Origin of the sequence: Glutamicibacter sp. BW77 (assembly GCF_002332285.1) — a bacterium.
Classification (GTDB): Bacteria; Actinomycetota; Actinomycetes; order Actinomycetales; family Micrococcaceae; genus Glutamicibacter; species Glutamicibacter bergerei.
In genome coordinates, this window is the sequence record NZ_NRGT01000006.1 from 1 (window position 1) to 57,671 (window position 57,671).

At 54.2% G+C, this 57,671-nt stretch carries 52 protein-coding genes and 1 riboswitch (1 of these 53 running past the window's edge); of the genes, 21 read left to right on the plus strand and 31 right to left on the minus strand.

All coding sequences use genetic code 11. The annotated features are described in order from the left end of the window. Window positions 1-2 precede the first annotated feature (2 nt). Both CIK74_RS00185 and CIK74_RS00190 read right to left on the minus strand, forming a co-directional pair. Entirely contained in the window at window positions 3-779 is a 777-nt protein-coding gene (locus CIK74_RS00185) for an IS3 family transposase (RefSeq protein WP_141392808.1), read from the minus strand. Then, window positions 737-1,048, minus strand: a complete 312-nt coding sequence (locus CIK74_RS00190) for a transposase (protein WP_170947675.1) — start codon at window positions 1,046-1,048, stop codon at window positions 737-739. The genes CIK74_RS00185 and CIK74_RS00190 overlap by 43 nt, the downstream gene beginning before the upstream one ends. Before the next feature lie 138 nt (window positions 1,049-1,186). Here CIK74_RS00190 and CIK74_RS00195 point away from each other — a divergent pair, with 138 nt between their 5' ends. After that, the gene (locus tag CIK74_RS00195; RefSeq protein ID WP_096253694.1) at window positions 1,187-2,524 is read left to right on the plus strand and encodes an MFS transporter; all 1,338 of its coding nucleotides are present in this window, start codon (window positions 1,187-1,189) and stop codon (window positions 2,522-2,524) included. Between the two features lie 180 nt (window positions 2,525-2,704). Here the strand turns inward: CIK74_RS00195 and CIK74_RS00200 are convergent, their stop codons facing one another. After that, a complete protein-coding gene (locus CIK74_RS00200; protein ID WP_096253695.1) occupies window positions 2,705-3,619 on the minus strand; it encodes a BadF/BadG/BcrA/BcrD ATPase family protein in 915 nt (304 codons plus the stop codon). Window positions 3,620-3,835: 216 nt separating this feature from the next. Here CIK74_RS00200 and CIK74_RS00205 point away from each other — a divergent pair, with 216 nt between their 5' ends. Beyond that, window positions 3,836-6,850 carry a glycoside hydrolase family 38 C-terminal domain-containing protein gene (locus CIK74_RS00205; protein ID WP_096253696.1) on the plus strand — a complete coding sequence of 1,005 codons (3,015 nt, stop codon included), beginning with the start codon at window positions 3,836-3,838 and terminating at the stop codon, window positions 6,848-6,850. A gap of 76 nt (window positions 6,851-6,926) precedes the next feature. Here the strand turns inward: CIK74_RS00205 and CIK74_RS00210 are convergent, their stop codons facing one another. Next, on the minus strand, window positions 6,927-8,375 hold the full coding sequence (locus CIK74_RS00210; protein ID WP_240520417.1) for an SDR family NAD(P)-dependent oxidoreductase: 1,449 nt from the start codon (window positions 8,373-8,375) through the stop codon (window positions 6,927-6,929). A gap of 99 nt (window positions 8,376-8,474) precedes the next feature. Then, on the minus strand, window positions 8,475-9,044 hold the full coding sequence (purN, locus tag CIK74_RS00215; protein WP_096253698.1) for a phosphoribosylglycinamide formyltransferase: 570 nt from the start codon (window positions 9,042-9,044) through the stop codon (window positions 8,475-8,477). A gap of 128 nt (window positions 9,045-9,172) precedes the next feature. Between purN and CIK74_RS00220 the strand changes: the two genes are divergently transcribed. Beyond that, the gene (locus CIK74_RS00220) at window positions 9,173-9,694 is read left to right on the plus strand and encodes a methyltransferase type 12 (RefSeq protein ID WP_096253699.1); all 522 of its coding nucleotides are present in this window, start codon (window positions 9,173-9,175) and stop codon (window positions 9,692-9,694) included. 109 nt (window positions 9,695-9,803) lie between these two features. Further along, entirely contained in the window at window positions 9,804-10,439 is a 636-nt protein-coding gene (locus tag CIK74_RS00225) for a hypothetical protein (protein WP_096253700.1), read from the plus strand. Between the two features lie 24 nt (window positions 10,440-10,463). On the opposite strand, the gene CIK74_RS00230 is transcribed toward CIK74_RS00225, so the two are convergent. The 4 genes from CIK74_RS00230 to CIK74_RS00245 all read right to left on the minus strand — a co-directional run bounded on the left by CIK74_RS00230 (window position 10,464) and on the right by CIK74_RS00245 (window position 14,277). Next, a complete protein-coding gene (locus CIK74_RS00230; protein ID WP_240520414.1) occupies window positions 10,464-11,834 on the minus strand; it encodes a DUF6350 family protein in 1,371 nt (456 codons plus the stop codon). Window positions 11,835-11,855: 21 nt separating this feature from the next. Further along, the gene (locus tag CIK74_RS00235) at window positions 11,856-12,665 is read right to left on the minus strand and encodes an HpcH/HpaI aldolase/citrate lyase family protein (protein ID WP_170947676.1); all 810 of its coding nucleotides are present in this window, start codon (window positions 12,663-12,665) and stop codon (window positions 11,856-11,858) included. Beyond that, entirely contained in the window at window positions 12,650-13,435 is a 786-nt protein-coding gene (gene hpaH / locus CIK74_RS00240) for a 2-oxo-hept-4-ene-1,7-dioate hydratase (protein ID WP_096253701.1), read from the minus strand. Before hpaH ends, CIK74_RS00235 begins: the two co-directional genes overlap by 16 nt. A 155-nt stretch (window positions 13,436-13,590) precedes the next feature. Further along, entirely contained in the window at window positions 13,591-14,277 is a 687-nt protein-coding gene (locus tag CIK74_RS00245; protein ID WP_096253702.1) for a CE1759 family FMN reductase, read from the minus strand. A 150-nt stretch (window positions 14,278-14,427) separates the two neighbouring features. On the opposite strand from CIK74_RS00245, the gene kynA reads away from it, so the two are divergent. Next, complete coding sequence (gene kynA / locus CIK74_RS00250; protein ID WP_096253740.1) at window positions 14,428-15,297, plus strand: tryptophan 2,3-dioxygenase; 870 nt, start codon at window positions 14,428-14,430, stop codon at window positions 15,295-15,297. Next, the gene (locus tag CIK74_RS00255) at window positions 15,284-16,123 is read left to right on the plus strand and encodes a PaaX family transcriptional regulator C-terminal domain-containing protein (RefSeq protein WP_170947677.1); all 840 of its coding nucleotides are present in this window, start codon (window positions 15,284-15,286) and stop codon (window positions 16,121-16,123) included. Before kynA ends, CIK74_RS00255 begins: the two co-directional genes overlap by 14 nt. Before the next feature lie 20 nt (window positions 16,124-16,143). Here the strand turns inward: CIK74_RS00255 and CIK74_RS00260 are convergent, their stop codons facing one another. Beyond that, window positions 16,144-17,481: a CoA transferase gene (locus tag CIK74_RS00260; protein ID WP_205738213.1), complete on the minus strand. Its 1,338-nt coding sequence runs from the start codon at window positions 17,479-17,481 to the stop codon at window positions 16,144-16,146. A 193-nt stretch (window positions 17,482-17,674) separates the two neighbouring features. Beyond that, window positions 17,675-18,415, minus strand: coding sequence for a transglycosylase family protein (locus CIK74_RS00265; protein ID WP_096253741.1), 741 nt, complete (start codon window positions 18,413-18,415; stop codon window positions 17,675-17,677). 576 nt (window positions 18,416-18,991) lie between these two features. Between CIK74_RS00265 and CIK74_RS00270 the strand changes: the two genes are divergently transcribed. After that, on the plus strand, window positions 18,992-20,170 hold the full coding sequence (locus CIK74_RS00270) for a YihY/virulence factor BrkB family protein (protein WP_141392809.1): 1,179 nt from the start codon (window positions 18,992-18,994) through the stop codon (window positions 20,168-20,170). On the opposite strand, the gene CIK74_RS00275 is transcribed toward CIK74_RS00270, so the two are convergent. Continuing rightward, window positions 20,138-20,863, minus strand: coding sequence for a M50 family metallopeptidase (locus CIK74_RS00275; RefSeq protein ID WP_170947678.1), 726 nt, complete (start codon window positions 20,861-20,863; stop codon window positions 20,138-20,140). The two genes, CIK74_RS00270 and CIK74_RS00275, sit on opposite strands and share 33 nt — an antisense overlap. 159 nt (window positions 20,864-21,022) lie before the next feature. On the opposite strand from CIK74_RS00275, the gene CIK74_RS00280 reads away from it, so the two are divergent. Together CIK74_RS00280 and CIK74_RS00285 are read left to right on the plus strand one after the other, a co-directional pair. Then, complete coding sequence (locus CIK74_RS00280; protein ID WP_096253742.1) at window positions 21,023-21,331, plus strand: hypothetical protein; 309 nt, start codon at window positions 21,023-21,025, stop codon at window positions 21,329-21,331. A gap of 65 nt (window positions 21,332-21,396) precedes the next feature. Further along, a complete protein-coding gene (locus CIK74_RS00285; protein ID WP_240520415.1) occupies window positions 21,397-24,873 on the plus strand; it encodes a TM0106 family RecB-like putative nuclease in 3,477 nt (1,158 codons plus the stop codon). 32 nt (window positions 24,874-24,905) lie between these two features. Here the strand turns inward: CIK74_RS00285 and CIK74_RS00290 are convergent, their stop codons facing one another. Next, entirely contained in the window at window positions 24,906-26,171 is a 1,266-nt protein-coding gene (locus tag CIK74_RS00290) for a polysaccharide deacetylase (protein WP_096253707.1), read from the minus strand. Between the two features lie 224 nt (window positions 26,172-26,395). On the opposite strand from CIK74_RS00290, the gene CIK74_RS00295 reads away from it, so the two are divergent. Genes CIK74_RS00295 through CIK74_RS00305 form a run of 3 tightly spaced genes read left to right on the plus strand, consistent with a single transcriptional unit; the run spans window position 26,396 to window position 31,875 of the window. Next, a complete protein-coding gene (locus CIK74_RS00295; RefSeq protein WP_096253708.1) occupies window positions 26,396-27,856 on the plus strand; it encodes a DUF3375 domain-containing protein in 1,461 nt (486 codons plus the stop codon). Next, window positions 27,853-28,539 (plus strand): DUF4194 domain-containing protein, encoded by a 687-nt coding sequence (locus CIK74_RS00300; RefSeq protein WP_096253709.1) that lies wholly within the window; start codon window positions 27,853-27,855, stop codon window positions 28,537-28,539. Before CIK74_RS00295 ends, CIK74_RS00300 begins: the two co-directional genes overlap by 4 nt. 3 nt (window positions 28,540-28,542) lie before the next feature. Continuing rightward, a complete protein-coding gene (locus CIK74_RS00305; RefSeq protein ID WP_096253710.1) occupies window positions 28,543-31,875 on the plus strand; it encodes an ATP-binding protein in 3,333 nt (1,110 codons plus the stop codon). Window positions 31,876-32,123: 248 nt separating this feature from the next. Here the strand turns inward: CIK74_RS00305 and CIK74_RS00310 are convergent, their stop codons facing one another. The 4 genes from CIK74_RS00310 to CIK74_RS00325 all read right to left on the minus strand — a co-directional run bounded on the left by CIK74_RS00310 (window position 32,124) and on the right by CIK74_RS00325 (window position 36,783). Continuing rightward, window positions 32,124-34,610 carry an ABC transporter permease gene (locus tag CIK74_RS00310; protein ID WP_096253711.1) on the minus strand — a complete coding sequence of 829 codons (2,487 nt, stop codon included), beginning with the start codon at window positions 34,608-34,610 and terminating at the stop codon, window positions 32,124-32,126. Between the two features lie 4 nt (window positions 34,611-34,614). Continuing rightward, window positions 34,615-35,364 (minus strand): ABC transporter ATP-binding protein, encoded by a 750-nt coding sequence (locus tag CIK74_RS00315; RefSeq protein WP_096253712.1) that lies wholly within the window; start codon window positions 35,362-35,364, stop codon window positions 34,615-34,617. 124 nt (window positions 35,365-35,488) lie between these two features. Then, window positions 35,489-36,421, minus strand: a complete 933-nt coding sequence (locus CIK74_RS00320) for a cation diffusion facilitator family transporter (RefSeq protein ID WP_096253713.1) — start codon at window positions 36,419-36,421, stop codon at window positions 35,489-35,491. 2 nt (window positions 36,422-36,423) lie between these two features. Then, window positions 36,424-36,783: a metalloregulator ArsR/SmtB family transcription factor gene (locus CIK74_RS00325; RefSeq protein ID WP_229677003.1), complete on the minus strand. Its 360-nt coding sequence runs from the start codon at window positions 36,781-36,783 to the stop codon at window positions 36,424-36,426. Window positions 36,784-36,877: 94 nt separating this feature from the next. Here CIK74_RS00325 and CIK74_RS00330 point away from each other — a divergent pair, with 94 nt between their 5' ends. Together CIK74_RS00330 and CIK74_RS00335 are read left to right on the plus strand one after the other, a co-directional pair. Further along, window positions 36,878-37,474 (plus strand): DNA-3-methyladenine glycosylase I, encoded by a 597-nt coding sequence (locus CIK74_RS00330; protein WP_096253714.1) that lies wholly within the window; start codon window positions 36,878-36,880, stop codon window positions 37,472-37,474. Then, window positions 37,475-38,320 (plus strand): hypothetical protein, encoded by an 846-nt coding sequence (locus CIK74_RS00335; protein ID WP_096253715.1) that lies wholly within the window; start codon window positions 37,475-37,477, stop codon window positions 38,318-38,320. A 312-nt stretch (window positions 38,321-38,632) separates the two neighbouring features. On the opposite strand, the gene CIK74_RS00340 is transcribed toward CIK74_RS00335, so the two are convergent. From CIK74_RS00340 to CIK74_RS00350, 3 genes are all read right to left on the minus strand, one after another. After that, on the minus strand, window positions 38,633-39,484 hold the full coding sequence (locus CIK74_RS00340; RefSeq protein WP_096253716.1) for a siderophore-interacting protein: 852 nt from the start codon (window positions 39,482-39,484) through the stop codon (window positions 38,633-38,635). 63 nt (window positions 39,485-39,547) lie between these two features. After that, window positions 39,548-40,015, minus strand: coding sequence for an acyl-CoA thioesterase (locus CIK74_RS00345; RefSeq protein ID WP_096253717.1), 468 nt, complete (start codon window positions 40,013-40,015; stop codon window positions 39,548-39,550). Next, on the minus strand, window positions 40,015-41,097 hold the full coding sequence (locus tag CIK74_RS00350; RefSeq protein WP_096253718.1) for a phosphatase domain-containing protein: 1,083 nt from the start codon (window positions 41,095-41,097) through the stop codon (window positions 40,015-40,017). The genes CIK74_RS00345 and CIK74_RS00350 overlap by 1 nt, the downstream gene beginning before the upstream one ends. 95 nt (window positions 41,098-41,192) lie before the next feature. Between CIK74_RS00350 and CIK74_RS00355 the strand changes: the two genes are divergently transcribed. Continuing rightward, window positions 41,193-41,624, plus strand: a complete 432-nt coding sequence (locus CIK74_RS00355) for a pyridoxamine 5'-phosphate oxidase family protein (protein WP_096253719.1) — start codon at window positions 41,193-41,195, stop codon at window positions 41,622-41,624. 74 nt (window positions 41,625-41,698) lie between these two features. On the opposite strand, the gene CIK74_RS00360 is transcribed toward CIK74_RS00355, so the two are convergent. From CIK74_RS00360 to CIK74_RS00380, 5 genes are all read right to left on the minus strand, one after another. Further along, complete coding sequence (locus CIK74_RS00360; RefSeq protein ID WP_096253720.1) at window positions 41,699-42,565, minus strand: 3-hydroxyacyl-CoA dehydrogenase family protein; 867 nt, start codon at window positions 42,563-42,565, stop codon at window positions 41,699-41,701. A gap of 12 nt (window positions 42,566-42,577) precedes the next feature. Beyond that, window positions 42,578-44,032: an aldehyde dehydrogenase family protein gene (locus CIK74_RS00365; RefSeq protein WP_096253721.1), complete on the minus strand. Its 1,455-nt coding sequence runs from the start codon at window positions 44,030-44,032 to the stop codon at window positions 42,578-42,580. A gap of 30 nt (window positions 44,033-44,062) precedes the next feature. Then, entirely contained in the window at window positions 44,063-45,247 is a 1,185-nt protein-coding gene (locus CIK74_RS00370; RefSeq protein ID WP_096253722.1) for an acyl-CoA dehydrogenase family protein, read from the minus strand. A gap of 13 nt (window positions 45,248-45,260) precedes the next feature. Then, window positions 45,261-46,406 (minus strand): CoA transferase, encoded by a 1,146-nt coding sequence (locus CIK74_RS00375; RefSeq protein WP_096253723.1) that lies wholly within the window; start codon window positions 46,404-46,406, stop codon window positions 45,261-45,263. Window positions 46,407-46,505: 99 nt separating this feature from the next. Then, window positions 46,506-47,225 carry a GntR family transcriptional regulator gene (locus CIK74_RS00380; RefSeq protein ID WP_096253724.1) on the minus strand — a complete coding sequence of 240 codons (720 nt, stop codon included), beginning with the start codon at window positions 47,223-47,225 and terminating at the stop codon, window positions 46,506-46,508. A 75-nt stretch (window positions 47,226-47,300) separates the two neighbouring features. Between CIK74_RS00380 and CIK74_RS00385 the strand changes: the two genes are divergently transcribed. Next, window positions 47,301-48,176: an inositol monophosphatase family protein gene (locus CIK74_RS00385; RefSeq protein ID WP_096253725.1), complete on the plus strand. Its 876-nt coding sequence runs from the start codon at window positions 47,301-47,303 to the stop codon at window positions 48,174-48,176. Between the two features lie 61 nt (window positions 48,177-48,237). Beyond that, on the plus strand, window positions 48,238-48,450 hold the full coding sequence (locus tag CIK74_RS00390) for a hypothetical protein (RefSeq protein ID WP_096253726.1): 213 nt from the start codon (window positions 48,238-48,240) through the stop codon (window positions 48,448-48,450). Window positions 48,451-48,496: 46 nt separating this feature from the next. On the opposite strand, the gene CIK74_RS00395 is transcribed toward CIK74_RS00390, so the two are convergent. The 5 genes from CIK74_RS00395 to CIK74_RS00415 form a co-directional block, all read right to left on the minus strand. Beyond that, on the minus strand, window positions 48,497-50,170 hold the full coding sequence (locus tag CIK74_RS00395) for a thiamine pyrophosphate-binding protein (RefSeq protein WP_096253727.1): 1,674 nt from the start codon (window positions 50,168-50,170) through the stop codon (window positions 48,497-48,499). Continuing rightward, window positions 50,170-51,156 carry an agmatinase gene (gene speB, locus CIK74_RS00400; RefSeq protein ID WP_096253728.1) on the minus strand — a complete coding sequence of 329 codons (987 nt, stop codon included), beginning with the start codon at window positions 51,154-51,156 and terminating at the stop codon, window positions 50,170-50,172. Before speB ends, CIK74_RS00395 begins: the two co-directional genes overlap by 1 nt. Before the next feature lie 359 nt (window positions 51,157-51,515). After that, window positions 51,516-52,472 carry an ROK family protein gene (locus tag CIK74_RS00405; RefSeq protein WP_096253729.1) on the minus strand — a complete coding sequence of 319 codons (957 nt, stop codon included), beginning with the start codon at window positions 52,470-52,472 and terminating at the stop codon, window positions 51,516-51,518. A 34-nt stretch (window positions 52,473-52,506) separates the two neighbouring features. After that, window positions 52,507-52,920 carry a hypothetical protein gene (locus CIK74_RS00410; RefSeq protein WP_096253730.1) on the minus strand — a complete coding sequence of 138 codons (414 nt, stop codon included), beginning with the start codon at window positions 52,918-52,920 and terminating at the stop codon, window positions 52,507-52,509. A 136-nt stretch (window positions 52,921-53,056) separates the two neighbouring features. Then, entirely contained in the window at window positions 53,057-53,620 is a 564-nt protein-coding gene (locus CIK74_RS00415) for a helix-turn-helix domain-containing protein (RefSeq protein WP_096253731.1), read from the minus strand. A gap of 211 nt (window positions 53,621-53,831) precedes the next feature. On the opposite strand from CIK74_RS00415, the gene CIK74_RS00420 reads away from it, so the two are divergent. From CIK74_RS00420 to CIK74_RS00430, 3 genes are all read left to right on the plus strand, one after another. After that, window positions 53,832-54,431 (plus strand): DinB family protein, encoded by a 600-nt coding sequence (locus CIK74_RS00420; RefSeq protein WP_096253732.1) that lies wholly within the window; start codon window positions 53,832-53,834, stop codon window positions 54,429-54,431. A gap of 101 nt (window positions 54,432-54,532) precedes the next feature. Then, a riboswitch (SAM riboswitch) is annotated at window positions 54,533-54,645 on the plus strand. 17 nt (window positions 54,646-54,662) lie between these two features. Beyond that, window positions 54,663-54,929 carry a hypothetical protein gene (locus CIK74_RS00425; RefSeq protein WP_096253733.1) on the plus strand — a complete coding sequence of 89 codons (267 nt, stop codon included), beginning with the start codon at window positions 54,663-54,665 and terminating at the stop codon, window positions 54,927-54,929. A gap of 63 nt (window positions 54,930-54,992) precedes the next feature. After that, window positions 54,993-56,096, plus strand: coding sequence for a VIT1/CCC1 transporter family protein (locus CIK74_RS00430; protein WP_096253734.1), 1,104 nt, complete (start codon window positions 54,993-54,995; stop codon window positions 56,094-56,096). Window positions 56,097-56,148: 52 nt separating this feature from the next. Here the strand turns inward: CIK74_RS00430 and CIK74_RS00435 are convergent, their stop codons facing one another. Then, on the minus strand, window positions 56,149-57,327 hold the full coding sequence (locus CIK74_RS00435; protein WP_096253735.1) for an LOG family protein: 1,179 nt from the start codon (window positions 57,325-57,327) through the stop codon (window positions 56,149-56,151). An 87-nt stretch (window positions 57,328-57,414) separates the two neighbouring features. On the opposite strand from CIK74_RS00435, the gene CIK74_RS00440 reads away from it, so the two are divergent. Further along, on the plus strand, window positions 57,415-57,671 hold the 5' portion of the coding sequence (locus CIK74_RS00440; protein WP_096253736.1) for a DEAD/DEAH box helicase. Its footprint extends 3,094 nt past the window's final position; 257 of the gene's 3,351 nt are visible here — the first part of the coding sequence; its start codon is at window positions 57,415-57,417; the stop codon falls past the right edge of the window.

Sequence of the window (57,671 nt, forward strand, 5' to 3'; positions counted from 1 at the left end):
GATTAGCCGGTTAACAGGGAATCCCCGACGCTTCCGATTGAAGGAACTAATCCCTCAATTTCTAAGGTGTCGGTGTGACGGATCGAGGTATATTGCGAGCCAGCGTCCGAATGATGGAGAAGCCCCTTGTCAACTGGTCTTTTGGTGTGTTTTCGGCGCCATAAAGCCATCTTCAAGCACTGTTCCACGAAGGCGGTGTCTTTCACCGTGGAGGTTTCCCACCCGACGATGGCCCGTGAATACAGGTCGATCACCAATGCCACGTAGACGAACCCGGAATACACCGGCACGTAAGTGAAATCTGTGACCCAAATACGGTTAGGGGCACTGGCGCTGAAGTTCCGATTCAGTAGGTCGCCAGCTCGTTTGCCGTCCTTGCCAGGGATCGTGGTGCGGGTCTTACGTCCACGAATCAGGCCGTTCATGCCCTCGTCACGCATGAGTCGGTCAACGGTGTGTTTGGAGACCTCGGGGAAGCCGTTGCGCCGCAGCCAAGCGGTCATCTTTCGCCGGCCATAAAGGATTTCTGGCTTCGGTCTTCCTTTAGCGTCTAACACTTTGAGGCTGCGTAACGTGTCAATGACCTTGGCATCTTCAACTGCTCGCAGGGCCGGAATCCTTATTTTCCAGGCCCGGTAGGTTCGTGCGGCGACCTGCACGCCCTGCTCACGCAGGACGGCGCAGATCGACTCGACCGCATGCCCTTCGGCCCGCTGCTCATCAACGAATCGGCAGATTAGCGGCGGCGAGGGTCGAGTTCCCTCGCGAAGAAAATCGATGCAGCTTTCAAGATTTCGTTGGCTTCCTTCAAATCCCGATTCTCCGCCCGCAACGCCTTGAGCTCATCGAGTTCGGTAGTGGTTGGGCCGTCCTTCTCACCGGTGTCGACCTGGGCTTGGAGCACCCAGCGACGCAATGATTCGGGACCGACATCCAGCTTCGGAGCCAGAGCCTTGCACGCTGCATACACGGAAGGATATTCAGAGAGCCGGTCCACAACCATCGCTACGGCGCGGTCACGAACTTCGGCAGGATACTTCTTGGGCATGGTTTCTATCTTTCTCTCGAAAGACAGCGGCATCAAATCAGGGACGGTTCATAATGAGGTGCATGGGACTCAAGGTTTCGGTATGCTTCGTGGCGAACGTGCCACACTTTGTGAGGCCCATAGGAAAGGCTACTCAAGGTGCCAACTGCCACCATTCCCTCCGGTACACAAGTTGTGCAGGAACTGCCCTTTAAATGGAAGGTCCAGGGCACCATCTTCATCATCGGTGGCCTAGGTTTCATGTTTGATGCCTGGGACGTGACCCTCAACGGCGCCCTGATCCCATTGGTGGCCGCCGAATGGGGTCTGGATCGACCCACCGCAGCGTTGCTGGGAACCTCAAATTTGGTGGGTATGGCCATTGGCGCCTTCCTTTGGGGCGGTATCGCGGACAAGTACGGACGCAAGAATGCTTTTTCGCTGACCTTACTGATGTTCTCGGTATTTACCGTGCTCGGTGCGCTCTCCCCCAATTTTGGATTTTTTGTGGCCTTCCGGTTCCTCGCAGGAGTTGGCTTAGGCGGCTGCATTCCGGTGGATTATGCGTTAGTCGGGGAGTTCACGCCAGCAAAACTGCGCGGTCGGGTACTGACCGCAATGGATGGCTGGTGGCCTATCGGTGCCGCGTTGTCCTTCTTTGTTTCCGGATGGGTGATGGCTACGTCTGGGAACTGGCGACTCATTCTTGGGGTCATGATTCTGCCTGCGTTTATGGTGTTCTTGGTTCGGCTGAAAATGCCCGAGTCACCCTTGTTCCTCGCCGCAAAGGGTCGCGAGGCCGAAGCCCGTGAAGTCATCGATGATCTGGTGCGGCGTACCGGAGCGACACCACGGGACTACGCCATCGAAGCCATCCCGCCAGGCAAGGGCACCCGCTGGTGGGAGCAAGTTGTTGAATTGTGGCGTTATTCGGCAAAACTGACCGCAACAAGCTGGCTTTTGTTCATCACCGTCTTACTTGTCTACTACCTTGCACTGACGTGGCTGCCTACCATTCTGACCGAAGCAGGCATGGCGCAGTCCGCCTCCTTCTTCGCCACCGCGGTGATGGCGCTCATGGGTCTGCTCGGAGTGGTGGTTGCTGCCGTGCTGGTTGAGCGGGTAGGGCGCAAATGGTTGCTCGGAATCTCGGCACCACTCTCGGGATTGATCCTGGTTGTAGTGGCGCTCAGCCTTGACGCACCAGCCACCGCGGTAGCTTGGATTCTCGTCTTTGGTGTCATCGTGCAAATTGCTATCCCGGTGCTTTATGCCTATGTTTCCGAGCTCTACCCCACCGAACTGCGAGCTAGCGGCTTTGGCTGGGCTTCAACGATGTCGCGTTTTGCCGCTGGTTTTGGCCCACTACTTTTTGCTGCCTTGTGGCCAATCGTTGGACTGCTGTGGCTCTTCGCGGGGGCTACCGTGTTGGTCATCGTGGCCATGTTGGTGATGGCGCGTTTCGCTCCGGAAACTCGAGGGCTTCAACTGGACTAGCTGTGCTGGCAACCGCCGAGATCTTTGGACTGCCTTTGTCCCTAGGACACGTGGGCCGGTGAGGCCTTTGTTGTTGCTGTCCCCTACGGTGTGGATTGGTGCGACGATACCGGGACGAACAACCGAGTTGATGGTGCGTTAACGATCGCTCGCACCTCAATCGTCCTACCGAGCGAACCTTTAGGTATTACCGACTAATCCGGCCAGGAACGCCACCCCATAAACCGGACTTTGATCCAAGAATCGTAGGTCATGGAATCCTGCGGAACCTAGTTCCGCGCGTAAACGTTGCTGATAAATCCTCTGGTGTTCAATCACTCCCCCGCCAAGCACAATGGGTCCGGTGAGTTCTAGCTGTTTGGCGACCTCACTGATGCTTGCCACGACGTAAGTGGCGGCGCGATCAAGAATTTCTTCGGCCGCCGCATCTCCCGCAGTGATGGCGTCAAAAACTACCGAGGCACATTGCGCCCAGTATTCGCGAGTGGTTTGACCGTGAAAGAGCGCAATGAGTTCTTCCCGATGCTCGCAACCGCAGTGCTCTAGTAGCAGAGATGTCAGCACAGAACGCTGCTGTCCGCGGTTAAACTCATCCAAAGCATGGCGTACCGCTTCACGCCCAAACCAGTAGCCTGCGCCTTCATCACCTAAGAGATATCCCCAACCGCCGTAGCGAGCGGTTCGCTCAAAAGAGTTCACACCCCAAATTGCAGAGCCGGTACCGAGGATCACCGCAATTCCGGTCTGCGCGTAACCTGCGGCAAGGATCAGCCTCGTATCGTGCACGATACGCACCTCGGCTTTCGGAGCGAACCGTTCGATCAGCCCGCTCAGTGCCAGTTCATCGGCGTCCGTATCTATTCCCCCGGAGCCGGCAATTACCAAATCAACGGGCTCATCGCCGAGCGCAGTGAATGCTTCACGCAGCGCTTGTTGGGCTTGCTCCACGCTCACGTTTTGCACATTTGCGCTGCCGGTTCGAGCCTCGGCCACTACCTGATCTCCTAGGTAACGCACCGCATGGGTTTTAGTTCCGCCGATATCCAACGCGACTAAGCGCAGGGGTGCCACGGGGGCGGGATGTCTTAATTCCATGCAGTCGTCTACCGTCAAATCGTGGATGTCCTTGTTTCGTCTAATCTTGGCACATTTATTCATTGCCGGAGCAGGAAATATCATTACTTAACGGATACCTGATTTTCTCGAACCGGGCATGTGAGAGTGCGGTGGACACTGAATACGGCAACTTATTCGATAGTCTGAAAGCAAGCTTATTCTTCTCAAGGAACGTCGTTTCCGCGAAAGGCATTCATGCATGATGACATCTCTTTGACCACCGGGCGCGTCAAGCGCGTGCTCGATGAACGTATCCGCCCTATGGTCTACTCGGATTCAATTCCCTTAGAGGTGTCATGGCATGAGCTCACCGGCGAACCAATCCCGGCGTTAGAAGGCATTGCCCTGGATTACACAGAAACTCAGGTCGGCACCCAATGGGGCGCTGCCTGGGGTACTACGTGGTTTAAATTACGTGGTCAGGTTCCTGAACATTGGGCAGGACGCCGTGTGGAAGCCGTCATTGATCTCGGATTTGATATCAATATGAGCGGATTTCAATGCGAAGGGCTCATCTATCGTCCCGACGGCGTTACTATCAAAGCGTTGAACCCACGCAACCAATGGGTGCCGGTAAGCGAGAGCGCCGACGGTGGGGAGCAACTCGAGCTATTCCTAGAAGCAGCTTCTAACCCGGTACTTCTTGACTACCATCCCTTCCTGCCCACCGAACAGGGCGACATCCTCACCTCTTCTCCGCGCAAGCTCTACACCATCCGTCGCATGGACCTGGCTGTCTTCGAGCCAACAGTCCACGACCTAGTGCTTGACCTTGAAGTCTTGCTGGATCTGCAAGCCCAGTTGCCTGAGGGGCCGCGCCGCATGCAGATTCTGCAAGCGCTAGATAACTCGATGGATGTGCTGGATTTGCAGCACATTGTGCAGACCGCGCAGGCCGCGCGTGACCAGCTGGTTCAGGTACTGGCAGCACCGGCAGAACATAGTGCTCATAAGATTTCTGCCATCGGCCACTCGCATATCGATTCGGCATGGCTCTGGCCACTGCGCGAAACCATTCGAAAGGTCTCACGGACCTGCTCATCCATGGTGGAACTGCTAGATTACGATGAGGAATTCATCTACGGCATGTCGAGCGCACAACAGTACGCTTGGCTCAAAGAGCACCGCCCCGAGGTCTGGGAACGGGTGAAGAAGTCAGTAGCCGACGGACGTTTCCTCCCCTTGGGTGGAATGTGGGTGGAATCTGACACCGTCATGCCCTCGGGTGAATCCTTAGTACGACAGTTCCTCTACGGACAGAAATTCTTCCGTGACGAATTTGGCATCACTTCGGCAGGCGTCTGGTTACCTGATTCCTTCGGCTATTCTCCGGCGTTGCCGCAGCTAATGCGCCGGGCAGGATTTGAATGGTTCTTCACTCAGAAAATTTCTTGGAACCAACAGAACAAGTTCCCCCACCACAGTTTCCTTTGGGAAGGAATTGATGGCTCACGAATTTTCAGCCACTTCCCCTCGATGGATACCTATAATTCCCAGCTCTCCGGTGAAGAAGTTGCTAAAGCTTCCCGCCAGTTCCGCGAAGCCCGCGTCACCAACAATTCAATCGCACCAGTTGGCTGGGGAGATGGAGGTGGCGGAACCACACGCGAAATGACAGGCAAAGCCCGCCGTCTGGCGAACCTTGAAGGCAGCGCCATGGTGAAGTGGGAGCATCCAAATGACTTCTTCGACCGTGCGCAACAAGAAATGCCGTCTCCACCGGTGTGGGTCGGCGAGCTCTATCTTGAGCTTCACCGCGCGACACTCACCAGTCAGCATCAAACCAAACAGGGAAACCGTCGCACCGAGCAACTACTCGTTGAAGCGGAACTGTGGGCTGCGACGGCCAGCATTTATGCAGGCACTCAGTACCCTTATGAGCAGATCGATTCGCTGTGGCAAACAGTTCTGCTACATCAGTTCCATGACATCCTCCCGGGCACCTCGATCGCCTGGGTGCACCGTGAGGTCGTAGCGCGTTACGCGCAGGTTATCGAACAAGCTGAGGCGCTGATTGCCGCATCTCAGCAGGCACTTGCCGGTACCGGTTCAAGGACGCTGACCTTTAACTCAGCTCCCTACGAGCGCTCTGGGCTTCCTTTCGGCGCGGCCGGCGTAGTCGAAACGACCAGTGGCGAGGCAGTTCACGCGGTCCAGCAGAACAACGGATATCTGCTCGAAAATTCGCTCGTACGCATTTTTGTGACCTCCGAAGGGTTAGTCACCTCAGCGGTAGATTTGTCGACCGGACGCGATGTGATCGCCCAAGGACAAGAAGCGAACTTACTGCAGCTACATCAGGACTTCCCGAATATGTGGGATGCCTGGGATGTAGATAAGTACTACCGCAATCAGGTCACCGACCTGCGCGAGATTGAGTCGATTCAGCTTTCTCAAGATTCCGATGGAAGCGCGAAGTTGAGCATTGTGCGAAGCTTCTCAAACTCCAAGGTGGTGCAGGAACTGGTGCTGGCCCCTGGATCACGCACGCTGCAGATCACGCAGAGCACCGACTGGCATGAGGCGGAGAAATTCCTTAAGGTCGCCTTCCCGTTGGATATTCGTGCAGAGCACACCATCGCGGAGACCCAGTTTGGATATCACCAACGCGTCACACATGTGAACACCAGTTGGGAAGCTGCGAAGTTCGAGACCTCCATGCATCGTTTTGTACTTGCACAGGAAACGGGCTTCGGTGCAGCTCTGATCAACGATTCAATTTACGGTTTTGATGTCACCCGTGATTCCACCGAGGCCGGGATCTCAACCACGCTTAGGCTATCGCTACTGCGCGCTCCACGGTTCCCAGATCCGCATACTGACCAGGGCCTTCAGACTCACCGTTATGGGTTGGTCATTGGCGCCGATATCGCTTCGGCCACCGAAGCGGGTGCGCTGCTAAATAGCGCAGAGCATGTCATTAGCGGAGCTCGGTCTGTAGACCCATTGGTGCGCCTCGAAGGTGCGGGCCTCGTGGTGTCCAGCGTGAAGCTAGCTTCGGACCAGTCCGGAGACTTAGTAGTGCGCGTATACGAGTCACTCGGACGCAGAGCGCGCGGAACCCTGCAGATCAATACGCAGTTCACCTCTGTAAAAACTGTGACGCTGCTAGAAGACCCGTTGGCAGATGAAACAACCAAGGTAGTAGATGACGCTGTTCAACTGACCTTAGGCGCCTTCGAGGTACGAACCGTACGATTTAAACTTTAGGTTCAATCACCAAGAGAGTAGGGTTCCAGCCACCGGCTGGGACCCTACTCTCTTGGTCAGTTACGTCGGGTCTTACTCACCACGGGGACGGTTCGTAATCCTTGAGAAAACAGCCGTACAGATCAATACCGCGTTCGCCATCAACTATCGGCTGGTAAACACGTGCCGCACCATCGATCAGATCCAACGGTGCATGCCACCCTTCGGCCACCATACGAACCTTTGAATCGTGAGGCCGCTCATCGGTAATCCACCCGGTATCCACGGCAGACATCAAAATTCGATCGGTCTGCAGCATTTCTTCCGCGCTCGTGCGGGTGAGCATATTTAGCGAGGCTTTGGCCATGTTGGTATGCGGGTGGCCTGCACCCTTGTAGCGGCGCGAAAACTGCCCCTCCATAGCGGAGACATTCACAATATATTTACGGTGCGCGTCCGAAGCCGCTAGTGCCGGACGCAGCCTGGAGGCCAGCAAGAAGGGAGCGGTCACATTGCACAACTGCACTTCGAGCATCTCTAGAGCATCCACATTTCCAAGGATCTGAGTCCAAGAATTTTCGGTGACCACGTCGGGGACCAAACCACCAGCATCGATGGCAGTTCCAGCGCTGATGCGTTCTAAGCTTGCCGACCCAGCGGTCATCGCAGCCTCGGCGAGCGCTTGCGCGTCATAGTAGGAGTTTTCCGAAGCCGCGAGCAGCGCGGAGTCTTCGAGTCCCAGAGCGCTGGCTAGCGCCTTGGGGTGCTCGGACGGCGGGTTGGCTTCGCCCCAGATTTCAGGGCCACCCTGGGAAAATTCAAGTTCTGCAGGTAGTTGCTGATCTTCCGCTTCGATCAGGTGCTGATAGGAGTTCGAGGTGCGGCGCACCGTCTGAGCGGCGTTGTTGATCAAGATGTCTAAGGCCCCCTCGCCAGCAACTCGGTCAGCCAGCGAGATCACCTGGGCGGGGTCACGCAGATCAATGCCGACGATCCGCAGCCGGTGGATCCAGTGAGCAGCGTCTTCCACTGCGGCAAAGCGTCGGGCGGCGTCTCTGGGGAAGCGGGTGGTGATGGTCGTATGCGCGCCATCACGTAATAGGCGAAGCGCAATGTGCATACCAATTTTTGCCCGTCCGCCGGTTAGTAGCGCACGTTTACCACTGAGGTCTGCCCGAGCGTCTCGGCGTTCCCGGCCTGCAGCCGCGCACTCGGGACACAGGTAGTGGTGGAAGGCGTCAACTGTGGTGTACCGCCTTTTACAGATATAGCATCCGCGCGGTCGTAAGTACTCCCCGGCGGTAAGATCTTCGGTGCCGGAGCTCAGATCAAGGCCGAGGGTCTCGTCATCCAGGCGTTGTGGGGAGCCAGTGGCGGTGCGTTCAATGGCTGCGCGATCTGCCGCGGTGATCTCTGCGCGCTTTTGCGACTTCCGGTAACGCTTGGCTGCCTTGAACATATTGCTCGTGGCACGGCGCACAGCAATATGCCGCTCGTCTTCACTGGGAAGTCGATGCACTATCCCCAGGACTTTCAGCGCCGTCATCAATTCGGCGTCGGTGAAGAGGGGCTCATTGCCAGCCGGTTCGGCCAAGTCTGAATGTTCGCTCATATCGCCATCCATTCTACGTTGACCTACGGTTAGCTATTTGTTCCGAGCCAAGTCGCCTAGGGTGGCAATGAGCAGGCGGCGTTCGACCACTTTGATGCGCTCATGCAAGGTTTCTTCGGTGTCTTCATCTAGAACTGCCACGGATTCTTGGCGCAGAATCGGGCCGGTGTCCACCCCTGCATCGGCAATATGTACCGTGCACCCAGTGACCTTAACACCGTACGCAAGCGCGTCACGCACTCCGTGCGCACCTGGGAACGAGGGAAGCAATGCCGGATGAGTGTTGATGTAGGTACCGTCAAATGCGTTAATGAACTCTTCGCCTACGATGCGCATGAATCCCGAGGAAACCACATAGTCAGGCTGGTATGACTGGCATTTTTGAGTCAATGCGTGGTTCCATTCGGCACGGTCTTCGTAGTCTTTGAAATTAACCACAAATGTTTCGATGCCGGCAGCTTCGGAACGCTTGACACCGTAGGTCCCATGCTTGTCAGCACCAACCGCTGCGATCTCTACATCAGCTAATTCCTTGCTGGCGACGGCGTCGATAACCGACTGAAGATTCGAACCAGTTCCGGAGACAAGTACAACAATGCGCATAGTAGCTATTCTACGGTTCACGGTGCCCTCACTTTACATATCGCACGGCAGGTGAAGTAACAGTGCTCACACACGCCAATTCACTGCGCCTAGACTGTGCTCAAGAGCAACCAGCATAGGAGCTTGTCATGACCGAGATCATCCCAGATGAGAAGAACTGGACCTTCGTTCTGGAATCTATCTGCACCCAATGCCATCATGATGTGCGTGCGGTTTCCCCTGCACAGGTGATTGAGCAACTACCCCAGTTCGTTGACCGCTATTTACTTGCTTTACACCGTCCGCAAGCGAAAGTTCGAACCGACCCTGCGCGCTGGAGTGATCAAGAGTATGTGGTTCATGTCGCCGAGATGTTAATAACGATGACCGCACGCCTGAAGCTGATGACGAGCAAAGATGATCCGACCTTCCCTGATTGGGATCAGGATCAAGCAGCCGAAAAAGGTCACTACAACGAGCTGGATACCTATACAGCTGCCACCCGGTTGCGAACTTCTGCGTCGCTTTACATTCAGAATTTGGCGGCAATCGATCCGACTGCCTATTACCGTCAAGGATTGCGCTCAAATGGTGCCGCATTTACCGTCGCAACCCTAAACCAATATGCCTGGCACGACGTATTGCACCATATGTGGGACTTGAAGGCATAGAGATTTACTAGGTCATATTTATTTCATTCGATATTTTGGTTCGGCGAATCTCGGTGTTTAGACTTCTAGCTAGGCACCTAGTCCGTCACCGATCAAGGAACTGAAAAATATGAAGATTCGACACAGCGCTAAGGTCTTCGCGTTAACACTCACCGGCCTCATGATGGTTTCCGGGTGTTCTAGCCAGGATTCTAAAGTCGAAGAATCACAATCTCCACCTTCCGCGGCCGAGCTCATGCCGCGACTCGTTGACGAAGCGACCGACAAGGATCAACTTCCCGAAGGATTTGAGGCCAGCGGCACCTACACTGCGGACTCGCTACGCCACCTTGCCAATTCGGGATATGGAGAGCATTTTGTGGCGGAGGGCGAAGACGGTGAGCTGTGCCTGCTCACCGTCGCAGCTCCCAAGGAACAAGGTGTCGACCCCGAGGTTGCTTCGTCCACCTGTCCACCTGTTCAGCACGTGTTGGACAACGGCATTCTGTTAGAAGTCACCGGGGGTGAATCAAGCTTTGATGTTGTCAGCTACTTACTGCCACCGGATATTTCCGAGCAGAGCGCTACGGAAGCTATTAAGGAGCTGGTCCCCGACAATCACAGCGAGCTACGCCCTCCGGTCGAGATCATCTCCGCGGATTCAGCGGTCTTGCTCGTGATGACTTCGCAGACTTCTCAGCAACTTGGCGAGTTTCAGCTCCCGCGGGCCAACGGTGATTCGTTGACATTACGTCCGATCCGTTAATGCTTCGCCTACGCGTAAGAGTAGTTAGCCTTCCAGTACTGGATCGGTTTCGAACAGTGGTGCCACCAGATAGCCAATAGCTGTACCTAGTCCGATTTGTAATGCTAGGGCACCGGCCGTGACCCACATATGTGGCCCTAACTCGGTCAGCCTCCCTATGGCTAAAGAACCCGAGGACAGCCACGAACCGGCTAGACTCACCAGACCTGCAGCGATTCCGGTGAACACTGCTAAGCACAGTGTCGAGACGCCAAGCGAAAGAATGTTGAAGGGGATGCGACGGGCAAACCAATCCTCGAGGTGGTTTTCACCCACGCGAAGGAAGTACCAACCAGCAACGATTCCCGCGAGCACCGGCAACAACAGGAATAACCATTGATTTCCTGCCTCGCCCGATGGCAATGCGGCGAATAGCGGCATCGAAGGTAGCGGACCCACGGTCGTTTCGAGCGTTGAGAGGGTACTGCCAGCTCCAATGCTGAACCCGCCACCGCTAATCCAGGAAAGTACCCAGAACACGGCGTTCGGGATGAGTCCGAGCTGCAGTAAGGTGAGCGCGAAGGATCCGATAGGCCCTGGGCGCAGCTCTTGGTAAATATTTGCGACATCGGCCCAGTGCAAGCCTACGGTGATGCTCATGAGAATTCCGGAAATGGCTACCGCGGCCATATATCCAATGAACCCTGCCACGATCACGTGCCATACATAGGTTCCGGCCCATCGGCGGTGCGGGGAAATGCGCGAAATATGCGCCGCGACGTCTACACCGATCAGTCTGCCCCAAGAACCTGCTTCACGGCGTGCACCAAAAATCAGTCCGACAAAAGCGATGATCAAAGGGATAAACGTAGCCGATATGAGGTTGGCCTTGGCGTAAGAATTACTAGCCAAAAATGCCACTCCGGTGCCGATAGCTCCGTAGGTGATAAAGGCTCCGGCCAAACCTTGCCACAGCTGGTCGGTGTAGGAGGCTCTGGCGATACGCCGGCCGGCACGCCAACAAAAGATGAAGGGCAATAGGCTCAAGCCCAAAGGCAGCAAAGTTAATATACCTGAAACCGCGCTCGGGTCCGCTTCCGGACCGAGGTTTAGCACTTCAAGTGGCACCCCATGAATGAGAAGCCACAGCAACCCACCAAATTGCAGGATCGTCTCAAATGAATTTTCGAGGAATCCACCGCTGAAATACACCGCGACCAGAGGCACGGTTAACAGTGCCATGCAGAAAACGATGGACTGTACAATTTCGAATACACCCTGCAGGGCAAGAGGCATTGGCCATCCGTTGCGTAGACGCAACATCACGGCTTTCATGGGTTTCTTTTCGCGGCTCATCATCTTCAATGGTGCCACCATTGGCGTCGCCCGTTGAGAATCGACGCGCAACGGTGACACATCACCTCCCCGATGCAGGTATCAGTAGCTCGCTGGGGCGGAGCTTTGTGATTCACCCTTAAAACTTGCTGCGAGTGCCTCGGTAGCTCGGGCCAACAGTGCAACATCGGCACCGACGCCCACATAGTCGGCACCGGCTTCGATGTACTTGCGTGCGCTGGCTTGATCGAAAGCATTAACGCCTGCGTATTTTCCGGCAGACTTTGCGGCCTGAATCGATTTTATTACCCCGGCGACCACGTCTGGGTGGCCCTGTTGTCCAATAACCCCCATGGAGGCGGCAAGGTCTGACGGGCCGATAAAGATCCCGTCGATTCCTTCGGTGGCCACGATATCCGCAACATTGCTTACAGCCTCGGCCGATTCGATCTGCACCATCACGGTGATAGTCTCCGCCGCACGGGTGAGGTAGTCCGGTATGCGGTTCCAGCGGGCCGAACGAGCCAACGCCGAACCGACACCACGGACGCCCAATGGTGGGTAATTGCAGGCCGCTACCGCCGCTGCGGCTTGCTGCGCGTCATTAACCATCGGGATGATTAGTGACTGCACGCCAAGATCTAAGAACTGCTTGATAACTACCGGATCATTAACCGGCGGGCGAACCACTGGAATTGTAGGGTAACCGCGGACCGCCTGGAGCTGTGCAAGCACATTTTGCAGATCGTTTGGCGAATGCTCGGCATCAATGAAGAGCCAGTCAAAGCCGGCACCCGCACAGATCTCTGCATTTAGTGCTGAGGCAGAGCAGACCCAGATACCGGTTAAAGCATGATCAGCACCGCGCAAGGCGTCTTTCAGCGATGGGTCTGGCTCTACTCGAAATGACATGTCACTGTTCCCATCGGTCCGTAGTCGGCAAAGACTGTGTCATTTTCATTGACCCACATAGGTCGGGTGAATGAACCGGCCAAGATGATCTCTCCGGCTTTGAGTTTGTCTCCGTGTGGCGCGATTTTGTTGGCCAGCCAGTACACGCCGGCGGCCGGGTGGTTAAGCACACCTGCGGCGACGCCGGTTTCTTCCACCGTCTGGTTCTTGAAGAGAATGCCCGAGACCCAACGCAGGTCGATTGCATCAGGCTTCATGGGATTTCCGCCCATGACCATCGCACCCATGGCCGCGTTGTCGCTAATGGTGTCGACGATGGTACGCCCTTCCATCTCCACGCGAGCATCGAGGATTTCTAAGGCTGGAATGACATATTCGGTGGCTTCAAGTACATCGAAAATATTCGCGTTCGGGCCCTCAATATCCTTCTTCAGCTTGAAGGCAAGTTCCATCTCGACGCGTGCACCGGTAAAGTCAGACCATTTAAAACTGGCGCCCGAGTCGTAGAGCATGTCATCGAAGATGATCCCGTAATCTGGCTCGGTAATACCCGTAGCCATCTGCATGGCCCGCGAGGTCAACCCGATCTTGCGTCCTACGAGTTTGCGTCCGGCGGCTTCCGAGCGCTGACGCCAGAGGTTCTGGACGCGGTAAGAATCTTCCACCGTCATCTCTGGGTAGCGCGCAGTTAGTCGCGGAACCGGAGTGCGAGTGGCTCCTGCTTCGACAAGTTCATCGGCAATAGCCGTGATAGTTTCCTCGGATAGCATCGACGGCTACACCTTTCGCTTTCGAGTTACACCTGCGTGAGCACCGTGGATGATGTAGCTCACAAGGAATAATGCTATCGAGCTTCAAGGCTTCTGGCACATCGTACTAACATTCATACCCCTAATATTTAGCGCAGTGATGCCAAATCTATGCTTTAGCTTCTGCTTTCTTGCACGCTTGCTAGCAAGGCTTCAAAAGGAAGAGTTGTCAGCGGATCGTTGGGATTAGCGGTATCGCTGACCGATGGCGCAATCGAACGCGTATCACCTAAATCGCTATCTGACTGCAAGGCTCCCCCATCGGCAGACAAGGCTACAACGACTTCGCGAGCTGCTCGGCGGGTTCGCTCGGACAGGGTTCCGGCAAGCCCTTGGCCGCCAAAGTCTTCGGAGGCGGCAAATACAGTGGTCGGCATAACCTGAGTACGCAGGTAGGAGAAAATTGGCCGCATGGCGTAATCAACGGCGAGCTGATGACGCTGCGAACCGGCGGTTGCGGCCAGAACAACTGGTTTTGCTTCTAATGACCGCGGATCCAGAATATCGATAAAGGATTTAAACAGTCCCGATACTGAAGCAGAGAAGACCGGAGTGACGGACACCAATACATCCGATGCGACCACCGCATCGATAATCTTCTGCAGCGCCGGAGGAGCGAAGCCGGTGAGCATGTTGTTTACAATCTCGTGGGCGTACTCACGTAGTTCTACGTTAAGCACATCAGCTTGGATGCCAGCGACGGCAAGTTCAGTAGCGACACTTTCGCCAATCTGACGCCCCAAAAGTGAAGTGCTCGAAGGGTTACCCAGACCACCAGAGATGACCACGATTGACTTGCTCATTTTCTCATCCTCGATTCAACTTTATATGCGTATGCATGTAATAACGAGAGTATCGCAGAATCTATTCCAGAATTCCGGAAAGTTTGCGAACTCACATTCGCGGATTTTCAGTATTGTGACGCTCGCCAAGGAATTGATATGATCTACCTCATGAGCAATGAACAAGCTAAGCCCGCAAATCAACGCGACATCGAGTCCGGTGTCCGTACCGACTTCCGAAATGCCATGTCCTACGGAAGCTACCTGGATCTGGAACGAATTCTCTCCGCACAGCATCCGGTAAGCGTTCCAGAGCACCATGATGAAATGCTGTTCATCATCCAGCACCAAACCAGCGAGCTCTGGCTCAAGTTGATGCTGCATGAAATGCTCGAAGCGCGCCGGCTGATCGAGGCCGATGACCTAAGCAAGGCGCTCAAATGCCTCGCCCGCGTAAAGCACATTCAGAAAACCCTGACCGAGCAATGGTCCGTACTGGCCACACTGACGCCGCGCGAATATGCACAGTTCCGCGGCTTCCTTGGCTCATCATCAGGCTTTCAGTCATTCCAATACCGGGCGGTGGAATTCATCCTCGGCAACAAACACGAAGGAATGCTCAAAGTACACGAGGCCGATCCACAGGCCCACGCGACACTCACACAGCTGTTGCACGAGCCGACACTGTACGACGCGTTCTTAGCCGCACTCTCCCGCCAAGGATATAAAATTCCTGCCGAAATCCTCGAACGCGATGTCACCAAACCCTGGGAATACCAAGAATCCCTACTCCCGGTGTTCAAGGAAATCTACGAGTCCGAAGATACCGCGTGGAACCTCTATCAGGCCTGTGAAGATTTGGTCGATGTCGAAGATAACTTCCAGGCTTGGCGCTTCCGCCATATGCGCGTGGTGCAACGAACCATTGGTTTCAAAACAGGTACCGGAGGATCCTCCGGCGTGAGCTTCCTTAAACGAGCCCTCGACCTGACGTTCTTCCCAGAACTATTTGCGGTGCGCACCGAAATTGGCGCCAGCTAACTCCCTAGCCGCGTTCGCCCTCGACGATTTTGAGTCACGCTTTGGTAGCGCAGCATCGGTGGTGCGAACCATTGCCGGCCTATACCTTCGCCACCAGAGCGCGCCTATCCCCCGACCTCGGATTATCGAGCTAGCCTGCGCGGCAGGAATTTCCTCTCCCGCAGCACAAACAGCCATCTCTCGGCTCATCGAACGTGGACTGTTAGAAACGGTGCAATCGGGCGAGCTGACAGTCACTGTTCCCGCCAAGGCGATGTTTGCCCGCGGCAATAGACGGATCTTTACGCCACGGCACATGTCGAACGCAGATCGCTGGGTATTAGTTGCCTTCTCCGTGCCTGAATCACTGCGCGCACTACGCCATCAGCTACGCAAACATTTCATTCAGCTCGGTGGCGGACTGGTCTCGGCAGGCCTTTGGATCTTTCCCGAATACCTTCATGCCGAGGTATTAGACGTGCTCAATGCGCTCAAGGCTCGAACGTACGCGACTCTTTTTGTTACTCAAACTCCTCAGTACCCCGGGGATGCCCACCAAGCCGCGGCGCAGTGGTGGGATCTAGCAAAGATTTCAAAGCTGCATCATGCATTCCTTACAGCTACCGCAGGACTCGACGCAACCTCAGCTGACGAACGCATTGCCTACCGAAGCTACGTCACTCTCATCGATGCGTGGCGCGCTATACCTTACCTAGACCCAGGGCTTCCCGAAACGATGCTTCCAGAGGACTGGCCCGGACAGGAAAGCCGACAGCGTTTCTTGGAAATATCAGGATCCTACGAGGGCCGGGCGCGGAGGTACGCTTCCTTACTACTAGGTCACTAACTAAACGTAGCGAACTTGGCTTATGACCAAACTGGAGCGTTGGCGCCGTAAGCCGGCGGAGGTGACAAATAGTCCATTGCAGTTCCCAAGGCACGGAATGGTGGCGGGACGTAGCTCAGCGTTCCGAAGGTGCTGCTCATGGTCCGCAGAATGGGTTTCCGTAGCGGTTCAAGTGGAGCCTTCGTGACGGGTAGGTCAAGCAAGCTTGCGGCGGTGCGTGCCAGCGAAAAGCGCACATGTCCAGTTCGCCTTTGGACACGTCGGGCATCGGCTAAGGCGATGATGGCTGCAGCCAACCCGTAACCGACCGAATGGTCCAACGCCTGCACCGGCAAAGCTCCCGGTTCCCCACGGACATCCTGGTAAATTTCGGCGATTCCAGAGGCGGCTTGCACGATACTGTCGAATCCCCGATTAAACGCGTAAGGGCCCTCATACCCCCAAGCGCAAAGCTCACCAATGATGAGGTTCGGATACTTTTCTCGCAGCAAATGCGCATTTAGTCCAAAGGGCTCTAACGCTCTTGGTCGATATCCGAGCAATACAACATCAGCACCTGCAAGCAGGTTGTGGACCTCACTAAGCTGGTGTGCCTCGCGCAGATCCGCCTCAATACTCTTCTTGCCGAATCCCGTCACAATATATTGACCACTGAGTTCGGGCATGTGCGGCGGGTCTACCCGGAGCACCTCGGCGCCCCACATGGCCAAGGTGCGCGACGCCGTCGGGCCGGCGATTACGCGCGTAAAGTCCAAGACGCGCAGCCCTCGAAGTGGTTTAACTGGGTCATCAGAGTACGTCCAAAGCCGCCCTTGGGTCACTTCACTCATTGTGAAGTCCGCCCAGGGGCCACGCGACGCGCATTTTCCCATCTCAGTATTGTTCCACTGCACCCTTGACCGAACGCTGGCGGCAATTCCGCCATGTTCGGTAATATCTGCCGCCGCATCTTCAGCCGACCGAGTCAGAAGGTACTTCGATAAATTTTCCGATGGCTCAAAATTTATCGCTCGATGCAATGCCCGCTGATGATGTTCATAGTTAGCATGAGTGCGTATCCACCCATCACGAGTGCGAAAGAATCTGGAGTTCACGCCGAACGATGGTATTTGCCGACCATCAACGCTCAGATGCTCGGATGAAGCAAAAACTTGAGCAACCCCGTGAGCATCGACCGAGTACATACCCTCGACATCGATCAATTTATTAATCGCTGCGACGCACAGTTCGGTAGCCGCCAGCGCTAATCCTTCAACATCCAGCGGGCCACCCCACCAGCGACGAGGTCCTTGCCAGTGCTGAGCCCGCTGCCCATCAACGAGACCCTCATGAACAAAATCCGTGTCGAGGCGCGGCAATCGCCCTGAGCCTTCGGTGAACTGATGTGTCGGAAACCGCTTAGGAGGCATTCATCTAGGATGTCATCAGGATCCAGAGCAAGCAAGCAATTCCTGGTAGTCAGGCAAGAGAAATTCTTTCACCGATTAAACACTTTGAGCTCATGTCATTCCCCAACCGGGGAATGACATGAGCTCAATGCGGAAAGCGAACTTAGTTCGCTGGAACGTTCAAGGTCTGTCCGACCATGATCACGTCTGGGTTGGTCAGCTGATCATCGTTCAAGACAAACAGGCCACGCCAGTCCTTTACGCCCAAGCTGTCAGCAATCTCTGCCAAGGTATCGCCGGACTTCACGGTGTAGTTCTTACCCGAGTCGGAAACCTTGATATTGAACACTGGTGCCTTTGGAGCTGCTTCGACATGCTTGCCCGCGTTTGGCTGAGCAACCTTCTTAGAGCTGGTGGTGCGCTCCAGCGACTGCGATGGGGCAGCCTTCTGGGTGCTCTGCTTTGGAGCGGCCTTCTGAGTGCTCTGCTGCTTCGGAGCAGCCTGCTGCTTAGGAGCGGACTGCTTCGGCGCTGACTGGGTCGAGCTGCCCGAAGGGGAACCGCTAATACCTAGCTTCGCGGTACATGCTGGCCATGCACCCCAACCCTGGGCTTTTTGAACCTTGCTTGCAACACGGATCTGCTCGGCCTTCGAAGCCTGGTGGGCCATACCTGAGCCACCAAATGCCTTCCAAGTCGAAGCTGAGAACTGCAGACCACCGTAGTAACCGTTGCCGGTATTGATGGACCAGTTTCCGCCGGACTCACACTGAGCCAACTTGTCCCAGGTGCTTGCAGCCGAGGCTGGCACGGTCGAAGCGACTACCGCGGTGCTTGCAACTGCCACGGCAGCCAAGGTGGCTCCGCCACGACGAATGATGTTCTTGGTCTTCTGCTGGATCATGATTCTCCAGTGCTCTTCCACGCTCAGGCCTTCCTAGGCCATCCTCGTGCACCGCTCAGCGTCGCATTTCGACTTTTCTGAAGCACTGCCATGGCGAGCGGTTTGGAAGTCCCCGCAGTGCGTGTTTCCCCATAACACAGCGAGTGTTATCGAAACGTTATAAATGACCATAGCGCATGACCCCACACCCAACGCAACTCAGGAACCACCCAGAAAGACCGTATTTACAGGTCAAAACACTCAAAAAAATTTTCAGAGAACCAGTTTTTGGATCAACTTCGAGGGTTCTGCCGACCAAAACGTTACGCTCTTTAGGTGGAAATCGATCAGCTGTTTGTGATACACGTTGCATTATTTTCTCAGCATTCACACCGGCCTCTTAAAACTTTAGATAATACGTCGCTCAGGAACGAAAACTGCTGGACAAGCAATCCGGCAAATACCGTCAGCTCCTTTCACGATGATCAGGAAGATGGCAATCGGCTTTCAACTCGCGCCCCACCGCACACTATTTAGGTAGTCTGGAACGCAGAAGGATGAAATGTGCTTCTGCAAGCCGATACTCAAAGGGATCCGATGGCACTGAGAGACCGATTCACCAAGCAACGAATGAGCGAAGCGATGAGTTGTTACCCACGCGCTATGCGTGAGTTCTTCCGTAACGACGGGCTCGACGGTGCAGCTTCGCTTTCTTACTATATGGTGCTTGCAATGTTCCCCGGACTCTTGGCATTAATATCTCTGCTGTCACTAGTGGGAGCCAGCGAGAGCAGTACTCAGTGGATGTTGGATTTGTTGCAACAGAGCCTCGCTGCGAGCGGACAACAAACTAGCGACTCACAGCAACTTGTGGAAACAGCCGAACAACTTCTTACGGGGCTTGCTACCTCCACCCAAGGTACTTTCTGGGCCATTCTCATCGGTTCACTCGGTGCGCTGTGGAGCACTTCCGGTTACGTCACTGCGTTTAGCCGACAAATGAACCGGCTATATGGGGTTCGTGAGGGACGACCCCAATGGAAGCGCCGACCACAGATGTTCGCCATCACTGTGCTCATCATGATAGTCGCAGTCATTTCGCTAGCGTTACTAGTAACTTCTGGTTCCGTCGCACACGGCATTGGAAATATTTTTGGTTTGGGTGACAGCTTTGTACTGATCCTCAACCTTGCTAAACCGCCAGTGCTCTTTGTCATGATCTTATTGGTTCTGGCTTTGCTCTATCACTTCACTCCCAACGTTAAACGCCTGAAATTTCGTTGGTTCTCCCCGGGAACTTTCACCGCGCTGATTGTACTGGGTCTTTCGGCGGTTGGCTTCGCCGTTTACCTTTCCACGTTTGCAAGTTACTCAGCTACCTACGGCGCAATCGGTGGCGTCATCGTTCTTGTACTTGCCTGCTGGATCAGTAATATCGCTTTGATCATTGGAGCGCTAGTCGACATTGAGTTCACTCGCCTGCGGCAATTGCGAACTGGAATGGCTTCCGCAGAAGAAGTACAGCTTCCACTACGCGATGACACTATGGTGGCTCGTGAACAACTCGCTGTATATAAGGACTTGGTTCGCGCTCAAGACATTCGAATTAGTCACGGTGGCGATCCTCTGCAGGACATGGAAATTGACCCATTCGGGCGTACCAAGCGGAAGGCCAAATGGCTTCCTATTGGCATCGCAGCATCTGCAGCTTGGCTCATTTCACGCCGTCGAGTGGTCAAAAATCTACAGCAGCCTCACGATACTTTGGAATCCTAGAAATATTCCGATGGCCCCAAGAAGCATAATGACCAGTAACCACAGGGTGGCAAAAGTTCCGGTAGAACGCGCAATTAAATAGGCGTCGGATTGCTCAATATCTTGGCGCCGCCAGGTATGCACTGCGAGAAGTTTGATGAAATCGCGCAATCCTGAGCAGAAGAGAAAACCGCCCAGGAGTAGAGCCAGATAAATATAGGCACTGGAAGGCGCAAAGAAAACCACTCCGAGTGCAATCACGGCACTTGCACTACACACCACAAATGCTGGCCAATTACGTACGAACACCAGAGCGAGCACGAAGAATAAGGCGTAAATCCCTAAGGCCCTGCCTGCATATCCTGTGGCAGTAGCCCAGAGTAATGCAGCTGAGATTAACAGCGGCGCGGGGTACCCAAAGATCCCTGAGATGATAATCGAGGCTTTGCCACGGCCTCTACTCACCACTTCTCCAGAGTGATCCCATCCCAAACGGAGTCCGGTGACAAAGCGTCCGGTAAACAACGCACTGATGACATGGCCCAATTCATGTACCAAAGTTGAATACATTCCAGTGATACGCCAAATCGGTCGTGGAAGAACCAGTCCCAGCACCAAGACTAAAAGTACAACCCACTGTCCGGTAGCCAAGTCGACAATCTGCGGTTGCCACAAACGGTCCCAGGCATCGTTGAAGTTTACGGTCATGTCCATTCCCAAAGTCCTTCGCTCGCCAAGTGTCACCATTCTTTCAATCCCCGCACGATTCGCCCGGTTGCCACTTCGTCTATGTCGAAACTTCTGGGGATCGTCACAGGTGACGGTCATAGCCTTGAGCACGTCAATGTAAGAGTTTTATCTATGGAGGTTTTGATGTCTCGTTTGGCTTCTACCGCTATTGCAGTCACCGGTTTGACCGGCGGCTACGCCACTGGCCGCATCACCGAGAAGCGCCCGCTGGCTGCGGTGGTCCTGGCAGTTGCTGGTACTGGAGCATTTTTGCTCTGGAAGAAGGATGCTGGAACTGTGAAAGCAACCGCCCTAGTCACGACCTATCTCGTTGCTTTTGGCGCATCACATCCACTGTCTAAGAAAATTGGCGCATGGCCAGCGGTTAACTCGGTAACTGCAGCTGTAGGCGTGCTTTCGTTGATCTTGGGTGGAGCTAAGAAGGGCCAGTAAGTCGGGGCAATATACCTCAAACTGTCGGGGCCGAGTGCTACGTTGACTAGGTAAGCATTCAGTCTGTGAAAGGCACCGGCCCCGTGTTCTTCCTTGGTGATCAGTTCGTCTTTTCCGCTAGTGATCTAACGGTCGCCGTCGAGTGCCAGTATCAGTCGTTGTTCCTACTCGATGTGAGGCTCGGACGTCGTGAAAAGCCTGCGAAGGTCACCGATGAGATGCTTCAACGAACTGCCGAGCTTGGCGACGTTCACGAGCATAAGGTGCTCGCTGAACTGATCGAAAAGTATGGCGATTACGACCCTCATACCGGCACGGGTGTGAAACAGTTCTTGGGCCGGCCCGTGATCAATGAAGCAGCGCTTAAAGCGGCGCACCGCGAAACTATTCAGACCATGCGTCAGGGTGCTGACGTAATTTTCCAGGCCACTTTTTTTGACGGAAACTTCATCGGATTTGCTGACTTCTTAGTCCGTCAGCCAGATGGCAGTTGGGCCGTGTGGGACACCAAACTTGCACGCCATGCCAGGGTCTCAGCGTTACTGCAGGTCGCTGCATATGCCGACCAGCTTCAAGCAGAAAACATCGACGTACATCCCCAAACCACTCTGGTCCTAGGTGACGGCACCCATTCGGTGCATCGCATCGACGAGATCTTGCCTGTGTTCCGCGCCCAGCGGCAACGATTCACCACTCTGGTCAAAAACCATATCGAGTCCAACCATCAAGCCGATTGGGACTCAGATTCAGTTCGGCTGTGTGGACGCTGCGATTTCTGTGCCGAGCAGGTCGCTGCTACACGCGACGTATTACTGGTAGCCAACATGTCCATGGTGCAACGTGAAAAGTTACGCCGCCAAGGTGTCTACACCATTGACCAACTGGCCGGTCTCACTGCGATGGAAGGCACATCTCTGGCGCGCACTGTAGATCAAGCACGGATGCAACTGGGTATTGGCGAAATCGATGGAACCGAACATGGCGTCTCGTACCGGGTGAAATCTACCCAAACGATTACTGCCCTGCCCAATCCGGATCAAGGAGATATCTTCTTCGACTTCGAAGGGGATCCGTTATATCAGGAACCCGTGGATCAGACCTGGGGTCTGGAATATCTTTTTGGCGTCGTTGAACATGACACGGGTTCGCCGGTATTCCGTCCGTTTTGGGCGCACAGCCGAGCCGAAGAACGACAGGCATTCCTCGACTTCATTGAGTATGTTCAACAACGCCGCCAACAATTCCCGCATATGAAGATCTACCATTACGCTGCCTACGAAAAAAGTGCATTGCGTAAACTCTCCCAGATCCATATTGCTGGCGAAGAAGAAGTTGACCAATGGCAGCGTGAAAGTTTACTGATTGATCTCTACGAGACAGTTCGCAACTCGCTGGTGGTTTCTACCCGTTCTTATTCGATCAAGAAGCTCGAACCCCTGTATATGAAAGAGCATCTGCGTTCCGGTGACGTCACCGATGCTGGGGCCTCGGTGGTGGCTTACGCCCAATACATGTCAGCGTTGGACTCTTCTTCAGATCAACAGGCCGCCCAAATTCTCGAATCTATTGCCGATTACAACGAATACGATTGCCTCTCAACACTGCGCCTGCGTGATTGGCTTCTCTCACTGGTCAACTTCCAGCCCCAGACCCTCCCTGAGGTTTCGCTTTTAGATGAGGTCACAGATGAATACGAACCCACCGAAGAAGAAGTACGCCTCCAAGACTATTTAGCTCAACTTCCGCCGAACCAAGTACTAAGCAATGATGACCGCGCCATCGCCATGGTGGCTGCGGCCACCGGATATAACCGACGTGAAAAGAAGCAATTCTGGTGGGAGCACTTCGATCGCTTGTCCCCGCCCATGGACGATTGGTCCGATGTGCGTGGAGTGTTCCTCGTAGACTCAGCCGAAATTCTCGAAGATTGGCACAAAGCCACGGATCGTGCTCGCACCCTAACGCGCGTGAGTAAGATCTATGGAACTCTTGCCGAAGGTTCACTGCTTAGCCCGGGGTCCGGAGTCTTTGCGATGTACGCCGGACCTCTACCCGAGGGCATGGAAGTAGACGAGGATGCATTACGTGGAGGTGCCTTCAACGCCACGGTCGTAGAGGTCGGTGAAGGATGGATCAGTCTGGCAGAAAAGACTAGTGGCAAGATCCCCGAGTATGGGTCCTTCCCGGTGGCACTGACCCCGGGACAACCCATTGCGACCAAAAGTATCGACGAAGCACTCACCCAAATCGCCCAAGAAGTTGGATCGATGGTTCCTGCGCTGCCCCAACAGCCAGGGATCGATATTCTGCGGCGCATCCCGCCACGCCTGAAAACTCTTCCGGCACCAGCCGCCCCTTTGCTCATGGAGGGTAACGCTCAGGTATACCCCGCTGTGGTTCAAACCCTCAAGGATCTTGATCACTCATATCTTGCCGTTCAAGGTCCCCCAGGCACCGGAAAGACTTTTGTTGCTTCACATGTGATCCATGCTCTGGTCAATGAAGGATGGAAGATTGGCGTTGTCGCCCAATCCCACGCCGTGGTTGAGAACGTCCTACGTAAAGCCATTGAGGCTGGTGTGCACCCGGATCAGGTAGCTAAGGAAGTCAAACATAAAGATCCAGTTCCGTGGACGGGTATAAGCCCTGCCTCACTTGATGAGGCTTTGAGTTCACCGGACGGTGCTTTAGTCGGTGGCACGTCGTGGACCATGACAGGCAAGCGAATACCCGCCGGAAGTTTAGATCTGCTCGTTATCGACGAGGCCGGACAGTTTTCCTTGGCCAATACCCTGGCGGTCTCGAGGGCAGCCCGGAACCTGTTACTGCTCGGTGATCCACAGCAGTTACCTCAGGTCACCCAAGGGACTCACCCACAACCGGTAGATGAGTCGGCTTTAGGTTGGCTCTCTGAGGGCCGTGCGGTCCTCCCTGAAGAGTTGGGATATTTCCTAGCAACCTCTTGGCGGATGCATCCAGAACTATGCCAAAAAGTCTCGGCATTGAGCTACGACCACAAGTTGTTTTCCGCACCAGCCGCCGGGCGCCGTGAGCTTGACGAATCGCTTCCAGGCGTTGAAACACATTTTGTGCACCACCAAGGCAATACGACCAGCAGCATCGAAGAAGCTACTGCCATTGTGGAGCTTGTTCGGGAACAGCTGGGCAAAACGTGGAATCCTGGTAGCGCCGAACCAGCACGGGCGCTGGCCCCGCGCGATATTCTCGTCGTCGCTGCCTACAATGCACAAGTAAATTTGGTGCGTGATGTGCTGGAGGCCGAAAATCTTGCTGAGGTGAGAGTCGGCACGGTGGATAAATTCCAAGGCCAGGAGGCCCCGGTAGTACTGGTGACTATGGCTTGTTCCAGCGCCCAAGACGCGTCCCGAGGCATCGAGTTCTTGCTCAACCGAAACCGTATCAACGTGGCGATCTCGCGCGGTCAATGGAAAGCAGTGATTGTACGTAGCGAACGATTGACGGATTTCCTTCCCTCAAATCCTGCGGCGCTCTCACAGCTTGGCGCATTTATGGCGCTTTAGCCAATACGGCACGGATCGACCCTGCTCACTGCCTAACGTGCTGGGTCGATCACTTTTTCAACGTCGAAGAAGCTATCCAACACCGGGCGGTCTCCACGTTGTTCTTTGGCGAATTGCAAACCATCAATGTTGATTCGCATTTGTCGTTGATAGTCATCTCGTTGTTGCATCCAAGCAGTAACGGTCCCATCAACTCCGTAGAAATATTTGAACCCTTCTTCTTTCAGCAGCTCGTATTTAGCCCCTGAATAAGATCCGGTACGCGCAATATCTGAACCGAAGGGGTAAATAAACTGGTCTGTTTTGCCTATGATCGGTTCAACTTCGTCTTTCCACAGCTTCATATCCCGTTTAAAACGTCCGAGGTCAACTGTGCCCGTCGCAATGTGCCCCCACGAATGTGAAGCAAAGACCCAGCCTTCTTCCTTCATTGCGTCGGCGATCTTGATTGCAGTTTCGCGATCCTTCTTAAGATTTTTGTTATCAGGATATTGGCTTGGTGAGGTACGGTAACCGAAAACTCCGTTGTATCCAGTCATAGCGATAATTCCGCGAGCATCTCGATAGGAGAAGTCAGGATGTTCAGTAACGAAGTCGTCTAGGATCGTAGTCATGTCGTAGGCGCCAACGTGTTTTTTCCCGGAAGCATCTACATATTCGTTACGGACTTTGCCCTTCTTGTCCAAGACCAACCGGTCTGCGAATCCATCACCCTGCATATATTCGTAATAGCTCAAATCATCGAGCGATAGGACGATGGGCTTCTTCCCGGCCGGAATCATGATCTTTCGGTAACTCATGTTCTTCTTCTTATCCAAGCCCGCAAAATCAGCCGGATTCACCAGAACAAAATCACGGCTGTAAAGCTCGTCAAGGATGGCTTCGAACTCTCTTTGCGTCACCATGTAATCTTCATAACCCTGAGCCGTGCTTTCATCGTCAAAGGCGCGCTTTGGATCAACCACTAATGAATGGAAGAACAAATGCGGGATTTGATCCGGATGTTCCCACGCATGAGCGTCTTTCTTTTCCGTTTCTAACCCGCGCACAAGCTCGTTAAGTTTTTTGCTGGGGTCGTCTTTGGCAAGCTTGATCGCCTTGGCATAGTCATAACCGTCTGCCAGCTTATTGATCTGCGCCAAAATGCTTTGTTCGCGCTTCGCTTCCGCTTCGGCCTTCTGTGAGGCTTCGGCCTCCTGAGATGCACTGTTCATTGAAACTTCGGGGTCACTTTGGTCACTACAACCGGCTAAAGCCAAGATGACTGCAGCCACCATCGCGATCTTGATGAGCTTCACTATGCGCCCCTTCCTTGAAGACGACGATCCCCGTGGATCAACGATTTATCCATGCCATCACCTTGTTTTTGACCTTACACACTCTTCTCAAAGCATTGAACCCTGTGACGTGAATCCTAGGGCAACAACTTGATTACATTTTTTGATGCAGAAATTCTCATATGAACCTTCACGCTCAATGACTTAGAATTAGTAGGTTAGGCGTCGAAAGATCAAGGATGTACATGCAGCCCTCGCATCGCGCGAATAGCTTGTGGCTTCAGTCCCAGCAGTTCAAGAGTTCGGCATCATATCGGCTTCTCACCGCGCAGCCTTGGGCCGTGGCCTTTATTCGCTCGGAATTTACTGCAGACAAGCCACGTGTCGCCATGGAACTTTTCCATGCTTCGTTGGATTCGTTTCTGAAATTAGCTCGTACCAGTGATGAACAGATCCCGCAGACTTACTCTGCCCAAGACTTCGCGGAGTCATGGGTTAAACAAGGGCTCTTGACCCGACCCTTGATTGACGGACGTTTTGTGTATGAGCCAAGTGCCCAGACCTTACGAACATTGCGCTTCTTAGCGGACTTTTCTACCGATGACTCACATCTGAACTCCTCTCGACTGAACACGTTGTTGTCTTCGCTGGAATCTTTGGCCCACGAAACAGACCCAGATCCACAAGCGCGAATCCGAGCTTTAGAATCGCAGATTGCCCTACGCCAGGCACAAATTGATGAGTTGCGCACCGGGGATGACCCGGCCGTGTTGTCTCGTGCCACCGCCCTCTCGGCTGCACGATCTGTCCTTGATTTGGCTTCTAGCCTTCCGGCAGATTTCCGTCGTATGCGCGACGGCGTTCAGGAGATGCTGTACTCCTTACGTGAAGATATCTTGGATGCGTCCACTGCTAAGGGTGTAGCCATCGGTCAGGTGCTGGAAGCCGACCGGCAACTTCGTTCTACCTCCGAAGGCGAAACCTTCCGCGGATTCACCGAGTTCCTCAACTCTCCGGATGCACAACAGCGGTTCCGTGCCGCACTCTCCGAAGTACTTGAGCGCGATTTTGTTGACGACCTCGACACCCCTGAACGTCAGATTCTCACCAATTTGTTGCGTGAATTGCGTCGCCAAGCGGCCGAAGTTCATACTTCCTACGGCAAACTCTCCGAATCTTTGCATGCCTTCGTGCAATCAGAGGATTACCAACAGGCGCAATTGCTACGCCACGCGGTACGTAACGCGGAGACTGCGATCATGAAGTCAGTGACGCTCAAACCGCGCAGTGGTTTGGCACCGCTTGAGTTATTCGCCCCGCAATTTATGACCCTAGCGGGACTCGGAGTATTCGACCCTTCCGAGCATGTGGCCCCACCGCCATTGGCGGCGGCACCGGAATACAGTGTCTCCGATATCGTGCGTACACCGTCGACTCCCGAAGCAGATATGTCGTTCCTGCGCGAAGCGGTCACCGAGCATCTCGGTGCTAGCCCGCACGAACGAGTACCGCTAGATAAGCTGTTCCACGTTCTGCCTGAGACGCATCGCCATTTGAATACGGTGCGAGCCTTAATTGAGATTGGCCGTGCAAATGGCGAATCGGTGAGTGAAACACAAATGATGACCCTCAGCTTCAAACAGGTTGATGGCACCGAACGTACCGCTATTCTTCCCGCCCTGACTTTCACGAAGGAGCCGCTATGACCAGCACCAGCTCGTATGCTGCACCCATCACCGATCCGCTCTTCGACGGGGATCTCGGAAATTTCTCCTTAGAGTTACGTCAGTTGCTAGTGCGTCTATTGCGCGGCCCGTATCTGGATGGGTCAGTCGATCCGGCTGCATGGCAGTTGTTGCTGGATCAGCAAGAGGTCGTCAGCGCTTATGTTTCGGAAATCTTCCTCTCCGTAACCTTGGATACGGATCGAAAAATCGCGATGCTCACCCCTGCACAGATCGATCAGGTGCATACCACCCCGATCGCCCCACGCCGCGCGCTCAAACGAGACGAAACATTGCTGGCACTGCGTCTTCGTCTGCTATTGGAACAGCATTCTGGTACCGGAAGTGACGCTGTCCTTTCCCGGAATGCAATGCATGAAATTTTGGCTGAGCACCGAAGCGCCTCGGACCGTGATGATAAGCGGTTTGCTGAATCTTGCGATGCCGCGATAGCTCGCCTTAGCGCCTTACGGTTGCTGACCGGAACCGAATTGGTTGACGAATTTCGCATTTCCCCGGCGCTGGCAATGGCACTTCCTATTACACGGATCGAAGATATCCCCCGATACATTGCCGCTATTGATGCCAATGAATCGACTCTAAATCTGTTATCTGAGGGCTCCGATGAGCTGTCCTTAGACTCGACCGAACTGGTGCAGGAGTAATCCATGAGTATTGAAATGACGCTCCCGCTCGGTGGGGCGACTAATCCCGGACAGCATCGACTATCGCGGATTCAAATCGTTAACTGGGGCACTTTTCACGGCCTACACAATCTAGCCATTGACAGAGCCGGAACTCTAGTGACCGGTCATCCAGGCGTGGGTAAATCCACCTTGTTTGATGCCATGGGACACGTATTCTTCGCAACACCAAAACTCAACGAGTCAGCCAACGACGCGACAGCGCGTGCTGACCGTCGAACAACTTTCTCCTACATGCGTGGACGCAAGTTCAAAACCAGCTCGGGTACCGTATATCAACGCCCCGGCGCCACGTGGAGCGCGATCTTGTTGGGCTACGAGGACGGTTTAGGCAATACCGTGAGCCTTGGTGCCGTCTTCGATCTACCTGATGCTGGTCTAGAGAATCAGGTGTCCAAGCATTACCTGCTTTCCGAGTCCTCGCTAGATATTGCACAACTGGAACACCACGGTCCTCGACGTTTTACTGTCTCCTCGTTGTCTAAATCTTTAGAACCAACCGAAGCATTCGACACACATAAGGCTTTTATCGAACGTGTGCGCCGTCGCCTAGGTGTCGAAAGTGATAAGGCCTTTGCTCTGCTCCGCACCTTACAAAACGGTAAGGGCCTGGCCAAGGGCGTTAACCAGTTCTTCCGCCATGAAGTATTAGAAGAACCCACCACATTAAAAGCGGCCGCCGCCGCGGTCGAAGACTTCGCGCACCTGCGCGGCATCTATCGCCAGTTGGATACTGCACGCGCGCAACGCGATGTCTTGGCGCAGGTACCGGCACAAGACAAAACCTATCGCACCCTGGCCGAGCGCATCGGAGCAACCGAGCAGTTGCTCCACAACGACATTCAGGAACTTGAAACTAAGGTTCGTCACCACCTATTGCGCAACGACATGTCGCGCCATCAGGATGAGTTGTCACAGCTTAAGGACCAAGAACAAGACCTCCTGGAGCGGAAGAGCCAGACCGAAGGGCAGCTTCGAACCCTTGAAGCGGCTCATGACTCTACTGGTTCTGCCTCGCTCATGCTTTTGGAACGCGAAGCCGATTCGGCCCGTAAAGCACTGTCTGAGAAAGAGTCAGCATTACGCGCACTTCAGGAACAGGCGGCCGAAGCGGGCCTGAATTTGGAATTCAGCGCCACCGGACTTGATGACCTACGTGCCAACGCGACCCGGACCATGCAGCAACTTGCCTCCATCACCAAGGACGCGCAAACCGTCGAATACGAGGCTATGGCTTCGCTGATGTCGCTGCGCAAACGAGCAGAGACCCTAGACGAACAGATTCGTTCCTATCAACGTCGTGGCACCAACATCGATGATCGTTCGGTGGCAGCCCGCCGCGCGATCGCTTCGGCCTGCTCGCTGAGCGAAGAGCAGCTACCGTTCGCTGGCGAATTGATGGATGTAGCAGCCGATTCCACCATTTGGAGATTAGCTGCGGAAAAGGCCTTACAGTCTTTGGCCCGAACGATTTTAGTTCCCGGCGAATTCCTGAACCAAGTCACGCACGCTATCGATGAGCTCGATGGGTTGGGACGAGTCCGTTGGGCTGATATTTCCGTCAAGCCTCGGCAAACCGAAGCTGGACCAGCCGATCTAGTAGCTAAGCTAGATTTTGCTTCCGGTGAAGCTGGTAGGTGGTTGCGTGCCAAGATCACCGCCGATTACCCGTTGGTTTGTGTTAAAAATGATGCGGCAATGCACGTCCATCCCAAAGCCATCACCCCTGCAGGAACAATAAAAACCGGCACAGGCAGCTTTGAACGCGATACCCGCAATCTTCCGGCTTCGGACTACCTGCTCGGTTTCACTAATGAATCCAAAATCTCGGAACTGCAAAATAAAGCTGTACTCCTTCAGGAGAAGATCCAGAAGGCTCACCAGTCCGCGGATGAACGGACCGCGGCAAAAAATAAGGTGCTCGCTAAGTCCCAGAGCTTGGCAGCTATCGTGGCGGACGAACGTAATTTCGCCCAGCTCGATGCCTCGCCGGCTTTAGAAACACTTCGCCGAAGTGAGCAGAAGCTCGGTGATGCGCTAGTACTTTCAGGAGATTCTTCAAAGATCCGGCAACAGATTGACAGCGCCAAGGCTACGTCGGATCAGTTAGTTGGCGAACTCGCGTTGGTTCGTTCGCGGGTTGGTGATTTGGAACTTCAGATAGACCGAGCCAAGCAGTTGCTCGCCTCAATTGATGTCGCAGAAGCGACCAGTGACTGGGTCCAGTCAGTGCCTAGCCACTTACGCGAACATGCAATTCTTGGTCCGGTTCTGCACCAAGTTGCCGCAGGTGAATGCCCACCCGCTGACGCCATCGCTGAAGCCTTCGCTGAAGTAAAGATCCAACTCGGCGGCCAGCTCAATGACCTCAGCTCGCAACGCCATGAAGTCGGCGGGGTACTGAGCGAAACCTTTAAACGGTTTGCTCGCGAGTTTGGAACTTCCCACGCTCAAACACACGGTACGAGCCCGGAGGCGGCGGAACACTACGCCACCCTGCACGGGCAGATTATCGCGGACGGGTTACCGCACCATGAGGCACAGTTCCGTGAATACTTCGCGAATCGTTCCTACGAGCGTTTCAGCGATTTATTGCAGTTGCTCGATGAGGAACGTCGGATGATTTCTGAGCGTATCAAGCCGTTGAACCAGATTCTTGCTGACGTCACCTTCGAACACGGTTCTATTCTGCGTCTGGAGGTTGAAAACTCCATACCTGTCGAGGCAGGGACGTTCCGCAAGGAATTGAAGGCAGCGCTCTACGATGCTTACACGACGAAGGAAGAAAGCACGTTGGCGAAGTCCTATCAGGCTCTTGAGTCGTTGGTTTCGGCGCTAAGCGACCCTGGACTCAATGCATGGCGTTCAACGGTCTTGGATGTTCGTCAACACGTGGTGATTAGCTGTAACGAGCACAAACCGAACGGTGAAATCGAAACAGGGTTGGAACCGGGCACGCTTTCCGGTGGTGAGGGTCAACGCTTTACCTCCTTCATTATGGGCGCTGCCTTGGCTTATCAGTTGGGGTTCGCCTCGGCTGGTTTCACTTCCTATGGCACGGTAATGATTGATGAGGCGTTCATTCAGGCTAACTCCGAATATGCCGCGGCCGGCATACGAGCCTTGCAAGAGTTCGGTTTTCATCTGGTGCTTGCGGCACCAGAGGACAAGATCGATTTGAGCCGTCATTTGGGTTCTATTACCGACATCATCAAGCATCCTGGTTCTAACATTTCTGGTTTTGTCACCACCGGACGGTCCCCCGCCATGGCGACAAGTATTACCTTGCGTAATTAGTCAGGGACGAAAAAGGGAGGCAACGCAATTGCGTTGCCTCCCTTTTTACTTCCTTGACTATGTCAGGTGTTCGCGTAGGTGCACTGAAATCAGCGAAACTCGAAGGTGTAGATCATCAGTTGTATCCAGTCGAACCTAGCAATATTCCACCGTGACAGTGACTAGTTTGCACGAATAGTCTTATCCGTCAGCAGAGGGCCGAGCGAACTGATTTGCAACTCATCCGGCCCCCTTTTGCTCGCCATTTATTATTCGGTGGCGAGTCCCTCTACTGGGGAAAGCTTCGCCGCTCGACGCCCTGGGGTAATCGAGGCAAGCAACGCCGCAACCAAGCTCACAGCTAGAACTGCTGCCAGCTGAGCCCACGGGATTTCATACTGCATGCTTCCCAAACTGGACAGGGCCGAATGTGCTCCGAGCAGGCCGTAGATGGCGCCCAAGATCAATCCCAATAATGCCGCAACTCCGCCGATGAGTACTGCTTCAGTAGCGAGCATGGAACGCAACTGCTTCTTTTTCAGACCCAGTGCCCGAAGGAGTGCGTTCTCTCGTGTTCGCTCAAGTACCGAAAGGCTCAGTGTGTTGGCCACGCCAATCAACGCGATGAGCACGGCTACAGCTAGAAGCCCCGAGACAATCATCAGCAACACATCGATAACCTGGGAGAACATGAATTTTTCCATGACGCCTCCGCTGACCCGAGAGTTTTCGACATTAGCGACATCGGCGATGGTCTCCACCAGCGTATTAATTTCCGTGTTGGACAGCGATGGGTCAACTTTGATTGCCACCCCGGACATTCCGTCTTTGTCTGAAATTCCCAGATTCTTTGCTGTTGCTTCGGTCAAGGTATTTTCGACAAAACTGGCCGAGGTAGTTTTCAGTTTCACTTCGTTGCCGTTCACTTCGGCAAATTTTGATTCGTTCTGCCACCAGGTGGAGAGCAGTTCGCCATCCTTCGGAACGATCTTTTGGTCAAGCACCACCGATGAGTATGACTGTGGATCAACGATCATTGCGTATTCTTCGCTCGTCGAACCGTTTAGGAAGTCGATATTGACTGTGCGCATTTGGTAAGCAGCGGCGTATTCAATACCCTCGACGTTGGCGAGCTTAGCTGCCAACTCATCACTATTTTTCGTATCTTGCTGTACTTGCAAATCAATAGGGTATTCACCGCTAATGCTGCCGTTGAGCGTGGCTTTTGCACTCTGTCCTCCGACCATAATCATCGACACCAGGGTGACTCCGATCAACAATGCTGTGGCAGTCGCGGTGGTTCTTCCAGGGTTTCGAACTGCGTTAAGCGAAGCTAATCTTCCAGCTACTGAACGCCCAGCTAATAACTTGCCTACGCCGAAGACGGTGGCAGGGACAAACAGTGAGGCAAGCATGAGGATGCCTGGGAAAGAAAGCAGTCCTCCGGCAAAAGCGATGAGCAGGTCACCTTTGTACGCTCCGAAGCCCAATAGTGCCACCCCGGCCAAAGTAAGTAACGCTCCAAAGATTATTCGAACTAGTCCCGCACGATTCTTCACGCTCGCCGCATCGAATGGACGCAACGCCGCAAGCGGTGCCAGGCCCATAGCGCGGCGTGCAGGTACCCATGCAGCCAACACCGTCATGAGGATTGCGACTACGAGCGGAACGATAATACCGCGTGCGTCCAAGGCTAATGTGGCGTAGGACATTTCCGGCACGAAACTGCGCAATAGCTGGATCAACCCAGCCATGAGCGCAATGGCCATCATCATGCCGATTACCGAAGCAATGATGCCGATCAGCAACGCCTCGATCAGTACCGACTTTCGAATCTGTGCACGTTTTGCGCCAAGAGTACGAAGAAGCGCGAGCTCACGGGTGCGCTGAGCGATAACTACCGAGAATGTATTCATGACGACTAAGCCGGTGACCACCAAGGCCACCAAAGCAAAGACCAGGAGGATGATGGTCAGCTGATCGGTTCCACCGGTCATGCTCGCCACATCTTTCAGCACCTGCTCGTCGGCGGTATTGACCACCACGTCAGCCATACCCTTGTCACTAAAATACTGTGCGATCGTGGATTTCGTCTGAGCGATGTCCCCCTTCGCATCGATCATGAGCAGGTTCATTCCAAAATCTTTGCCTGCTAGTCGCTCCCAGGCGCTTTCTTCCATGGCTAGTTGCGCATAGGAAGAAAACATTGGGTCTGTGGTCGTCTCAACGATCCCGACCACCTTCAGTTCACGCGTCTTGTTCGCCTCATCCATCGCGGTGACCGCCACGGTATCGGAGATCGAGACACCCATTTGCTCTGCATGTTTCTCATCGAGAACCACTTCCTCCGCTCCCAGTGGAGCGCGGCCTTCAAGCATAGTCATACCCGAAAGTTTGTGCTCGGGAGAGATCGGCTGCATCATCACGCTGTAGCTGTTTTCCCCGGTGTGGAGGTCCGCGCCGAAGAAACCGTTGCCGTAGACCCCGGAAGTGTCCGGAAGTTTACGAACCTCACGAACCACATCCATGGTCAGACTGCTCGTCTCAGCATCCGCAGGCGTCAATTGCCAATCTACGGAGGCGACTAAATCGGCGTTTTTGTAGGCATCGCCGACGCTGTTTTTGAGTGTTGCACGAGTAGAGGAATCTACCGCGAGGGTAGCACCGAGGAAGGCGGTACCAATGGCTACTGCGAGAAGCACAGCGATATATCGCCGAGCATAAGTTTTGATGTTGGCTAAAGCTACCTGAAGCATGGTCCTACTCCGCTAGGGAGGCGAGTGCCTCGGTGACGCTGGCGACGGTGGGATTTTCTAGAGAACCGACGAGGGTTCCATCCTTCATAAGCAACACGGTGTCAGCGTAGGATGCTGCTGCCGGGTCGTGGGTCACCATAATGATGGTTTGTCCCATTTCACGGGTCGAGGTGCGCATCAAGGAGAGCACTTCCGCGCCGGTGCGGGAATCCAGATTTCCGGTAGGTTCATCGCCAAAGACTACCTCTGGGCGAGTGAGCAGGGCTCGGGCCACCGCTACACGTTGTTGCTGACCACCGGAAAGCTCATGTGGTTTGTGTGTGAGACGGTCGCGTAAGCCCAGCGCATCGATGACCACATTGAACCATGAACGATCGTGCTTTTTGCCGGCTAGCGACAATGGAAGCAGGATGTTGTCTTTGGCATTAAGCGTGGGAACCAAGTTGAAGGACTGAAAGACGAAGCCGATCTGTTCACGGCGCATGGTGGTTAACTGATCATCATTTAGCTCGGTGAGGTTCTTGCCACCAATGATGATTTCTCCAGCATCGGCGTTGTCCAAGCCTGCCAGGCAATGCATCAAGGTCGATTTACCGGAGCCGGAGGGCCCCATGATGGCAGTAAAGCGTGAGCGAGCAAATGCCACGTCAACTCCGCGTAGTGCCTCTACTCGGGTGCTGTCGTGCCCATAGGTTTTAGTAAGTCCTCGCGCTTGAACTGCGTAGTCGGTTACTTGGTGCGTTTCTGATGTCATGACTCAATTATATAAATCTCCTAGCCAATTCAGGATCGGCCAGAAGGTCTGTATCTTCGGTAGGCAAATCATACCCAGGGATGAGAACGCATGGTCTTAACTCAACATCTAGCATTTACAGCCGCTAGCATTGCGAGTGATACGACGAGTCTCGGTGGCTTTTCGGTTCAATTTGGAAAGTTGAATGCTCAATACTTACCTCAAAATGGTCGGCAACACATTGCTGCAGATCGCGAAGTAGTTGGCCCGTGGCGCCGGCGGTAAACATTCGGTCTTCGGCAACGATGTGCGCGGTCAGTACCGGCAGGTTTGACGCAATCTGGCTAGCATGGAGATCGTGGACCGCGATCACTCCGCCCTGTTGTTCCAAGTGCGCCCGAACAGCTTCCAGATCCAACCCTCGCGGAGTCGATTCAAGCAAAATATGTGTGGTCTCGCCCAGTAGTTTAACCGCTCGTGGCACGATCAATGCTGCGATGACGATCGCGGCGACCGAGTCGGCACTCGTCCAGCCAGTGAAATGGATTACTAGCGCGGCAATGATGACCGCAACCGACCCCAAAGCATCATTGAGTACTTCAAGAAACGCTGCACGCATATTCAGGTTTGCTTCGCGTCCACCGGAGATAATCCACATGGCAATGAGGTTTCCAACCAGGCCGATGATGCCGAAGATGAGCAGCCCTTCAGCGTGTACTTGTGTCGGTATAAAGAGCCGGCGCACCGCGTCGACTGCTGCGTAGATTCCGACAGCAAGTAACAGCGCAGACTGCACGGTCGCGGAGAGCACCTCGGCTCGGCGGAACCCCCAAGTGCGTTTGAGCGTTGGTTTTCGCAAGACAAGGTTAGCCGCGGTCAAGGCGAGTAATAGTCCGAATGAATCAGTCAGCATGTGCGCCGCATCAACAAGCAATGCCAACGAATTTGTCAGCAACGCGCCGACCACCTCGGCGACCAGAATGGTTGCAGTAATGACGAATGCCCAGGTAAGCCTGGTGCGGTTCACCGTCGAGTGGTCATGACTATGCCCGTGCCCAGACCCGTGATCGTGTGCCATGGTTAGACCTCCTCTGGCTGATTCGGGTGCTCTTCATGCCAATGATGTTCACTGCCGGTGACGCTTGCCAATGCCACCGCTTGGGTGAGGAGCAAAGAAAGTTGTGTGCTTTCCGTTCGTGAATAAAGGCTGGCCCTGCCTTGAGTGCGTACGGAGACTAAATCGCTTTCGCGCAGGCAGGCTAAATGTGCGCTGACGGTGCTTTGGGCCAGCCCCAGGTGTTCGGTGAGCTCTTTGACTTTGTGCTCGCCAGTTTTAAGGTGTTCCAGGATGAGCAGCCGAGTAGGGTCGGCCAGCGCATGAAATAGCGCGGCCATTTTTTTGCGCTGTGTTGCCTGATCTGCTGCATCGTCAACTGACATTATCATCGCCATCTGACGATGATATCCCAGAAGCTCGCCTTTAGCGATTAATGTGACGCCATCTCATACAGCCCGAAAGTGGCAAGATGAAAGGATGAGTGAAGATCTAGTCATTGGCGTAGATGGTCTCGCGCGCCCATTTTGGGCTTCGACCAATGCGATGCTCCGCGATTATTACGACTCCGAGTGGGGTATGCCAGTCACCGGAGAACAGGCGCTCTTCGAACGCCTTTGCTTAGAAGGTTTCCAATCGGGCTTGTCTTGGTCGACAATTCTGGCCAAACGAGAAAATTTTCGCGCCGCTTTCTGCGACTTCGACCCGCAACTGGTTGCCGGGTTTACCGAGCATGATTATCAGCGACTCATGAGCAATCCTGGCATCGTGCGAAATAAACTCAAGATCCGCGCCACCATCAACAACGCCCAGGCAACACTCGATTTACGCAAGTCTGGCGGCTTGTCCGAATTCATCTGGTCTTTCAAACCCGATTCCACCCCCGAGCCGACGACCTATACCGAAATCCCGACTCAGAGCATTGAGTCAAAAGCGCTAGCTAACGCATTAAAAAAGCGTGGATTTAAGTTTGTTGGTCCCACAACCATGTTCGCCCTCATGGAAGCAGTGGGCATAGTCGACACGCATCTAGTCGGTTCGCATCGGCGTGGGTCCTCTGGAATATGGACGGCATAGATGATTTTCACGTTGCCGGTATCAGGGGTACTGGATATCGCGCATACGCTCTCGGTTCTCAAGGTGCATTCGTTGGCAAATCAAGAGATATTAGATTTTCGTGAGGCGACCATCAAACGGGTGCTACGACTTGGCCGTGAATGCTACGCAACTAAGCTATGGTTCAGCGCCACCGAGATAACCCTTGAGACTCAGGCCCCGCAGAGGTTACAAACTGAGCTCGTAAAAATTATCAATAGTTGGTTGGGGCTAGAGCAGGCCCAACAGCAAGACTACGCGAAACTGGAAACTCTCGACGCACTGAAGCCTGCGGCGCAACGGTTCCCGCACCTACGACTCATCGGCTACCCAGATCTTTTTGAGGCTTTGATGACTACTGTCCTAGGGCAGCAAATATCAACAAGCGCAGCCCGCACCTTGGCAACTCGTTATGTCCAAGAAATCGGTCAACTTCACGAATGCGGTCTTCACGTATTTCCTGATGCACTTAGCACCTCCGAACATACGGCCGAAGAACTGCAACAAATAATCCGCTGCCCATTATCGCGCGCACAAACCGTACAACGTGTTGCTCATTGGTATGTCCACACTGGGCAATACTTGGCCGCGAACCAGGAGAATTTTCTCGACGATTTACAGACGCTGAAAGGCGTCGGCCCTTGGACACGTGATTACGTGGCGTTACGCGGGCTGAGGCAGAATTCCATCTTTCTCCGGACGGATCTAGTGGTAAAACGGTCATTGACCGCGCTAGGGGTCAAGCACAACGACACACTTCAAATCCCCGATGGTGCCGGATCACTAGCCACCGTTTTACTTTGGGCTCTGGATGCAAAGAAAAACTGAGACATGCCTCGAAGAACGTTCTCGGCATGTCTCAGTTTTGGGTTCGTCTGAATGAGCAATTCAGGCGCTCCACATTATTCGCTTTTTCGGTGTATTTGGTACCGCCACGGTGAGCAGTCCGTGCTAGTAATTCCAAACGACCGATGCAAGCTTTTTGTTCGCCTTCTTCGACCACACACGAAGAAGGCGTTGATCTCAGCTTACCTGATAGAGACCCAATAAGGTCAAGGTGTAGTCGCCTAATTTATCAAATTAATCTTTAGGCTTACCTAATCACGTAAGGTCTTCACTTCCACCAGTCGCGTCATGCGTTTATTTAGAAGCCTGCGGCTCGTCAAAAATCTGTCCGACCGGCGATCGCTTTTCTGCTTGGAAAGCATCCTCGGCGCGACCATAGGCCCAGTACGCCGACAATGACATGTCTCGCCTGTCCACGCCACGTTCATCATAAAAGTAGGAACGCAAGGCTTTCACCACTTCTCGCTCACCGTGCGCAAACACCTGCACTCGCCCTGCAGGCCAAGGAAACTGGCGTACTTCAGGCTCTAAGATCGATGATTCTGGAGTGAATTCAGCGCCACGATGAATCCAACGAATTCCCACGCCGCTTGGCGCCGAGAGTTCAATTTCGTCCCCCGCATCCGCAACTTCTATAAGCACCTGTCCAACCATGCCTTCTTCCATGGCCTCAAGAGATGCCGCAATAGCGGGGATTGCCGTTTCATCGCCAGCAAACAAGTGAAAATCGAAGTCGCTTTGCGGTGCGAACATACCGCCTGGCCCCGAGAAGCAGACCGAATCGCCAATCTGGGCATCGCGAGCCCAAGGTCCCGCCAAACCATCACTTCCATGCACCACAAAGTCAACCTCTATGGTGCGTGATTCGGCATCCGAACGGCGTACCGTGTAAGTTCTTCGCACCGGAAGGTCATCACCCGGCAAGCGTTCACGCAGCGCATCCAAGTCATAGGGAGGCGTTAAGCCAAGCTCTGGCTTCGCCAAAAGTATCTTGATATAACGGTCAGTTGCCGACTTATCAACAAAATTTTCATATCCAGGACCACCAAAGGTGAGACGCACTAGATGATCAGAAATTTGTTGACGCTTAACAACCTGCAAAACTACCTGTGGACGCACTGGGCGCCCACCTTCTGGTCGTGCCACAAAACCACTCCCCCATCGAATAAGGCTAGATACATCTATCCTATTTGATTAGTCGTTGAATGTTTACCGCACAAATGTCGAAACGCCTTCCATCGTGGCCAGCGAACTCCGCTCGTCGCTACTGAGCCTCTGCACTCGACCGGCCACGGGATCGAAGTAGGCAAGCGTCGTTAGCGCCTTAACGCAGACGTGATCACTCACCGGATCTCGAAATTCGTAACAGATATCGAAGCTTGTAGGTTTGATATTAGCTACCCACAAATCAACGTTGACCGGAACATTTCGGTATTCTAAGGGTTTGGAATACCGCACCCGGTGCTCCACTACAAGAATCTGCACGCCGCCGGGAACCGCGGAAAAAATATTTACCTTCGGCATAACGCCCGGTGCGCCGGTGCCCCCTGGCACCCCAAATCCAGCGATCCTCGCTTCCTCCATAAGCCTGATCAAATTTACGTTGTTGACATGGCCATATGCATCCATGTCACCCCAACGCATGGGTATCTCTACACGCAAAACAGAACCGGTCATCAGTTCGCCTCCGGCATGCGTTCTTCAGGGCTTATCAATTTGTACTCAGATAGCTGTTCAAGAATTTGCGATCCATCTGGTTCATAGGTCCAGCGAATACCAGGCGTGGTGCGTCGTAGATCCGTCGAACGGCCACCTGCAAGCACTGCTTCTGAAGGGGTCAGCTGACGAATGACAATGGTGCGCACATGCTCCGGATAGCGACGCGCAAACTCAGCATAGATTGTCGGATCATGCTGCCCATCATCACCGATGAGCATCCACTCGATGTTGGGAAATTCTTCGGCGAGCCTACGCAATTGATCAACTTTATGTTGCATACCACTACGGAACCACGCTCGATCGGTAGGTCCCCAGTCCGTTAACAGTAATGGTCCTCGCGGATAAAGATTGCGCGATATGAATCTCTCTAAAGTCTGCGCGACATTCCACGCACCGGTGGACAGATAAATCGTGGGACTCGTAGGATGCTCAGCCAGCACACGTTGCATCATTACCGCCATGCCAGGTGTCGCAACGCGGGCATGTTCGGAAAGAACAAATGAATTCCATGCCGCGAGGAGAGGTCTAGGCAATGCGGTGACCACAACGGTGTCGTCAACGTCGCTAATAATGCCAAAGCGCTGTTTCTCGTCGATCACAAGAACCTGCGCGGTCGCCGATTGCCCATTGTGCGCGATCAGTTCAATATCGTTCCACCCAACCGGCAGATCGACCGCGAGCTTAACGTCGAGGACCCCACCACGATCTGCGTGAACTTCGAAGTGTTGGCCGGCAGCTAATACCGTGACCTTACCGAAAGGTAGTACCGCGGAAGTGAAGTTTCGAAAACCACGGATACCATCTTCGACAACTTTGGCTTTATGCTTTCCACCTTCAAAGGCGCCGGGTTTAGCCATTACGACTCGTGCCAGGACACGCACCCATCCACCGTTTGTAGAGGCGTAGCCATATCCGTTATAGGGAAGGATTACTGGGTCTAGACCCTTGTCTATGGCTCGGCGTGCCCGAAATTGCAGGAACTGATCTTCAATACGCGACGCTACGTGGCGCGCGACCCCATCATTTGCAGCATGGCTCATATTCCTAGTCTTTCACGTTCAACGGCTTCGGTAAGCCTCAAAACAAAAGCCACTACCCTCTTGCCTTTTTCTACATAACGTAGAAAACTTAGGTTATGAGATTCGAACACGAAACCGGTGCACCCGTATTGGTGCTCAACGATGAACAGTCTTGGGAACTACTCACGCATACAGCACATGGCCGAGTAGCCACCACTGTTGCAGGGATGATCGATATCGTCCCCGTAAATTACGCGGTTCATAAGGGAAATATCTATCTTCGAACCGCGCCAGGCAATAAGCTCGCCTCGATGGTGGTTAATTCTTCCATCGCGTTGGAGGCGGATGGAATCTTATCTGATGAGGCTTGGTCCGTAGTAGTCCATGGGACCGCGGAAATCCTAGAACACGAAGCCGATATCAATGAGGCGCGTGAAAGTGGCGTCACCCCGTGGGCTCAGACGGTCAAAGATTTCTGGATCAGAGTTACCGTCGACTCGATTTCGGGACGACACTTTATTCTGGGCGAACAACCAGAAATGATCTAGCGTCTCACTAAATACACGCAAGTGATGGTTGTGATGGCCGCCCTAGGCATCGGGCATCACAACCAGTACGAACGCTATTTCTCTTGGTCGTAGAGGTAGAATCCTTGACCGCTCTTACGTCCGAGCTTTCCCTCGCCGACCTTTTCGGTGATCATCGGATGCGGTTGATCGCTCGGCTCACCAGTTTCCGCGTAGGTTGCCTGCGCGATGAAATCAATAACGTCCAAACCCACCAGGTCCATCAGTTCAAAGGGGCCCATAGGATGACCTAGTGCGGTACGAGCTGTGGTATCAATATCTTCGATGCTCGCTACCCCTTTCGATGCCAGGTCCAGGGCTTCTTGCTGAATAGCGCCCATCATACGGTTCGCGATAAACCCTGGAACCTCTTTATTCACCAGCACCGGTTCCTTGCCTAATGCTCGTGCCACCTCTGTGACCGTAGCAATCGTCGCGTCGCTAGTCTGCGCATTTCGCACAATCTCCACGCACTTCATCACCAGAGCCGGATTGAAGAAGTGCATGTTGCAAACTTGGGCCGCCCGACCACTAGCTTCAGCCACATGGGATGATGCCAAGGTCGACGAATTCGTTGCAAGAATTGCGTGGGCTGGTGCATGCTCGCCCAACTCGGCGAAGATGGCGCGCTTGATATCCAGCCGTTCGGTGGCAGCCTCGATCACGAGATCCGACCGAGCCGCACTGGTAGCTAATTCGGTGGATTGGGTCAGTCGAGATAGGGCCAGTTCAACGTCTTCAGCGCGCAACTTACCCTTTGAGATTCTCCCAGCCGCCCAATTTTCCAATTCGGTGCGAGCCGCTCGCAAGGCCGTGTCGGAGATATCCTGCAAGATTGTGCTGAAGCCGCTCAGGGCACAGCTCATGGCAATCTGACGTCCCATGGTGCCGGCGCCAATGACAAGAATATTGTTGATACTCAACGTTCCTTCTTCCTAACCTCGTAAATAAACTGTCGTGGTGTGAGTATAGAACTCTCTCGCCGCTGCTCCTTGCTCTTTCGGACCATAGGCCGAAGCTTTGGCGCCACCAAACGGTACATGCGGATCGGCTCCGGCAGACTCCGAGTTCACATGGAGAATGCCGACATCCAGGCGTTGCTGCGCATCGATAGCCGTAGCTAAATCTCGGGTGAACAAGGCTAGGCTCAACCCAAATTCTGAGTCCTCGGCAGCGGCAAATGCTTCTTCGCTTCCCGAGACTCGCAATAAGGTGAGTACCGGGGCGAAAAATTCTTCGCGCCATGCCGTGTTTTCTCGGCCTCGGACATCATTGCTGATACCCAGAATTGTGGGCGCGATATACGTTGCACACTTCGGGGCGAGACCTTCAAAAATGACCTCGGCGCCTTCAGACTTCGCCTTCTTAATCCCGTTCCGGACGGCGTTGGCTGATCTAATATCAACGACGGGGCCCATGTGTACTGCTGGGTCCAGCGGGTCACCGGTAACCCATTGGGACAATCGTAGGATGAGTTTTCTCAGAAATTCATCGGCAATAGACTCATCGAGGATGAGCCTGCTGGTGGCGGTGCATTTTTGTCCGCTGGATCGAAAAGCGCCGAACAGCACCTGTTCGCTGGCAAGGTCCAGATCCGCATCGGCAAGCACTACCGAGGCATTTTTACCGCCCATTTCTGCTTGCACCGGTATCCCTCGAGCAGCTCCCAGTGCACAAAGTTTGCGTCCAACACCTGTAGACCCAGTGAACGACAAGCCTGCTAGCTGCGGCTGATCCATGATTGAGTCCCCCAGCGAGCCAGGACCGATGATCAGATTAAGCACTCCCTCCGGCAGGCCCGCATGTTCGAATGCCTGAACCAACCGCGTCGCCAACAATGGGACGAGACTTGCAGGTTTGAACACGACGGTGTTTCCAAAAATCAGTGCCGGTGCAATTTTCCATGCGGGGATAGCTATCGGGAAGTTGAACGGGGTTACGATACCCACCACCCCTAAAGGCTTATGGGACACCAGGATCTGTTCTCCCACCCGGGGAGAGTGGAAGGTACTTCCGCTGGTTCGTTCAGACTCCGCTGCGTAATAGGACAGTATTTGTCCTGACCTACGTACCTCGCCTATCCCTTCGGGCAGAGTCTTGCCCTCTTCTGTAGCCAGCTCGGCTCCAAATTGCTCCGCGTGCTCATTAAGGTAAGCCGAGGCTCTAAGGAGATATCCTGCGCGTTCGGCCATTGGCGTGGAGGACCAGCTAGCTCTGGCACCCTCAGCTGCTATGAAAGCCTCGGTGACCTGTGCGGTATCTGCGGCTTTTCCGGAGGCCACACGAATCTCTGGGTCGACTGCACTGGTCGAAACGAGCTCGTCGGCATTGCCGGGGATCCAGTGGCCATTTATGAATTGGTGGAGAGTTGCTGCGGTCTGCTGTGTCATATTTTTTGGCTTTTCTTGTACAGAAGATCTTTAGCGGAAGGCCGGAATGCCGGTAAGCTTATTACCCAGTATCAGCGTGTGCACTTCATCGGTTCCTTCGTAGGTACGCACGGATTCTAGGTTGTTGGCATGACGCAATGGCGAGTAGTCCAAGGTAATGCCGTTACCGCCCAAAATCGTTCGAGCTTCTCGACAGATTGCGATGGCCTCACGGCAGTTATTGAGTTTGCCCACGGAAATCTGATGCAGATCTAGAGCTCCGGCATCCTTCTGACGTCCAATATGAAGAGCCAGCAGGAAGCCCTTGTTAATCTCCAAAGCCATATCAACCAGCTTCTGCTGTGTCATTTGGTAGCCAGCCAGCGGCTTATCAAACTGCAATCGTTCTTGCGAATATTTCAACGCTACTTCAAAGGAGTCACGTGCAGCGCCCATAGCACCCCAGATAATTCCGTAGCGAGCTTCATTTAAACAAGAGAATGGGCCTTTAAGTCCGACCACGTTGGGAAGCACTGCGGTTGCTGGCAGACGAACGTCGGTCATTTCAATTTCACACTGGACAGAGGCACGCATTGAAAGTTTAGGTTCAATGGGCGTGGCCTTGAAACCAGCAGTCTTGGTAGGCACCACAAATCCGCGGATACCTTCGTCGGTCTGTGCCCAAATTACCGCCACCTGGGCAACATTGGCTAGGCCGATCCAACGCTTCAGGCCATTTAGTACCCAATCATCCCCATCCCGGCGGGCGAACGTTGTCATGCTAGAAGGGTCCGAACCCGCGGTCGGCTCGGTCAAACCAAAACAGCCAATCGCTTGGCCCGCTGCCATCTGTGGCAACCATTCTTGTTTTTGCTCCTCCGAACCGTGCTTGTAAATGGCGCTCATGGCCAGTGATCCTTGGACCGAGACGAAGGTGCGCAGTCCGGAATCTCCGGCTTCCAATTCGGCACCAGCTAGACCATATTCAACGGCTGGACGTCCTGCACAGCCGTAGCCGTCAAGGTGCATTCCAAGCAGGCCTAGCTTCGCCATCTCCGGTACGATTTCCAAGGGGAAAATGGCATTTTCATACCAGTTGGCAATATTCGGCTTGATGCTTTCATTAACAAATGAGCGCACGTTGTTTCGTAAGGCGAGTTCTTCACCGCTGAGTAACGCATCAAAGTTGATCAGATCGGCTGGGTCTAGGGCAGCGGTCGATAGTGAATCATTCATGGAATTATCTCCTTTAGAGTTTGGCGGTGCCAAGAAAAGTCTGCTGGTGTTCGCCTAAGGCAGGGGGCACAAGACGGTATTCTGCTTTACTTCGCGAGAGGTTAATCGGGCTTGCCACCTGCGTTGAACGCCGTCCGGTAGCTGAGTCCTCGATACTCACCAAAGGTTCCAGCCCGAGCGTTACCGCGAGCTCTAAGGCTTCTGCGACAGAGTTGACCTTGCCTGCTGGAACTCCAGCCTGCATTAGGCGACTTGTCCAGCGGATGGCGCTGTCTTGAACCGTGATTTCTTCAATGAGCTCCTTGAGCTCTCGTCGATGTTTTACACGCTCCAGGTTTTCAACAAAACGTTTGTCACTGGCAAGCTCAGGCACCCCTAGTTCTGAAACCAGAGCCGAGAATTGGCGGTTATTTCCGACAGCGATCACCATCACTCCGTCCGCTGTTGCGAAGGTTTCATACGGCGCGATACTCGGATGTGCATTGCCCAAGCGTGGCGGCGACTCACCAGTCGCTACGGTACTGCTGGCTTGATTCGTGAGTCCTGCCAGCATGGATGTCATCAGCGAAATATCTACCTTTTGCCCTAGGCCGCTTTGCTCGCGTTCGCGCAGGGCAAGCAGGATTCCGGTTGTCGCATTCTGGGCGGCAAGCACATCAACCAAAGCCACACCTACTTTGCTCGGTGTCCCCTCGGGTTCTCCGGTGATGCTCATCAGTCCTCCGACAGCCTGAACCAGAAGATCAAACCCAGGAAGGCTGGCACCTGCCCGGTCACCGAATCCGGAAATCGAGCAATACACTAGGCGGGGGTTCGTTTCCTTGACAGATTCGTAGTCAAGTCCGAATTGGGTGAGCACACCGGGACGAAAGTTTTGTACGAGCACATCTGCGTCGTCAATAATCTTGCGTAGTTCGTGCAGTTCGTCGGAGTTCTTGAAGTCGACGATAATTGCCTGCTTATTACGATTCACCGCCGAGTAGTACGTGCTCACACCATCGCTGGTGACAGGCGGCAACCACCCGCGTGTTTCATCTCCCGCGCGACTTTCAATTTTCAGCACCTCGGCCCCGAAGTCGCCCAGCGTCATGGTAGATAACGGACCGGCAAGGATCCGTGACAGGTCTACGACCTTAACTCCTTGCATTGGTTGAGCCATGAGCCACCTACGATCTAATCCCAAAATGAACAGTTACATGTTGCATGCAACTGTATGGCAATTAGTTCCAGTGTTCAATAGCACGGGGAATAATCGAGGCTAAAAGATGAGCTCTTCCAACCGAGACAGGTACTGCTCATCATTCAGCCCTGGCGTGCGCGCGCACACCGCTCGCACGAGCATCTGCGCGGTGCGCAAAACGTGATTTTGCATGGCGATCTGCGCACCGGATGGATCGCGTTTCAGGATTGCGTTCATGAGCTCATCGCGGTCACCGGCTAGATCTTGGCTCGTTCGGGCCTGTGGAATCGTGACCTGCCCATGGGCCAACACCAAATTGCGCAGTTCCCCGACAATGCCGTCAAGTTTCGCGTTACGCGCCAGCCCGAGTAAGTAAAGATGGAACTTTTTATCCGCCTCTAAGGTGGCACGCCCGTCCCCGGTCTGCCCCACCAAGATCATTTCGTGGTGCAGTTCGCGTAAAATCTCAAGATCAGCCTCGCTGGCGTTGAGTACCGCACGGGCCGCGGCCGGGGGCTCCACAACCAAACGAAGTTGGAATACCTCGACAATGTCGTCCAAGGAAATCTGATTCACGCGCACACCACGATTTTTCGCGACGGTCACAATGCCTTCCTTTTCGAGCAACTGCAACGCTTCGCGTACCGGAGTACGCGAAACTCCGAGCTTCTCAGAAATAGCAATCGCCGAGTAATGATTGCCCGGCGTCATTTCACCGGACACAATCGCCGCGCGAATCTTCGTAGTGACTTGATCCGTCAATGACTCTTTGGGCAAAATCGGTTGCATGCTACTCATACTGGAAGTCTAACTGTTCGGTCTTCAATAACCCCACAAACAAACCGGTGACCGCGCACCGAGTAGGGTTAAACCGTGACTTCACACAAAATAGCTTCAATGCCGGAACTGGCTGAGACTCTTCGACTCACGGCGCTGAACGCCGCACTGCAGGCGGCGCCCGCAATACAAGGTGCATTTCGCAACAAAATCACCTTCGAAGAGAAAACTAACAGTCATGATCTAGTCACCGCCGTGGACAAGCAAAGCCAGGAGATCATCACCAACTCGCTGCGTACCGCTTTTCCGGGCTCTTGGGTTCTTGGTGAAGAAAATATCGACATGGATTCGGGAACACCGGCGGCCGCTCAAGTGCAGTGGATCGTTGATCCGATCGATGGGACCAGCAACTTCGTACACGGCATCGCGTTTTTCTGCGTCTCTATCGCTGCGGCCATCGACAATCAGTTGGTTGCCGCGGTGATTGTCGACCCGATCTCTGGAGATCAATTTAGCGCTAACTCCGAGGCTGCATACCTCAACAACCAGCGCCTTACCCCGAGCCAACGTCCCGAGCAGGCACGCGCAAATCTGATGACCGACTACCCGGGCGCAGAATCCCTGTTTAAGGATGGACCGCTGGCTTTGGAAGTATTCGGAGCATGGATTCAAGACTTTGCCACGGTACGTCGCAAAGTGTCGGCCGCGCTGGGGCTCGCGCATGTGGCGGCTGGATGGTGTGACGCTAGTATCGGTTTTGATACCAAACCGTGGGACATCGCAGCCGGAGCACACCTAATTCGGATGGCTGGAGGGACTTATCAAGGTTTGACTTTCGGTAAACAGGTAGCTGCCGATCACTTCTGCGATGGGTTCATCGCCCAAGGCCCCGGAGCTAATTACGAATCATTAAACAATGCGGCGTTGCGAGTACATCAGCTGCGCACTCAGACGCGCTCCAATCAAATCTGACAATATCGAACTATTTGCCAAAGCAGGGTAATTCCGCTGGCTTCGGTCGTACCATGAGGGCATGACACCACATATCCAAAGGACTGCACATTCCGCCGTGCAGCATCATGGTGGCGGAGGGGTGATCTTCGGAGGTATTGGGGCAATATTGCTCTTCACGGCCTTCGCAGTGATGTTGGCGATTCAGTCTCTGGACTGGGAGCCACTGCTCATCGGTATAAGCATGGGCGTCTCCACATTGCTATTCGGAGTGGTTTACCACTTCACGCATTAGCTCAGACACCTTCGGCGCCCCCTTTCGAGGGCGCCGAAACTATGTGCTATTCCCCTAGGTGGGTCGGCGCGAACATGCGCAGAAGCGTCTGTACAACGATCACATTAGGCCCTTCGCCCGCAAATGATTCACGTAGCGCCTCACCAATCTGATCCGCTTCCACCAGCCGCGCTGGAACTCCGAAGGATTGAGCCAGCGCCACAAAATCGGGCCGGGTTAGCTCGGTAGCTGTTGCCTTGCCAAAGGCACCTTCCATATATTCGCGTAGAATTCCGTACCCGCCATCGTCAACGATTAGCCATGTCACAGGCACGTTGTGTTGCTTCGCGGTGGCAAGCTCAGCAATTGAATACATAGATGAACCATCGCCCGATACCGCAAGAACTCGCGCTTGCGCGGCCGAGGCGCCCTTGATTTGCAGGCCAATGGAACCGCCAATGGCCGAAGGGAACCCAAACCCTAATCCACCGGCACCCTGCGCCGAGTGGAATTCACCATCGCGAGAATCCCAGCAGCTCCAGCCCCAATAGGCCGCAATCGTCATATCCCAGAAGGTCTGCATATCCGCTGGCACCGCTTCGCGGATATCGGCCATGAACTTCTGCTCGAGATCCAGCCCTTGGCCTCGCAGTCGGTTCTGCACCTTGCCCAGGGTTTGAGCGACCAGCTGCGCTGGACTTTGTCCGTGCCAGTCAGGGCTACTAGACAGTTGAGTTGTGTTGAGTTTCGAGACCAGGAATTCCAAAGCAGTCTTGGCATCAGCGCGGATTCCCAGGGCCGGGGTGTTTGACTCAAGCACCCGTGGCTCGGCATCGATTTGAATCATGTGTCCACGAGGAGCCAGAGTGAAGTAGTTACTGGACACTTCGCCCAGTGATGAGCCCACAACGACCAAGACGTCTGCGTCTTCCAAGACCTCGGTGACGTATCGGTCTTCTACCCAAGACTGCAAAGAAAGCTCATGTTCCCATGGGAACGCACCGTTACCTCCAGGAGTACACAGCACTGGGGCATTAAGCTTCTCGGCGACCTGGAGCAGTTCGCTTTCCGCTCCGGCCCGTCGCACTCCACCACCGGCGACGATGACTGGTCGTTTAGCATCTGAGAGCCAGCGAACTGCCTCGTCAATCAGTTCTACCCGGGGTGGGTGCTCATAAGCCTCGGCCAAGGCATCATGCACGGGTGGAACAAAGACCGGTGCCAGTAAGACGTCCTGCGGCACTTCAACCCACACCGGCCCCATTGGCACGGTTACCGCCTGCGCCCAAGCGTCTTGGATCGCCGAAGGTATGCCGGAGGCGTGATGCACCGTTTGCTGGAACTTGGTGACGTTCGCAGCCGAGGCCTTCTGGTCATCAAGTTGGTGCAACATGCCTTTACGTCGTGCACCTAAGCCATCCAGCGGGATCTGGCTTGCAATAACCACCATTGGCACACCGGTGGCATAGGCTTCCTGCAACCCTGCCAGAGAGGTCAGTGCTCCGGGGCCCGTGGAAAGGAAAAGTACTCCTACCTCACCGGTGGCGCGGCTATAACCATCCGCGGCGAATGCAGAGTTGTTTTCCACCCGCGAAGAAATGAACTGCAGATTGGAACGAGACAACGCGTCAAAAAGACCCAACGCATGTTGCCCGGGAATCCCGAAGACCGTTTTAGCTCCGAGAGCACTGAGCGTTTCAACAACGAGGTCACCACCGTTACGCTGCACTTCGTTGCTCATTAGTTGTTCTGTCCATTCAGCTGACGGTATTCACTGATCAGGCTGATCAGGTCATAGGTGACGTGCGAGGCAGCAACGCCTGTGAGCTCTGCATGATCATAGGCAGGTGCCACCTCAACAATATCGGCGCCCACAATTTTCAGTCCACGCAAGCCGCGCAAGATTTCCAACAGTTCGCGGCTAGTAATACCGCCGGCTTCTGGCGTGCCGGTGCCAGGCGCATGTGCTGGGTCAAGAACGTCGATATCTACTGAGATATAGAGCGGACGATTGCCGATACGATCACGCAGTTTAGCAACAATTTCTTTAACGCCCTGATAGTAGACATCTGAGCTTGTAACGATGCCAAAACCGAAACGCTTGTCATCTTCGAGGTCTTTCTTACCGTAGAGAGGACCGCGGGTTCCCACATGGCAGATCGCCTCAGTATCGAGGATGCCCTCCTCGACAGCGCGACGGAATGGTGTGCCGTGGGTATATTCGGCGCCGAAGTAGGTATCCCAGGTGTCCAAGTGCGCATCGAAGTGCAACATTGCTACCGGTGCCCCAGCGCGCTGCGAAGCGGCACGCAGTAAAGGCAGCGCAATGGTGTGATCACCACCGATAGTCACCAAAGTTGCACCATCCTCGGTCAGTTCTAGTGCGTTGTGTTCGATTGTTTCAATGGCTTCATTGATATTGAACGGGTTGACTGCCATATCTCCAGCGTCGGAGACCTGGCTCAAAGCGAAAGGTGAAACGTCGACGGCTGGGTTATAGGGACGGATCAATCGCGACGATTCACGCACGTGGTTTGCGCCGAAGCGGGCCCCAGGGCGGTAAGAAACACCGGTGTCAAAGGGAACGCCAACAATTTTAATATCGGACTTTGATACCTGATCTAGGCGTGGCAACCGTGCGTAGGTTCCACCGCCTGCGTAACGGGGAATGACGGCGGCATTGATGGGGCCGATGTTCCCATTTTCTTCGATCCGTACTTCTTTCATGAACGCTTCCTCCCGGCACACCCAATCAAGAGTTGCCTAATATGAAACATGAGTTTCCTCCCATGCTATTTATTGGCACGCCTACCGTCAAGGTGTATTCGTCCATAATGAGGCACGTTTGTGAAGAATGAGAGCCCCACCCTCCCGTTCTAACGGAAAGTGAGACTCTCAAACACTCAACTAGGTAAATTTTTAGCCACGTTCATAATTTCCTGCTTTGGAAAATTCTGCTCGTCACGCAGTCGACGCCACGACCACACCTTTCGGGAAAACGAGGTGGATCACCCTGCGAAAAGACTGAGATTCCATCTTGGATAACACATCTGAACTACTGGCCGTTTTGCCCAGCTGTAAGCTATTTAGCGGTCATGTCGTGCTAAATCCGCGGCACCGATCAACCCTGCATCCGCGCCGAGTTGCGCACGGACAATGCGGGCGTAGGGGCGGTATCCACGTCCCGGAAGGAGTTTGCGGTACGTCGCCTCGGCCGTTGCAATCAGGGAAGTAGAAGCGGATCCCAGTCCCCCTCCAATCACCACGACACCAGGATCCAGAACTGCTGCAAGGTTTGAGATTCCCAATCCCAACCAATGTCCCATCTCTTCAATGAGTTCCATACAGGCGAGGTCGCCATTAGCGGCCAAAGATGTCACCATCGCGCCCGTGACCAGCGCTGGGTCCGCGGAGCAGGCCTCACGAAGATTATGCGCTCGGGGAGAATTGAGCCGGACAAGCTCTGCGGCTTCGCGTCCCAGCGCGTTACCTGAGGCATATTGCTCCCAACACCCACGGTTGCCACAGGGGCAACGATGCCCCTCGACTACTAAGGTTTGATGACCGAACTCGCCGGCAACACCAAAGCTGCCCCGTAAAATTCGATTATCAAAAATAATTGCGCCGCCAATGCCGGTGCCGAGCGTTAGGCAAACGCTGAGCTCTTCGCCGCGCGCGGCACCAAAACGGTGTTCCGCCCATCCAGCGGCATCCGCGTCATTGTTTAAGGTGATCTTGCGGTTCATTTTTGCTTCGAGACGTTCTAGCACCGGCTCATCGCGCCAGGCAAGATGAGGCGAGAAAAGAACGTGAGAGCCACTGCGATTGATCCACCCGGCGGCTCCGATACCTACTGGTAGCTGCTGGTTACCATCGCTCAGCTCGTTAACTACGGCGGCGATAGCATCTTCGGTCAAGGCTGCATTCTGCCCCGGAGTGGGACGGAAACTTCGGCGCAGGATCTGGCCATTACCATCTACTATGCCCCCGGCAATTTTAGTTCCCCCGATGTCGATTCCGATCGCGAGGTTCTCGGCGGACATCGCATCCTCCCTATGAGTGAGCACTGCCTAGCGTTTAAGCTTTGAAGGACTTCTTACTGCTATCAACTATGGCCCGGTCCACTTCATGGAACCCCAGGGTGAAACCCACCGAGAGAACTAACGACTTGATGGCAATTTCGTCGAGTTCGTCCGCCACGTATATGAGCTGTACCGGGCCAGCAAGCACCAGCAACAACACGGCCCAAAGCCCATAAACCCATGAAGTTTTAGCCTGAGCCATCTGTGGGTAGCGTGAGCGCCGATAAATAGTGCGAAGTCCCAACACTAAGATTACGCCGGCAAGAATCGCGGCACCTAGAATGAAAAAATTACGTTGGGTGCGAATCAACGTCATGGTCACACCAATGAGGACACCGAGAATTGCAGACATCCACCAATTGGCAGAGCGTAGTTCCGACTGTTCAGCCCGTGGCTCACTTTCCGTCACGGAGCTCCCTTCGGTTATTTAGCGGCGTCGATTAACGTTGTTGACACTATTTCAAGGATACGCTTTGAAATTTATCTAGCTAAAACGGTCAGCCGCTCGTGGCTAAAATTTTCCCGAACGAACCGCTCACTGTCATTCAGAGTAAGAGAGTCCACGTGACTACGGCTGTCTGATCAGTCGTATTTTCCCAGCTGTGTGGCTCGCGGCCCGGAAAAGTCACGGTATCTCCTGCGTGCAATTCGATACGGTCCTCGGGCAACACCAAAGTGAATCCGCCAGAAATCACATGAAGCACTTCCACCTTGCAGTCCACCGAATATAGTTCGGCTTCACCCGAACCCTGTGGCGCAACCTCGGCCCTAATCATTTGCACACGTGTTTCGGTGCGTGGGGTGACAAGTTGTTCGGTGATTCCCTCACCACCTAGGGCAATGCGTGGTGCTTCTTGAAGCCTGACTAGTTTTGTTTCGGGCACAGAAAAAAGTTGGCCAATTTCTATTCCCAACACATCGCAGAGCTTGAGCAATGTCGACACGGATGGGCTTGTCAGGTCCCGTTCGACCCGAGACAAGAAACCTTTAGTCAGCCCAGACATTTCGGCGACTTGGTCGATTGTTAGCCGGCGCGTTTGTCGTACGCCTCGCAAACGGGCGCCAATATTGATCGCTGCGCCGGTGGGTTCTACGGGCAGTGTTTTCATGAGCTCCCACCATTTTTGTTGCCAAGACGCCACGGGTTGGTGGTCCTCGGTCACAGATGTGGCCAAACCATTCTGATCCGACCCTTACATTGGGCAAGTTTACCAATATGCAACCGGGCCCCGACTTAAGCAGTCGCTGTTCAGATAACCTCACGATCTTAATGTCGTTTCAGCCCTGTCCATTGGACGCGACTGAAATTAGACTCGGCGCATGGACACCATCAATGATCCGTCCGCCCAAAGGCTTCGCGCCTATTTAAATGAGGCACGTAGCACCGTGCTTTGGAAGTGCGAGGCGCTGAGCGAAGAATTGGCCCGCCGTCCGATGACGCCTACCGGCACCCATATGCTTGGCATCGTGCACCACCTAGCTGTGACCGAATATGGTTACTTTGGTGAATGCTTGGGGCTACTCCCTAACGATGATCATGTACTCGAATTGCTGCAAAGTGAGGATTCACAAATCGATTTTTTGCCTCCGGCAGATTATTCGGTTCAAGACGTGCTAGAGCTGTACCGAAAATCCGTCGCCTTCGCCGAAGCGGCGTTGGATAATTTAGAGTTAGCTTCTCCGGCCGTCATCCCTTGGTGGTCCATTCATCGCCACAGCACCGTAGAACATCTCATCGTGCATATGATCGCGGAGACCTCCAGGCACGCCGGACAGCTTGATATAGTTCGTGAGCTGCTCGACGGTCAGGTCGGCCTTCGTGAACAGGCTCTAAATCTCCCAAGTTACAGTTCCGCTCAATGGCAAGAGCAATATTCGCATTTGCAACAGCTTTCGCAAGAGGTAGTCCAGCGTAAGTAGAGCGCTGAGCGGTTCGTCCTCGGCGAGCGCAGGGCCGGTAAACCTAGTATTACGTAGCACTACGTGGGCGCAGCTGGCGTCGGTGTAGCATCGTAATGTTGCTTCACGAGATGCGGCGCCAAGCTCCGACTGGCCGCGCACCAACCCCAGGTTCATGGGTGGTTCGGATGAAGAAGCGGTCCGTGCGCCGACCGGCTGCGGGCAAGAGCTCTCTTGAGGGTACGTGTTGCCATGAGTATCAATGTTCTTCCGATTATCGATCTGCAAACCGGTCAAGTGCAGTTTCCACTGCATGGTCTCTGGGTTAGTTATTTTGTCACCAATCCTCGACGGCTGGCCGAATCCCTGACTCGTACCGTACGAACCCCCAGTTTTGATGTGTCCCGAGAAGAACTCTCTGTTTTTATCGCCGTCACCGGGCATAATCACGGTATCCCCCACGTATTTAGCCTTGCCAAATTCCCAGCTTTCACTTCGCTCACTAAACTGAACAGTTGAACCTACCTCGGATCATTAGCCTGCCCGCTAGATCCACTCTGTCTCAGGAGACTCATCCCCGTGATGACCCAAAGCTCAACACCCCAGCCCACCAAGGTACAAATACGTCGTTGGCGTAAATATATGGCCGACGAAGTCGCCGAAGGTGCGATTTACCGTGAACTAGCGGTAAAACGCACCGGGCAAGAACACCAGATTCTGCGCGGACTGGCGGAAGCCGAAGAACGCCATGAAAACTACTGGCGTGCAAAACTAGGCGAACACGCCCGCCCGGTCCGCCCCTCGTTGCGACGGACTATGTTGCGTTTCATGGCCCGCCATTTTGGTTCCGTCTTTGTCCTGGCGCTAGCCCAGCGCGCCGAAGGAAATTCTCCTTACGCCACCGATCAAGATGCGGCCCCGCAAATGGCTGCAGATGAACAGGTCCATGAGGAGGTTGTTCGGGCCTTGGCAACCGCGGGTCGCACCCGACTATCTGGCAACTTCCGCGCAGCAGTTTTCGGAGCCAACGATGGTCTCGTTTCAAATTTGGCGTTGGTTATGGGTATTGGCGCTACCGGGGTGGCGTCTTCGTTTGTGCTCTTCTCCGGTATTGCCGGTTTGCTGGCAGGTGCGCTGTCCATGGCAGCCGGCGAGTTCGTCTCGGTGCGTTCCCAGCGCGAGCTGCTCTCCGCATCACGTCCCACTCAGGTCACACTCTCTGCGGCTCAGAATCTAGATTTGGACGCGAACGAATTGGTCTTGATTTATAAGGCCCGAGGAATGAATGATGAGGATGCAGAGCACCGTGCCGCCGAACGCATGGGTCTGTTCACCTGTGACTGCAACCCCTCGTTCTCGCTCCACCCGGAAGTGCGCTCGGCTGAACTTGAACGCGAACATGAGGAACTTGGTTCGGCTCCGGGAGCGGCCATGTCTTCCTTTATGTTCTTTGCCTCTGGCGCAGTCATCCCAATTCTTCCCTATATCTTTGGACTCTCCGGTCTTCCTGCGGTGATTGTTGCCGTGGTCTTGGTCGGCATTGCGTTGCTTCTCACCGGAGGTATCGTTGGTTTGCTCTCCGGGGCTTCCCCAGTAAAACGTGGCATGCGCCAGCTCGCCATTGGTTTGGGTGCTGCTGCGGTTACGTACTGTCTGGGTCTGCTCTTTGGAACCTCGGTAGCGTAGCGCTCACTGCCTATCTGGCCGCCGCCCAAGGTGGCTGCGGCCAGAAGCTTTTTTAGAACCGTGTGCGGCGACGCAACGGGGTCATGGTTTCAATGAATGCGACCGCTTCGTCCACGGTGTCTACCAACGCAATTCGGTCTTCCATGGCCCGGCCAACTGCCAGCGCTTGGAGCAGTGGCCAGACCGGTAGTTCTTCGCGCCAATGTTTTTCTCCGACCAAAACGATAGGGGTGACGCGCGCACCGGTCGCATAATAGTTCTCGCAGGCATCTTGGAATATTTCTTGGACGGTCCCGGCAGCGCCTGGCAACACTATGATTCCGCCGTTTGATTGTTCGAGCAAGATCGCTTCGCGAATGGAATTCGTGAAGAACTTGGCAATATGTGTGGCAAAGAGGTTTGGTGGCTCATGTCCATAGAACCAGGTGGGCACGCCCAACGAATGATTCTTGCTAGGAAATTGCTCACGCACTCGTACCGCCGCGCGCGCCCACATAGTGCGATGGCGGATAGCGTCGGGTGCCTGCGCCAAAATATCCAAGGCGGCAACGATGTCTTGGGGCTCATAATCGGCAAGCCAAGCACCTGCATTAGCTGCTTCCATCGCACCGGGGCCCCCACCGGTCACAATCGAGTAACCCTTACGCGTGAGAGTGGTCCCAAGCTGAACGGCATCGGCAAATTCTTGGGTTCCTCGTTGTACCGCATGCCCACCCATGACACCAATCATCGGGGTGTTGGCGAAAACTCCGTCGTACACCGCATTTATCATTGCCTGCCCAATATGGTGGTCATGCAATGTGGTAGCCATAGCGGTGTCGTCGGTAGCAAATTTCAGCGGTGGTTTAGATTGTGAATAGGTGTATATCTGCGCGTCAGGTACCTGCGCATAGGGCACTTCTTTGATCCCTGAATACAGTTCATACGGGGTATATAAATCGCGTTCGGAAATATCAAAAGGCAGTTGCACTCCACTACTCATGCAAAGCCCACCGGTAGCTTCAACCAGAGCACGCCCCTGGGAGGAGAACACACAATCGATAAAAAGACAGTCGGCTAGATCGAGGGTACCCAGGAGCGAATCTCTTGTCTGCAAATCAACCCGGTGTACACGCCAGTTCCTGGCACGTGCCATCTGGGTCTCGAGAGCTTCGGCGGCTAGCCTGTCGAATTCCACCAGAGTGGTGATATTTACTGTACGGGCGGGGATATAAGGCCACACTTGAGACATGTAACTAAGCTACCGCGAATACGGGTGATTGTTCACAGTTAGGGTTCTCAACTTCCACCAGCGCGCTGAACGTGAAACGATGAGAGGATGACTGATTCTGTGCCACCACTCATCGACGCAAGGCACCTACTGGCGTACTTGGGCGACGTTCCATTCTTCTTCGGGCAACAGCTCGCTAAAAAAGACGAATCGGTAGTTGACGTCGCTTTTGATGAAAGTAGCAGCGTCATCTCCGGCACTATCTTGGAAGATGACCAGCAGTTTGTCTCCACTATCACCGTAGTTCGAAGCGCAACTGGCTGGACCGTGGAAAGTACCGACTGCAGTTGTAACAAAGGATCGGT

Bases quoted from the DNA above. Each gene is read 5' to 3' on its own strand.
- speB (WP_096253728.1), bottom strand. From the start codon at position 51,156: ATGAAAGAAGTACGGATCGAAGAAAATGGGAACATCGGCCCCATCAAT.
- CIK74_RS00370 (WP_096253722.1), bottom strand. From the start codon at position 45,247: ATGAATGATTCACTATCGACCGCTGCCCTAGACCCAGCCGATCTGATC.
- CIK74_RS00295 (WP_096253708.1), top strand. From the start codon at position 26,396: ATGCAGCCCTCGCATCGCGCGAATAGCTTGTGGCTTCAGTCCCAGCAG.
- CIK74_RS00325 (WP_229677003.1), bottom strand. From the start codon at position 36,783: ATGTCAGTTGACGATGCAGCAGATCAGGCAACACAGCGCAAAAAAATG.
- purN (WP_096253698.1), bottom strand. From the start codon at position 9,044: ATGCGCATTGTTGTACTTGTCTCCGGAACTGGTTCGAATCTTCAGTCG.
- CIK74_RS00280 (WP_096253742.1), top strand. From the start codon at position 21,023: ATGTCTCGTTTGGCTTCTACCGCTATTGCAGTCACCGGTTTGACCGGC.
- CIK74_RS00435 (WP_096253735.1), bottom strand. From the start codon at position 57,327: ATGTCTCAAGTGTGGCCTTATATCCCCGCCCGTACAGTAAATATCACC.
- CIK74_RS00205 (WP_096253696.1), top strand. From the start codon at position 3,836: ATGCATGATGACATCTCTTTGACCACCGGGCGCGTCAAGCGCGTGCTC.
- CIK74_RS00425 (WP_096253733.1), top strand. From the start codon at position 54,663: ATGAGTATCAATGTTCTTCCGATTATCGATCTGCAAACCGGTCAAGTG.
- CIK74_RS00390 (WP_096253726.1), top strand. From the start codon at position 48,238: ATGACACCACATATCCAAAGGACTGCACATTCCGCCGTGCAGCATCAT.
- CIK74_RS00235 (WP_170947676.1), bottom strand. From the start codon at position 12,665: ATGTCATTTCGAGTAGAGCCAGACCCATCGCTGAAAGACGCCTTGCGC.
- CIK74_RS00210 (WP_240520417.1), bottom strand. From the start codon at position 8,375: ATGACGGCGCTGAAAGTCCTGGGGATAGTGCATCGACTTCCCAGTGAA.
- CIK74_RS00335 (WP_096253715.1), top strand. From the start codon at position 37,475: ATGATTTTCACGTTGCCGGTATCAGGGGTACTGGATATCGCGCATACG.
- CIK74_RS00345 (WP_096253717.1), bottom strand. From the start codon at position 40,015: ATGACCGGTTCTGTTTTGCGTGTAGAGATACCCATGCGTTGGGGTGAC.
- CIK74_RS00275 (WP_170947678.1), bottom strand. From the start codon at position 20,863: ATGGACATGACCGTAAACTTCAACGATGCCTGGGACCGTTTGTGGCAA.
- CIK74_RS00405 (WP_096253729.1), bottom strand. From the start codon at position 52,472: ATGTCCGCCGAGAACCTCGCGATCGGAATCGACATCGGGGGAACTAAA.
- CIK74_RS00220 (WP_096253699.1), top strand. From the start codon at position 9,173: ATGACCGAGATCATCCCAGATGAGAAGAACTGGACCTTCGTTCTGGAA.
- CIK74_RS00380 (WP_096253724.1), bottom strand. From the start codon at position 47,225: ATGAGTAGCATGCAACCGATTTTGCCCAAAGAGTCATTGACGGATCAA.
- CIK74_RS00330 (WP_096253714.1), top strand. From the start codon at position 36,878: ATGAGTGAAGATCTAGTCATTGGCGTAGATGGTCTCGCGCGCCCATTT.
- kynA (WP_096253740.1), top strand. From the start codon at position 14,428: ATGAGCAATGAACAAGCTAAGCCCGCAAATCAACGCGACATCGAGTCC.
- CIK74_RS00355 (WP_096253719.1), top strand. From the start codon at position 41,193: ATGAGATTCGAACACGAAACCGGTGCACCCGTATTGGTGCTCAACGAT.
- CIK74_RS00420 (WP_096253732.1), top strand. From the start codon at position 53,832: ATGGACACCATCAATGATCCGTCCGCCCAAAGGCTTCGCGCCTATTTA.
- CIK74_RS00375 (WP_096253723.1), bottom strand. From the start codon at position 46,406: ATGGCTCAACCAATGCAAGGAGTTAAGGTCGTAGACCTGTCACGGATC.
- CIK74_RS00310 (WP_096253711.1), bottom strand. From the start codon at position 34,610: ATGCTTCAGGTAGCTTTAGCCAACATCAAAACTTATGCTCGGCGATAT.
- CIK74_RS00265 (WP_096253741.1), bottom strand. From the start codon at position 18,415: ATGATCCAGCAGAAGACCAAGAACATCATTCGTCGTGGCGGAGCCACC.
- CIK74_RS00270 (WP_141392809.1), top strand. From the start codon at position 18,992: ATGGCACTGAGAGACCGATTCACCAAGCAACGAATGAGCGAAGCGATG.
- CIK74_RS00190 (WP_170947675.1), bottom strand. From the start codon at position 1,048: ATGCCCAAGAAGTATCCTGCCGAAGTTCGTGACCGCGCCGTAGCGATG.
- CIK74_RS00315 (WP_096253712.1), bottom strand. From the start codon at position 35,364: ATGACATCAGAAACGCACCAAGTAACCGACTACGCAGTTCAAGCGCGA.
- CIK74_RS00350 (WP_096253718.1), bottom strand. From the start codon at position 41,097: ATGAGCCATGCTGCAAATGATGGGGTCGCGCGCCACGTAGCGTCGCGT.
- CIK74_RS00245 (WP_096253702.1), bottom strand. From the start codon at position 14,277: ATGAGCAAGTCAATCGTGGTCATCTCTGGTGGTCTGGGTAACCCTTCG.
- CIK74_RS00415 (WP_096253731.1), bottom strand. From the start codon at position 53,620: ATGAAAACACTGCCCGTAGAACCCACCGGCGCAGCGATCAATATTGGC.
- CIK74_RS00320 (WP_096253713.1), bottom strand. From the start codon at position 36,421: ATGGCACACGATCACGGGTCTGGGCACGGGCATAGTCATGACCACTCG.
- CIK74_RS00305 (WP_096253710.1), top strand. From the start codon at position 28,543: ATGAGTATTGAAATGACGCTCCCGCTCGGTGGGGCGACTAATCCCGGA.
- CIK74_RS00365 (WP_096253721.1), bottom strand. From the start codon at position 44,032: ATGACACAGCAGACCGCAGCAACTCTCCACCAATTCATAAATGGCCAC.
- hpaH (WP_096253701.1), bottom strand. From the start codon at position 13,435: ATGCTATCCGAGGAAACTATCACGGCTATTGCCGATGAACTTGTCGAA.
- CIK74_RS00225 (WP_096253700.1), top strand. From the start codon at position 9,804: ATGAAGATTCGACACAGCGCTAAGGTCTTCGCGTTAACACTCACCGGC.
- CIK74_RS00300 (WP_096253709.1), top strand. From the start codon at position 27,853: ATGACCAGCACCAGCTCGTATGCTGCACCCATCACCGATCCGCTCTTC.
- CIK74_RS00395 (WP_096253727.1), bottom strand. From the start codon at position 50,170: ATGAGCAACGAAGTGCAGCGTAACGGTGGTGACCTCGTTGTTGAAACG.
- CIK74_RS00200 (WP_096253695.1), bottom strand. From the start codon at position 3,619: ATGGAATTAAGACATCCCGCCCCCGTGGCACCCCTGCGCTTAGTCGCG.
- CIK74_RS00430 (WP_096253734.1), top strand. From the start codon at position 54,993: ATGACCCAAAGCTCAACACCCCAGCCCACCAAGGTACAAATACGTCGT.